We start from the raw sequence: 57671 nt of genomic DNA, 5'->3' as shown, positions 1-57671 counted from the left end.
CATCGCCTTCATGTCGTCGTTCGACAACGTGCCGGTGTCGCTGTTCCTGCGCGATGCCGCCACCGACATGCTGCCGATCCGGATGTGGCAGGACCTCGAAGGCAAGCTCGACGTCACCATCGCTGCACTGTCGAGCGTGCTGATCATCGCCACGATCGCGCTGATGGCGATCATGGAGAGGACGACGGGACTGTCGAAGCGGCTGACGGGTTAGTGGCGCGAGGTCGGGGGCCTCATGGATCGAGACGCGCCGCGAGGCGGCGCTCCTTACCATGAGGGTCAAGCGGCGGAGCGGCCGCTGCACACAGGACCATGAACATGCTGTCAGCGTGTTCATGGAGAGCAACCTCATGGAGAAGCGAGAAACCGATCGACCTTGCCGCGGGCGGGACGGCCGTGACTGCGCCCTCGCCCCTTATGGGAGAGGGCATTTACAATAGCGCAACGATCTCGGTCGGGTGAGGGGTCTGTCTCAACGAGTTGCGCTCGCGGAGAGGACCCCTCACCCGACCGAGCCTGAGGATCAGCCGGCGATGCCCTCTCCCACAAGGGGCGAGGGCACTGCATCGCGCAGCGTTGCGGAGGTTGCATCAAAAGACCAGGGATCGGGAAGCGAGAAGAGAGTCCGGGCCGAAGCTGGAGCTACACGTGAACTATGAGCCGTGTGTTCATGGAGAGGGTGAATATCTCGCCGCGAAATCAGCCCTCATCCTGAGGAGCCCGCCGCAGGCGGGCGTCTCGAAGGACGGCCGCGCGCGACGCACTAGGCCCCACGAAAGATCGAATAGCCCCAGGGCGTGAATTTCAGCGGCAGGTGAAAATGCTCCTCGACCTTGTCGATCGCGAAGCGAAACGGCACAGTGGTGAGGAATTTCGTTTGAGCGTTTGCCCCGAAGAACTCGCCGACATGGAACAGCACCTCATACTCGCCGGCCGTGACGCCCTCGCCCTTGACGACTGGCGCCTGCAGCGTGCCGTCGGCGCCGAGCTGTCCCTCCGCGAGCAGCGTGCGATCCGGCGTCAGGCGCCAAATCGCGACGCGCAGGCCACGCGCGGGGCGCCCGTTCGCCACGTCAACCGCATGAACCGAGATCCCGCCGGCCATCACCCACCTCATCCTGTCTTTGCTGCGATGATAGACGCGAAATCGGTCGTCGCGCCAGCCACGCAATGGACTGAGACATCATGTCCGTGACGGCATCCCAGATCGCAAGCGCTGTCCTGGAACGGCAGGCGTCGGCCAGAGAGACGGCCGAGCAGGCGCTTGCGCGCATTGCCGCGGCGCGCGACCTCAACGCCGTCGTCACGATCGATCCCGAACGTACGTACGCTGAGGCCGATGCCGTCGACGCGCGTGTTGCAGTCGGAGAGCAGCTCCCGCTGGCTGGCGTGCCGATCGTGGTCAAGGACAACATCTGGGTCGAGGGTTGGCGCATCACGCAGGGCTCGCGGCTGTTCACCGATTTCATTGCGCCAGAGGATGCGATCGCCATCGCGCGGGTGCGGCGCGCTGGCGCCGTCATTGTCGGCATCGGCGCGACCTCCGAATTCGCTTGCAAGGGCGTGACGACCTCGCTCCTGTACGGGCCGACCCGCCATCCGCTGGATCAGCAGCTCACGCCCGGCGGCTCGTCCGGCGGGCCGGCGGCAGCGGTCGCGGCAGGCCTCGTGCCGCTCGCGATCGGCACCGATGCCGGCGGCTCGAGCCGGCGTCCGCCGGCCCATGTCGGCGTGGTCGGCTTCAAGCCGTCCTATGGTGCGATCCCCTATGGGCCGGGCTTTGCCGAGCCGTTCTGGCGGATTTCGGTGATTGCGCCGATCGCCGCCGATGTCGCCGATGCCAGGCTTGCGTTCGAGGTCATGGCCGGTGCCGATCCGCGCGATCCCGATGCGTTCGATGTGGCCGCGGCCGATCAGGAGAAGCCGCTTCGCGTGACATTCTCGCCGCGGCTCGGCTTGGATGTCGCCGTCGATCACGAGGTGAGTGCCGGCTTGCAGCAGGCCGTCGCCCGGCTCCGCGCCAGTGGCATGACAATCGAGGACAAGAATCCGATCTGGCCGGCAGGCCTCGCCGAGGACGCGGTGATGCCGCTGCAGCACGCCGGGCTGGCCGCACTCTACGGCGAAGGCTTTCGCAGCGATCCCACGCAGTTCGACCCGGACATCGCCAAACAGATCGAGCGCGGCCTCGGCCTGAGCGGCGCAGACGTGGCGCGCGCGATGGAAGCGAGCACGCAGATCGCGCGCGCGTTTGCGGCGTTCTTCACCGAGGTCGACGTGCTGCTCGCGCCGACCGTGCCCTGCGTCGCCTGGCCGTTCACGCAGCTCGGCCCAGCGGAGATTGGTGGCAAACCCGCCATGCCGCGGGCGCACGCGGTGTTCACGCCTTACGCCAACCACGCCGGCGTGCCGGCGATCTCGATTCCGTGCGGGACCAATTCGCAGGGCCTGCCCTTCGGCCTGCAACTGATCGCCGCACGCGGGCGCGATCGGATGCTGCTGGACGTGGCGGCGCGGGCGGAGAGAGTGTTGCTTGGTTCGTTTGAATGAGCTCACGGCGGTCTTAACCTCGCCCCGCTTGCGGGGAGAGGTCGGATTGCATCGCCAGATGCAATCCGGGTGAGGGGGTACAGGTCCAACAACGAACACCACTCGTGCGGCTGCCCCTCACCCCAGCCCTCTCCCCGTAAGAACGGGGAGAGGGAGCCCACCGGCTGCGAGGCGCGCGCACCGAACCAACTAACAGGCGACGACACCAGCCCGCCTGCTCACCCCTGCTCGAACTTCTTCGCCAATCTCGCCCGCGTGATGTGGCCGATCTGGTCGATCGCGTTGGCGATCTCGGTATCCATATCGTTGCCGATGCGGCGTTCCATCTCGGCGATGACCGAGGGACGGTCGGCGTGCAGCGCCAGAGCGACGATCAGCGGCATGCCGAACTTGTCGCGGTAGCGGCGGTTGATGTCGGCGACGCGCTCGAACTCGGCGCGCGAGAGCGCGGTGAAGCCGAGCCGACCCTGCTCGCCGATCGAGTCGTTCGTCATCTCACCCGCCAGCGCCTCGCGGCCGGCGAGCTCCGGATGGGCGCGGATCAGCTTCAGCTTCTCGTCGCGGCTCATGGCGCGGACGACGTTCATGAGCGTCGTATGCAGCGCATCCGCGGCGTCGTCGAAGGCGGACAGGCCGGCACGATAGGCGCGGTCGGCAATCTCCGGGGAGTGCTCGAAGATGTCGCCATAGCGCTCGACGAACAGCACGCGCGACATCTGCGACGGCCGCCATACGCCAGCCGGCGGATGCGTCCGGATCCAGTGCCGGGCGATGTCCAGCCGGGTCGCGACCCAGACCTTGTCATGACCCGTGATGTAGTCGAGGAAGCGCGCCAGCGCGGCCGCGCGCCCGGGGCGGCCGACCAGCCGGCAGTGCAACCCGACCGACATCATGCGCGGGCTCTCCGCGCCCTCTGCGTAGAGCGTATCAAAGCTGTCCTTCAGATAGGCGAAGAACTGGTCGCCGGAGTTGAAGCCCTGCGGGGTGGCGAAGCGCATGTCGTTGGCATCGAGCGTATAGGGCACGATCAGTTGCGGGCCGTGCGGCCCCGCGATCCAGTACGGCAATTCGTCGGCATAGGAATCGGCGCTGTAGACGAAGCCCTGCTGGTTGAGGACGATGTCGAGCGTGCGCTCCGACGTGCGGCCCTGGTAGAAGCCGAGCGGCCGCTCGCCCGTCAGCTCGGCATGGAGGCGGATCGCCTGCTCGATATCGGCGCGCTCGTCGGCTTCGGGGACATCGCGGTAGTCGATCCATTTCAGGCCGTGGGAGGCAATCTCCCAGCCGGCTTCCTTCATCGCGGCGACAGCATCAGGATTGCGCGCCATCGCGCTCGCGATGGCGAATACCGTGACCGGCAGCTTGCGCGCGGTGAAGATCCGCCACAGCCGCCAGAAGCCGGCGCGCGAGCCGAACTCGTAGATGGACTCCATGTTCATGTGGCGCTGGCCCGGCCACGGCTGGGCGCCCACGATCTCGGACAGGAAGGCTTCGGAGGCAGCGTCACCGTGGAGGATGTTGTTCTCGCCGCCCTCCTCGTAGTTGATCACGAACTGCACCGCGATGCGGGCATCGCCGGGCCAGCGCGGATGCGGCGGCGTGCGGCCGTAGCCGACCATGTCGCGCGGATAGACGTCAGCACTCATCCGGCTCAGCTCCCGCGATAGGTCTGGTAGCTCCAGGGCGTCGCCAGCAGCGGCACATGGTAGTGCGCGCCGGCATCGGCGACGGAGAAGCGGAGCGGGATCAGATCGAGAAACAGCGGGTCGCCCAAGGCGAGGCCATGGGTCTTGAAATAAGCTCCCATATGGAAGGTCAGCATGTAGGTGCCGGTGGCGAAGTCATCGTCCGCCAGCATCGGCTGATCGGTCCGCCCGTCCGCATTGCTCCGCACCTGCTTGACGCGGCGCCAGGAGCCGTCGGGTTCGAGGACATCGAGATCGATCGCGACGCCGGCCGCGGGCTTGCCCCTGACCGTATCCAGAATATGCGTGCTCAGCCGCCCCATGCATCATTCCTCTCTGCTGCCGGCTCGGAACACTATCAGCGCCCGGTTAAAGGTTCGAGGCGATTTGCCGTTCAGTTGCAGCCTATGGGCTGGTCACGTCGCGCTCCCTGCCGAACCGCTCGACCAGGAAGTCGATGAACAGCCGCACCTTGACCGAGAGGTGCCGCGTCGGCGGATAGATCGCATAGAGCGCGAGCGGCGGCGCGGCGTAGTCGGCGAGGATCGCGGTCAGCGCCCCGCTCTCGAGCGCGTCCGCCGCGATGAAGCGCGGGATCAGCGCAACGCCCTGCCCCTTGATGGCGACATCGCGCAGCACCTCGGCATTGTTGACGCACAACGACCATGCCGGCTGGATCCAGTGGTCGCCGTCACTGCCGGTGAGCTTCCACTGATTGCCGGTCAGCAGGAAGCCGTAGGTCAGCGCGGTGTGGCGGCGGAGCTCCTCCGGGCTCTCTGGCGTGCCGTGCCGCGCCAGATAGGCCGGCGCGGCGCAGATGACGCGCTCGACCGGCATGATCCGCCGCGCCACCAGGCTCGACGATTCCAGCTCGGCGATCCGCAACGTCACGTCGAACCCGTCCTGCACCGGATCGAGCAGGTCGTCGCTGAGCACGATCTGCAACTGCAGCTCGGGATAGCGGGCCATGAAATCGGCCACGACCGGCCCGAGCCGCATGGTGCCGAACGACATCGGCGCATTGACGCGCAACAGCCCACGCGGCGCGGCCTGCGACTGGCTGACGGCCTGATCGGCGGCGTCGAGCTCGGCGAGGATCGCGACGGCGCGCTCGAAATAGCGCTGGCCGGTCTCGGTCGGGCTGGCATGGCGCGTGGTGCGGACGATCAGCTGCACGCCGAGGCTCTGCTCGAGCTCGCCGATATATTTCGAGATCGCCGAGCGCGACAGCCGAAGCTGCCGGCCGGCTTCGGCGAAGCTGCCGCTCTCGACCACCTTCACGAAGGCCCGCAGGCTGCTCAGCTTGTCCATAGGGTCTCCGGGCCGTCATTGTCGCCAAATCGTAGACAGAGACGTCACAAGAGCACGGATTGTCTCCAAACCAAAGCAGACCAATATGGCGTCCAGGAATTCAAGCGGCCCTTTTGGGCCTACCGACAGGAGATTCACATGCCCGGACTTCACCACGTCACCGCCATCGCCGGCGACCCGATCCGCAATTTCGGCTTCTACACCCGCGACCTCGGGCTGCGCTTCGTCAAGAAGACGGTCAATTTCGACGATCCCGGCACCTATCACTTCTATTACGGCGACGAGACCGGCCGCCCCGGCACCATCCTGACCTTCTTCCCCTGGGCCGGCGTGCGGCCGGGCCGCCGCGGCGTCGGCGAGACCCACCAGACCGCATTCCGAGTACCGCAGCGCTCGCTCGGCTACTGGACGCAGCGCCTGACCGAGAAGGGCATCGCCTATGAGGCGCTCGAGAAGCGCTTCGGCGAGTCGGTGCTGCCGTTCACCGATCCCGACGGCATGGCGCTCGCGCTGGTCGGCGTCCCCGGCGCGGAGAACGAGCCCGGATACAGCAACGGCGACATCCCGGCCGAGCACGCCATCCGCGGCTTCCACGGCGTCACGCTGCTGCTCGACTCCGCCGAGAAGACCGCAGCCGTGCTGACCGACGTGTTCGGCTTTGCCGAGACGGGCCGCGAAGGCTCGGTGATCCGGTTCAAGGCGCCGGGCGATGCGCAAGGCAGCGTGGTCGACATCTACGAGGCCAAGGGCTTCCTGCGCGGCGCGCAGGGCGCGGGCTCCGTCCACCACATCGCCTTCCGCGCCGCCGACGACGCCGAACAGGGCGTGATGGCGCAGCGGCTGGTCGATCGCCACGGCCTGCATCCGACCGAGCAGAAGGACCGCAACTACTTCCGCTCGATCTACTTCCGCGAGCCGGGCGGCGTGCTGTTCGAGATCGCGACCGACATCCCGGGCTTCGCGGTCGACGAGCCGGTCGCCGAGCTCGGACAAAACCTGAAGCTGCCCGCTTTCCTCGAATCGCATCGCAAGCAGATCGAGGGCGTGCTGCCCAACCTCGAGGAGGCCGCATCATGACCGCCACATTGTCCTTCACCCACCGCTTCCAGCCCGCAAGCGCGGACGGCGCAGCGCCGCTGCTGCTCCTGCACGGCACCGGCGGCGACGAGAACGATCTCTTGCCGCTCGGCGCCACGCTCTCGCCCGGCGCGGCTCTCCTCTCGCCACGCGGGCAGGTGCTCGAGCACGGCATGCCGCGCTTCTTCCGCCGCCTGGCGGAAGGTGTATTCGACGAGGACGACGTCCGCCGCCGCGCGCGGGAGCTCGGCGCCTTCGTCGGCGAGGCGCGTCGGCATTATGGGATCGGAGCACCGGTCGCGGTCGGCTACTCCAACGGCGCCAACATCGCCGCAGCGCTGCTGCTGTTGCAGCCGGAGACGCTGGCGGGCGCGGTGCTGTTCCGAGCCATGGTGCCGCTGAGCCAGCCACCGGCGGTCAAGCTGACGCGTCAGCCGGTGCTGATGCTGTCGGGGCTGGCCGATCCGATCGTGCCCGCCAGCAATTCGGCAAAGCTGTGCACTGAGCTCACCGAGGCCGGCGCGGACGTGACTCACACGACGCTGCCGGCGGGGCACCAGCTGTCGCAGGCGGACATCGCGCTGGCGCGCGACTGGCTCGCCGGACTGCCGCACGCGATTGCCGCCTGAAGATGCTTGCGGCTCCGGCCGCTCCTGACCAAGAATATCGTCTCATCGCGCATCGGACCGCAGTCATGCGGCTCCGATGCCGGGCGGACGAATGGGAAGGATCTCGGGCATGGCCGTCGACAAGCTGTTCATCAATGCGCGGCTCGACCGCGGCGCGCGCCATGCGATCACGGTCGACGGCGGCCGCATCAGCGGCCTTCTCGCCGAGACCGAGCGCCCCGAGGCGCGCGAGGTGGTCGATCTCGGCGGCGCGCTGGTCGTGCCCGGCTTCGTCGAGGGCCACATCCATCTCGACACCAGCTTCTATGGCGATGCGTGGAAGCCGCACAAGCCCTGCACCAATGGCTTCGACGTGCATGAGCGCGTCGCGTTCCAGGCGCAGAACATGGCCGCGGCCGCGCCGATGGACGTGCGCGCCCGCAACCAGCTCGATCTCTGCATCGGCCACGGCACCACGCGGATGCGCAGCCACGTCATGGTCGACGGCTCGGTCGGCCTCACATCGCTGGAAACGATCCTGCGCGTGCGCGAGGAGTATCGCGAGCTGATCGAGATCCAGCTCGTCGCCTTTCCCCAGAGCGGCATCCTCAAGAGCCCGGGCACGCCCGAGCTGCTCGACGAGGCCATCCGGCTCGGCGCCGACCTCGTCGGCGGGCTCGACCCCGCGAGCTTCGACCGCGACGTCGAGAAGCATCTCGACGTCGTGTTCGGCACAGCGCACAAGCACGGCGTGGATGTCGATATTCATCTGCACGATCCGGGCATGCTCGGGCTGTTCGAGCTGGAGCAGATCGCGGCGCGCACGCGCGCCCTCGGCATGCAGGGCCACGTCGCGGTCAGCCACGCCTATGCGCTCGGCGACCTGCCTGCTGACCCGCTGAAGAAGATTGCCGATGTCCTGGCGGCGTCTGGCGTTGCCATTATGACCAATGCGCCGGGTGCGCGGCCCTTCCCGCCGGTGGCGCTGCTGCGCGCGGCCGGCGTCACCGTGTTCAGCGGCAACGACAACATCCGCGACTCCTGGTGGCCCTATGGCGACGGCGATCTGTTGAACCGCGCCATGATGGTCGGCTACCGCTCCGGGTTCTATGTCGATGACGAGTTGCGGATGGCCTTCGACCTCGTCACCGAGGCCGGCGCCAAGGTCTTGAGGCTTGCCGATTACGGCCTGCGCGTCGGCGCGCGGGCCGACTTTGTCACCCTCGATGCCGAGCACGTTCCGCAGGCCGTCGTCGCCGTGCCAAAGGGCCGCTCGGTCTACAAGGACGGCCGCCTCGTGGCGCGCGACGGCCATGTGATCAGGCAACCGATCTAGGCCGGCGTCATTGGGCCGGCTCGACCGGTGCCTGTGAGCGCGGCGGCTCGGCGCGTGACACGGTGGCGGCCTCGATCCAGCGCGTCACCGCCGACAACTGCCCGCCGGACTCGCGATAGGCCTGCAGCTGATAGTCGGCCGAGCTGCCGAACTGCATGATGATCCGGCAGTGCTCGACCTCGGCGAGACATCCCAGCGCCTCCGCATGCGGCGCGACGTCCGCGATCATGCGGTTGAGGATCTCCTGGCCCGTCACCGGACCGTCCTCGGTCACGAACAGACAGTCGGTGCCATAGCGCTGCGCCCGCCACTTGTTCTCGACCGCGATCGCACGCTCGACGTTGCCGACGGCCTCGGCAAGATCGGGATTCAGGTACAGATGGCGCGCCAAGGCGCGATAGAGCGAGGCAATCGCGACGGCGTCGTCGACCGCGGTGCAGACGTCGGGGGCACGCAGCTCCAGCGTCGGATGCCGCAGCGACGGCCGCATCGCCCACCAGACATGGCTCTCGTCCGGCATCACGCCGGACTTCGTCAGCGCCGCCACATAGCGATCATATTGCTGCTTCGAGGTGAACAGCTCGGGCAGGCCACTGCGCGGCAGCTCGTCGTAGGCGGCGAGCCGATAGCCCTTCAGGCCCGTCTCGCGCGAATTCCAGAATGGCGAGGACGCCGAGAGCGCGATGAACACCGGGATGTAGGGGAGCATCGCCCGCATCACCGCGAAGCGCAGGTCCGGGTCCGGCAACTGCACATGCACATGCATGCCGCACAGCATGTTGCGCTGGCCGACGATCCGCAGGTCTTCCATCATCTCCGCGTAGCGCGGCTTGGGACTCGGCAGTGAGCTGCGCCACGTCGCGGTCGGATGCGTGGAGCAGGCCAGGATGGTCAGGCCATACTGACTCGCCACGCTGGCAACCTCGCGCCGCAGGAATTTCAGCTCCTCGCGCGCATCGCCGACATCGACATGGACGTTGGTGGCGACCTCGAGCTGGGCCTGCAGCATCTCGCGCATCGCCTGTCCGCCGGTCGACCAGTTGGCGGCCTCGAACAGGTCGTCCGGCGTCCGGATCGCGACATCGCGCGTCTGCGCGTCGACGAGAAAGTACTCCTCCTCGATGCCGAACGAATATTCCGTGACCTCCTCGCTGCCGGTGGCCGAGCGGATCACCAGACGCCGCTCGTCATCGCTCAGGCCGAGCCGCAGCTTCTCCAGGATGCGTGGATCCAATCCCATGTGATCAATCCTCTCCGACGTCAAATGCCGTGAGTCTGCAGCCATGCCTCCAGCAGGGCCGCCTGCCACAACCGCGAATGCCCCTTCGGGCTCATCTCGGCCTCGGGGTGCTGCAACATGTGGTCGATGAAATCGCGTCGGTAGAGACCGCGTGCGCGCGCCTTGTCGTCGTTGAGCACGTCGCGGACGTAGTCGAGGAACGGGCCGCGCAGATAGCGCAACGAAGGCACCGGAAAATATCCCTTCGGGCGGTCGATCACCTCCGCCGGCACGCAGCGGCGTGCCGCCTCCTTGAGAATATGCTTGCCGCCGTTCTTCACCTTCAGCTCGGCGGGCATGCGCGCGGCCAGCTCGACGACCTCGTGATCCAGGAACGGTACCCGCGCTTCCAGCCCGAACGCCATCGTCATGTTGTCCACCCGCTTCACGGGGTCGTCGACCAGCATGATCTCGGTGTCGATCTGCAGGACCTTGTCGACCGCCGAAGCTCCAGCGTGAGCTGCGAAGAAGCGCTCCACGAATGCCAGGCTCGCGTCGTCGTCGCCAAGCATCTCCGGTGCCAGCAACCGCTGCAGGTCGGAATGCGTCCAGTCGAAATAGGCGTTCTGATATTGCTGAACGGGATCATTGGCCGAGAGGAAGCCCGGATACCAGCTGTAGCCGCCGAACACCTCGTCGGCTCCCTGTCCGCTCTGCACCACCTTGACGCGCTTGGCGACCTCAGATGACAGCAGATAGAACGCGACGGCGTCATGGCTGACCATCGGCTCCGACATGGCAGCAATGGCGCCGGGGAGCGCCTGCAGCGCGCGGTCGCCGCCGATCCTGATCTGCTCGTGATTGGTCCCGAACGTCCGCGCGATGATATCCGAGTAGCGAAACTCGTCGCCGGAATGCGCGCCCACCGCATCGAACCCGATCGAAAAGGTGCGGATGTCCTCGTGTCCGAGCTTCGACAGCAGCGCGACCAGCAGCGACGAATCGAGGCCGCCGGACAGCAGCACGCCCACCGGCACGTCGGCCACGCGCCGGCGGTCGACCGCTGTCGTCATCGCCTCGAGCAGCGCCTCCGACCACTCCTGCTGGCTCATGGCGCGATCGGTCGGACGCTGCTCCCCGACCGAGAAATGCCAGTAGCGCTCGCGATGCTGCGTGCCGTCGGGCTCGATCGTGAGCAGAGTGGCAGGCTCGAGCTTCTTCACACCGCGCAATATCGTGCGCGGCGCCGGAACGGCGGCGTGGAAGCTGAAGAAGTGATGCAAGGCGATCGGATCGAGCGCCGTATCGACCTCGCCGCCCGCCAGCAGCGCCGGCAATGACGACGCAAAGCGAAAGCCGTGAGGACCATCGGTGTAGTAGAGCGGCTTGATGCCGAGACGGTCGCGCGCCAGCAGAACGCGCCCGCTGTCGCGTTCCCACAGCGCAAAGGCGAACATCCCCTTGAAGCGCTGCACGCAGGATTTGCCCCAGGCATGGTAGGCCTTGAGGATGACCTCGGTGTCGCCGTCGGAAAAGAAGCAATAGCCCTTCGCCTTCAGCTCGTCGCGAAGTTCACGGAAATTGTAGATGCAGCCGTTGAATGCCAGGCCGAGACCTAGCGCCGCGTCGATCATCGGCTGCTGGGCCGCAGCCGAGAGATCGAGAATGCTCAGGCGGCGATGGCCGAGCGCAAGCCCGCCCTGCACGTAGAGGCCGGCCGCATCAGGACCACGCGCCTGCATCGCATCGTTGATGCGGCCGAGCGTGGACAATGAGGGCCTTCCGGAAAAGCTGATTTCGCCACAAATGCCGCACATCGCGGGATCTTTCAGTTCCTGCTGTTTTAAGTACCTCCGACAACCCGTTGTGATCGCTTGCGTTCCGCAGCAAAATCAGCAGTCCCTGCGGCGAATAGCGGAACAATTTCGGCGGGCTTTGCCGCGCGCGCGACCAGCACGTGGTCCGGCGGCACCTCGATCCAGTCAGGCTCCTTGTCATACGGCTCGGAGACCGCGATCACCTGATTGCCGTCTTCGCGGAAATACAGCGAATTGGCGCGGTCATTCTCGGCGAAGCGAAACGCATAGAGATCGTGGCCGTTGGACAGCGCCGAGGTGAAGCGCAGATGCTCACGCAGACCATCCTCATTGACGAGCTCACAGAGTGATCGCAGCACCTTGCGCGTCGCGCCGATCGGGTCCGGATCAATGCCGGCACCGACAATGGCGAGGAACACGGCTTCAGAATCGGTCGTGCCCAGCCGCGACGGATACAGCGCGTCCGGGATCAGCGCCTCGACCTTGCGCCGCAGCCTGTTCCAGCTGCCGACGAAGCCGTTGTGCATGAACAGCCAGCGGCCGCAGGCGAAGGGATGGCAGTTCTGGCGAGTGACCGCCGTGCCGGTCGCGGCGCGGACATGAGCGAAGAACAGATGCGAGCGCAGATGCCGGCTGAGATAGCGGAGATTCTCATCCGACCAGGCCGGCCGCGTCTCGCGATAAAGCCCCGGCTCTGGATGATCGCCGTACCAACCGAGACCGAAGCCGTCACCATTGGTGCCCGCGGTCGATTCCAGCGCGCGGATGCTCTGCGTCACCAGGGAATGTTCCGGCTCGGTCACATAATGCTCGAAGGCGGTCGTTTCTCCGCGATAGGCGATCCAACGGCACATCCTTGCCCTCCGGTTCAATGAATGAGCTCGAGGCACGCAAAAACGTGTCACGTTCTTTTCGGATCATGCGGAAACGCCTTCGGAGCAGAGCTGGTTCCGCGCTGCGAGTCGCGCGCTGTGAGTCAGGCCGTAGGACTGGGATCCCTTGCCGCACGTCTCTCACCGTTGAAGCGACATCGTCGCAGTGATTGCTCAAGCCTCGCCGCGCTCGCGTACCAGCCTCAACCACGCCGCAGCCGCAGGCGACAGATAGGCGCCGCGGCGCCAGGCCATCGCCAATGTCCATTCGGTGCCGGGCTCATCAAGCAGGACGAGACTGATCGGCACCTGCGTGCGCTGGGTCGCGATCATGCGCGGCAGGAAGGCGACGCCGAGACCGGCGCCGGCGAGCTCGGCGATGAAATCGATCTGGGTGCTGCGCGCAGCCACGACAGGTTCGAAGCCGTTGCGGCGGCACGCCTCGCGAAGGATTCGGTTGAGCGCGAAGCCGGCCTCGAACAGCACGAACGGCGTCTCGCGCAGCTCTGCAAGGGTGATCGTCTCGCGGCGGGCCAGCGGATGATCGACCGCGACGAGCGCCATCAGCGGCTCGCGGCGCACGATCTGCGCGGCAAACTCATCGGCGATCGGCGGCAGCAGGCCGGCGAAATCGATGTCGCCTGCAGCCAGCAATTCGCTGAGCCGGTCGCTGCCGTGCTCGACCAGCCGGATCTCGATCTCCGGATAGAGCTGGCGGTAGAGCGCGAACAACGGCGCGAACAGCGTGCTCGATCCGATCGGCGGCAGGCCGAGACGCAGCACGCCGCGCTTCAAGCCGCGCAGCTCGGCGAGCTCCGCCTGCAGATCATCGCGCTCCGCCAGCAGACGAATGGCACGGCGATAGACGATCTCGCCGGCGGCGGTCATGCGGCTCTTGTGGCCGAGCCGGTCCAAGAGCGGCAATCCCAGCTCGTCCTCGAGCTGCTTGACGGCCTTGCTCACGGTCGACTGCGTCGCGAACACCACCTTGGCGGCCTGGGAGAAGCCGCCTTGGCGGACGACCTCGACGAAGGTCCTGAGGGTACGAAGTTCCATAATCAGGCCAAATATTCTATATTCGACTTATTATCATTCATTCAATTCGCTTTCTACATGCTGCGATGCGGCATACATTGCAAGCGCAATCACTTTTCGGACGCCACCGCATGATGCATCGCAGCATTTCCATTGGGGTTCATCGCCTGATCCGCCGCAACCGGCTGGCGCAGATCGGTCTGCTCGGCCTGTTCTGGGCCGTCGGCGAGGCGCTGGTCCGGACGACCGGCCTGCCATTGCCCGGCGGCATCATCGGCATGGCGCTGGCGCTCGTCCTGATCCTGGCCGGCGGACTGAAGGTCGCGAGCATCAAGCGCGGCGCGAACTGGATGCTGGCGGAGATGCTGCTGTTCTTCGTGCCGGCGGTGCTGGCGCTGCTCGACCATCGTGAGCTGTTCGGCCTGCTCGGCCTGAAGATCTTTGCCTTGATCGTCGTCAGCACCACCGCCGTGATGTGCGTGACCGCGCTCACAATCGACCTCTGCTACCGTTGGACCGAGCGTCATGACCCTCGCCGCGCTGTGGCGTGAGCCGCTGATCCAGGCGGCGGTCTGGTCGCTCGCGACGATCCTGCTCTATCTGCTCGCCAAGCGCGTGCACCGGCGCTGGCCGCGCTGGTGGCTGATGCCGCTCGCGGTGGCGCCGGCCCTGCTGATGATCGCGGCGCTCGCGCTCAACGTCTCCTACCGCGATTACATCCGCGGCACGCATTGGCTGGTGGCGCTGCTCGGGCCGGCCACCGTCGCCTTCGCCGTGCCGATCTACGAGCAGCGGGCTCTGATCCGCCGCCGCTGGCCGCTGCTGCTGGCCGGCATGGTCGCGGGCAGCCTCACCGCGGTGGCGACCAGCTGGGCGCTGGCCTATGTGCTCGGCATCGACGGCGAGTTGCGCCTCAGCCTGCTGCCGCGCTCGATCAGCACGCCGTTCGCGATGGAAGTCTCCGGCGAGATCGGCGGCATCCCCGATCTCACCGCCGTGTTCGTCGTGCTCACCGGCATCATCGGCGCGGCCGTCGGCGACGTCGTGCTCGCACGGCTGCCGCTGCGCTCGACGCTGGCCAAGGGCGCCCTGTTCGGGGTCGGCGCGCATGGCGCGGGCACCGCACGCGCCCACCAGATCGGCCGCGAGGAAGGCGCGGTCGCCGGCCTCGTGATGGTGCTGGTCGGGCTGATGAACGTGACGCTGGCGCCGCTCATCATTCAGTTCATGCGGTAGAGCGCTCAGCCCCGCCCGAGCGAGACGATCCAGTTGCTGATCTCGGCCTGCCGCACCCGGTCATTCGCGACGTCCTGATCGAGCCCGAGCCGCCACAGAATGTCGCGCCGGGCGCGGTCATGATGCAGGGTCGCGAGATCGGCGGCGTAGCGCTCGAGCTCCGCCGGATCGGCGAAGAACCCCTCCTCGACCAGCGGCCGGCCGATGCGGCGGATCACCCAGGCGATGTCCTGCAGGCTGAATTCGGGATGATACTGCACGCCCCAGAACCGGCCGCGGCCGCTGCGGATCTCCGCGGCCTGCACCTCGCTCATTGCATTGCGCGCGGTGACCGTCGCATCCGGCGGCAGCCTGGTGACGATGTCGCTGTGGATCGCCGGTGCATCGAACACGGCGCCCCGCGCCGCATGCATCGGATGATCGCGGCCCGCCTCCGTCAGCGCGATCTTGCGCGCGAAGCCGACCTCGCGGCCGGCCGGATTGAGCGACACCTCGCCGCCGGCCGCGACGCTGGCGAGCTGAAGTCCCCAGCATGAGCCGAACATCGGCACGCCCCGCGCGAAGACCGTGCGCACCAGCTCGATCTGGCGCAGCGATTCCGGCTCGCGCTGATAGATGTTGAGCGCCGATCCCGTGATGACGATGCCCTGATAGGCCTCGATCGGCTGCGGCAGGCGCGCATCGGCATCGGCGGGCGTGGCGATGTCGATCGCCGCCTCTGGCGCGAGCGCGCGGAGCACGTCGGCGTAGCTCTCCGACGGCGTGGCACCTGCGATCTCGGCCCAACGGCGCCTTCCGTCCAGCGAATTGCCTTCGAGCACGAGCAGTCTCAGCACGTCGTCAATCCTCCGCCCGGCCGATCATGGCTCCAACACGCCGCGCAGGAATCGCGCGCTCCGCTCATGCACCTCCGGCCGGTTCAGGATCGTATGGACGTCGGCATCGATCACCATCACCTCCGCCTTGGCATCGTCCTTGAGCGCGGCGGCGCAGGAGCCGGTGACGGCGCGGTCCTTGTTCCAGGGATTGGCGGCCGTGAATACGGATCGCGCGCGGAAATCGCGTTCAGCACCGGCTCGTTCGGACCGATGCCGAGCCGGGGCGCGCTGACGAAGTAGTTGTCCTCGCACGACCACGAATAGATCAGCCGCGCCGCCACGTCCTTGCCGGCGTAGCGGCCGACCGCCACCGCACCCTCGCTGGTGCCCGCCAGCACGATCCGCAGCCGGTCGACCCAGCTCCAGTCGCGCGACGCCTTCAGCGCGTTCTCGAGCTCGGCCAGCCGCAAGGCGTGGACACGCTCATAGGTCGCGACGTCGACCGGCGAGGTGTAGGTCAGCCGGTCGGGAATCGCGAGGCTGTCGGGCGCCACCGACGCCACGCCGAGCTCGTCGGCGAGCCAGGCCTGGAACTCCTTCACGGCCGGCGCCACGCCGCTTGACCCGTGCATCACGATCGCGAGCGGCGCGATCCCGATCACGTCGGGCGCGTCCTCCGCACGGCCCTCCCAGCGCCGTCCGCCGGCGAGCGTCGCCGGCAACACCAGGTTGGCCCCGCTCCACGTCAGCGCCAGATTGGCGGGCGACGGCTCCAGCACCGTGCCTTTGGTCTCGCCGGGCTTGTCGGCCGCGAGGGCGGCGGTCGCGCAGAAAAAGGCGACGGCGATCGGCACGACACGCGCCACGAACATGATCGATCCGTCCTCCTGCGAGGCGAGCCCAGCGAGCCTGGCGCGCACCGTCCGTTTCAATCACGGCATCGGGCTGCGGACAAGCAAGGGGCGACGGACGGAGCATGCAGGGCACCCATGCGGTGATGCGATCAGCGCGCCCGCAGCCGCCGGCGCTGGGCGCGCGGCGATTCCATCGACCGGACGTGATGGCGCGGCGTGGCCGCAGCGCAGAAGACCGCGTTGGGCGCGCCGGCCGGCACGGCGGCGGCCTCGCGCGCTCCTCCGCAGCCGCTGACGGCGCGAAGCCGTGGCACGACCGGCGACGTGTCCCGCAAGACCTCCTGCCGTACGCTCACATCGTTCCGGATCTCCACGGGAGAGAGAGCCAGCAGCGTCGCCCGCAAGCCGCGAAGGATGGCGGCCATTGCGCGCGACGGCTGCGCCCAGCGAAACGGCCGGGCCGAACGCTTGGCGCGGCCGCGCTTGGCTCGCCCGGCTCCACTGCCGCGACGGCCGCGCTGATTGGATGCTGATCCTTCGTCATCGACCTGCAACATCAGCCGGAACGGCTGTTCCGAGGGGCCGGCCGCGATCAACAACTTGCGCATGCGTCTCACCTTGATCTCGTGACGGCCAAGCGAGCGGCCGCGTTGGTCGGGACCATCGCGCAAGCGCGGTGACCGCAAGCTGTTGCCCGATGTCAGCGACATGTCAGCTCCGCGGCGTCGCTCACAGTCGCTCTCCCAGCCGCGCCATCACCAGATCGAGCACGTCGGCGTCATCGAACGCCGCCGCGGTCAGCGCCGCGCCCGCCGCGATCAGCTCGTCATGAGCGAGATTGGTGCGCATGCCGACGGTGGCGATGCCAGCCGCCGTCGCCGCCGCGATGCCGGCGCGGGAATCCTCGAAGGCGACCGACCATTCCGGCACGGCGTCGATCGCGCGCAGGCCTTCCAGATAGGGCAGCGGGTGCGGCTTGCCGTGCGGGAGTTCGTCGCCGATGATCACGGCGCGAAACCGGTCCATCAGCCCGAGCCCGTGCAGGATCAGCTCGGCATTGGCGCGCGGCGCGTTGGTGACGGCCGCCACCGGAATCGCCGCCGCCGCGGCCCGATCGAGCAACGCCATCAGGCCCGGCAGCGGCTGCACCGCGCCGGCGGCGAGGCTGCGAAACACCTCCTCCTTCTGCGCCATGACCGCCGCGCGCCGCTCGGGCGGCTCATCGGGCAGAAATTGGGCGGAGATCGACAAATTGGATCGGCCGAGCAGTTCGCGTGCCGCCCGTGCGCGGTCGAACACATGGCCATACGGCCCGAACACCGCGTTGAAGGCCTGCAGGTGCAGCGCGTCGGTATCGGCGAGCGTGCCGTCGATGTCGAACAGCAAAGCCCGCCGCTTATTGATAACGCCTCGCATCAGCAAATTGACCTCAACTCATCCGGATGTTGACGCGATCTGATCCAACTCTCGACCAGACCGGCTGTCGTTATTCCTCAAACGGCGTGAAACCGCGACGGGGGAAATTGCGATGATCGGCCAGTTGAGCGCATTGCCTGTTTTGACATCGTCGAGGCTCGGAGCGGCCGCCGCGCTGGTCTCGATCATCTGTGTTGCCGCGCCCGGCGCCGCGCAGGCCGGATCCGCCGACATGGTCAACGGCCAATACTGCAACGATCTCTGCAAGGCCTATATGGCCTGGTCCGACCGCATGCTGGCCGTCACCCAGCCCGCGTCCTATTCGCGGCCGCAGGTGCGGGTCGCGGTGCCGCAGAGCATGACGCCGAAAAAGATGGACAAGGCCGAGAAGCCGGACCGGATGGCGCAGCATGGGCCGAAGCCGCATCGGCCGGCGAACCTGAACTCCTTCGCCCAGCTGCCCGCCGGCAGCCACGCCGCGCAATCCGCGATGGAGCCGCCGCCGGGCGACCTCGCCGCGTCCGACGAGCCCGCGCCGGCGACAGGTCGGCCGTTCGCCGCCGACCCGCTGCCCCACTCCGCCATCGCCGACATGCGGCGCGCGACCGACGCCGCCGGCCTGCGGCTGGTGTCGATGACCGAGCCCGGCAACGGGCCGGTCACGGTCGGCGAGGCCGGCGGCAGCCAGCGCTCGAAGATGCCCTCGATCTGGATCATGCTCGCCGCAGCCGCGCTGCTGGCCTATTTCGGCCATGGCTGGCTCAAGCGCCGCAACGGCGCCTCGCATCACCTCAACTGAGACGGCAGGAACTGCGACGTCAGGTCGGCCGCGCAACGCCGCGGGAACCATTCCGGACAATTTGACCACCGGGCCTCGCCTGCGACCGGGGCTTCGGTTGAACTCGCAGCGCCGCGGCTCTATGCGTGAGCGATGAACATCGCCCTCACCGCCCCACCGCTGAGTTCCTGGCCGCGTCATCGCGCGGACCTCAAGCCTGCGCCGTTCCTGCCGATGAGCCGCAAGGAGATGGACGCGCTCGGCTGGGACGCCTGCGACATCGTGCTGGTGACCGGCGACGCCTATGTCGACCATCCCTCCTTCGGCATGGCGATCATCGGCCGGCTGCTCGAGGCCCAGGGCTTTCGCGTCGGCATCATCTCGCAGCCCGACTGGCATTCGGCCGAGCCGTTCAAGGCACTCGGACGCCCGCGCGTGTTCTTCGGCGTCACCGGCGGCAACATGGACTCCATGGTCAACCGCTACACGGCTGACCGCCGCATCCGCAGCGACGACGCCTATACCCCCAATGGCGAAGGCGGCAGGCGGCCGGACCGCTGCACGCTGGTCTATGCGCAGCGCTGCCGCGAGGCGTTCAAGGACGTGCCGGTCGTGCTCGGCGGCATCGAGGCCTCGCTGCGCCGCATCGCGCATTACGACTACTGGTCCGACAAGGTGCGCCGCTCGGTGCTGGCCGACGCCAAGGCCGACATCCTGATCTACGGCAATGCCGAGCGCGCCGTGATCGAGGTCGCGCACCGCATCGCCGGCGGCGAAGCGCCCAAGGACATCCAGTCGGTCCGCGGCACCGCGCTGTTCCGCAAAGTGCCAGAGGGCTTCGTCGAGCTGCACGCCGACGATCTCGATTCCGCCGACGAAGGCGCCGCGCGCGAGAAGGGCGACGTCATCATCCGCCTGCCGTCCTGCGAGCAGGTCGAGGCCGACAAGGAAGCCTATGCCCGCGCCTCGCGCGTGCTGCACCGGGAGAGCAATCCGGGCAATGCACGTCCCCTGGTGCAGCGCCATGGCGACCGCGACCTCTGGCTCAACCCGCCGCCGATCCCGCTGACCATGGCGGAGATGGATAGCGTCTACGATCTGCCCTACGCCCGCGCGCCGCATCCGTCCTATGGCGACGCCAAGATCCCGGCCTGGGACATGATCAAGTTCTCGGTGACGATCATGCGCGGCTGCTTCGGCGGCTGCACCTTCTGCTCGATCACCGAGCATGAGGGCCGCATCATCCAGAGCCGCTCGGAAGGCTCGATCCTGCAGGAGATCGAGCGCATCCGGGACAAGACGCCGGGCTTCACCGGCGTGATCTCCGACATCGGCGGCCCGACCGCCAACATGTACCGGATGGCTTGCAAGGACCCCAAGGTCGAGGCCGCGTGCCGCCGGCCGTCCTGCGTCTTCCCGGAGATCTGCCCTAACCTCAACACCTCGCATGACGATCTCATCCGGCTCTATCGCAAGGTCCGCGAGGTCAAGGGCGTCAAGCGCGTGATGGTCGCCTCGGGCGTGCGCTACGACCTCGCGGTCGAGAGCCCGGCCTATATCAAGGAGCTCGTGACGCATCACGTCGGCGGCTACCTGAAGATCGCGCCGGAGCATACCGAGCGTGGTCCGCTCGACAAGATGATGAAGCCGGGCATCGGCACCTATCACCGCTTCAAGCAGATGTTCGACGCCGCCGCGGCGCAGGCTGGCAAGAAGTACTATTTGATCCCGTATTTCATCGCCGCCCATCCCGGCACCAGCGATGAGGACATGATGAACCTCGCGCTGTGGCTGAAGAAGAACCGCTACCGCGCGGATCAAGTCCAGACCTTCCTGCCGTCGCCGATGGCCACGGCCACCGCGATGTACCACACCGGCGTCAACCCGCTGCGCGGCGTCCGCCATGGCAGCAGCGACAAGGTCGAGGCGATCAAGGGCCTGAAGCAGCGCCGCCTGCACAAGGCGTTCCTGCGCTATCACGACCCGGACAACTGGCCGGTGCTGCGGGACGCGCTGCGCGCCATGGGCCGCGCCGATCTGATCGGCTCGCGCCCGGATCAGCTGGTGCCCGCACATCAGCCGCCGGGGACGGGAAAGGCTGCCGTCACGCGGCGGCCTGTGCGACCCGAACAGCGGCCGCAGCGCTTCACGACCAAGGGCGTGAAGATCAGGAAGTAGTTGTCGAGCGCGCGCCAAGCTTGATGGCATGGGCACGCACCCGCCTCGTTCTCCGCTGTCGTCCCGGGCTTGACCCGGGACCCATAGCCACAGGAAGACGTGTTGGGCACATCCTGAAGCACCAGCCTGCCTCACACATCCGCCTGTGGTTATGGGTCCCGGGTCAAGCCCGGGACGACACCGAATTTGTTGCCGCCATCTCGCCAACGCATGCGCACCGGAAGCGCCGGCGTCTGTGACGCATCCACCCCCGTTCCCGCCACCACATCCACTCCACAATTTTTCCGAACAGCCCACCGCACTCCCGCGACGCCATCCGCGCCCAGGTGATGCTGCCGACATCGCCCTCGACAGATGAGAGGGCGCGGGGAAGACCGGACCTCGACTGAGGCCCGTGGCCCGCCTGCGGAAAAAAATGCAGGCGGCAGGTACCACGAGTTCAGCCGGACGACCCGGCCTTCCCCGCGCGGTGGTTTGAACGGCTGCTTCGCGATCTCCCTGGGGACCGGGCTTTCTTGCCCCCATCACCGGCGAGACGCGTTTCCGCATCATCGACCGGCTTGACCTCAGCGTCGGGAGGCCAGGACCACGCGACTTGACCGTACGTCCCAGGCTCATTCGCCGGCCCGCTTGCGCGAAAGCCCCGAGCCCGACACGTCCACCGCTCCCCGCTGCTACGCTCCGTGACGATCGGCCGAAACGTCCCTCTTCATCGCAAACGGGATGGCCGAGAGCATCCACTTGATTTGCCCGACGACACAAGGCGCGCAGCATGCGACAAACTGGCTCGACGGGCAGTTTGCGCATGGCGGCGATGCGGGAATTGCCCGTCGAGCTCCCCCCGAGTGAACTCGGGCTGTCGACGATGCGGGCGAGCACCTGCTAAGCAGAGGTACAACCAACAAGCGAATACGCTGTTTTAGCGACTCTAGCTTCCTGCTAAGCTCCCATTGAGAACCCTTTAGATGGACGACGTTTTAGTCACATGAATATTTCGATCCCATATCTCGTCTTAATCGGTCGAAGCGTCGATTGCCTCATCGATCTTCTCGACGACCGAGAAGCCCTTGAAGCATTCACGCGATCGCATAATTTCGCCGCTGACTTCGAACTCTTACTCGCCACGATCGAAGAACGACCCGAGGCTGAAGTTATGGGACTAGCCATACGTGAGTATCAGTTTGCACTTTACGCAATTGCTGCCGCTAAATATCGACACGCCACGATTAGTCTCAGATTGTTCTTTGAGCTCTCACTTTCGAGCATCCATTTCTCGGCTAACGAGTTTCATTTGCGCGAATGGCAAGTCAAAAAACGAGATATAAACTGGAACGCGCTGACCGATCCGTCGGATGGCGTTTTCGCACACAACTTTATCGAAGCGTTCAATCCCGGGATGGAACGACTCGGAAAACAATATGCAACATTAGCAGGAACTGTCTATCGGGAATGTTCCGAATACGTACACGGCAACCGTCACACCTACAACTTGTCGGACACCGATCAGTCCATCCGGTTCGAGCGAGATCAGCTGATCAACTGGGCAGCACGAGCCGACACGATACGCCTCTGCATACTCTTCGCTTTCGCTTGCAGGTATCTTCGGCTAATTGGCAAGCCACAACGCATCAAACTAGAGCATTTGATGCTCGACTCATTCGGAACTATCTCCACTGTACGAGACTTCTACGCAGCGGGCTAACCTATGATCGACTTCTTCTTTCGAACTGAGGACATACGCCCGGAGGCTGTTGTCGACTATTTTGTTGAGACGGCCCAAGATAGAGCAACTGTCGACGCACTAAAGAATCGGAATCCCACAATTTTGATTGGGAGCCGAGGGGTTGGAAAATCCTTCTTGCTTCGGGTTGCACAGCGAGAGTTGGCCGTCAGCTTCGAGCAAGACAGAGTCTTTCCCGTATATCTAAGCTTCGTTAGAAGCTCACTTCTCCAATCGGCCGATCCCGATCAATTTAAACATTGGATGCTCGCGAGAATTTGCTCCGCCATAATTCGTTCTCTTATGAAGGAAGGCTTGCTTAGCTCCGTTTCTCAAAGCGCCCGACTTTTGGCCGGATCTGATACAGTCTCGGACGCCCAGCCGACACGACTTGAAGTTATCGCTGGCTCGTTTGAAGACTCTTGGCAAAACCCGAACTCAGCGATAGAAAATCTCGAAATTGTTCCATCCGTTGATGCATTAAAAGAAGCTCTCGAAGACATTTCGTCGGAACTGTCAATTAGTCGCTTCGTACTTCTGATCGACGAGGCGGCGCATATTTTTCTGCCAGAACAACAGCGGTTGTTTTTCACGCTTTTCCGCGACTTACGCAGCCATTGTATCACTTGCAATGCGGCAGTTTACCCCGGCGTAACAAGCTACGGAGAGACCTTTCAGCCTGCACATGACGCAACTATGATTTCGATTGACCGAGACGTTCTGGCGCCGACCTACGTAGACAACATGAGAGAAATTGTGGAAAAGCAAGCAGACTCCACAGTTCTCAAGAATATCGCACGGAATGGGAAGAATTTTGCGGTTCTCGCCTATGCTGCCGCCGGAAATCCTCGGCTTCTCCTCAAAACTCTCGCATCATCGCCAGCCGTCGACTCTACTCAAATCAATCTCACGATTCGGGAATATTATCGAAGCGACATCTGGTCCGAACATTCTCTACTGGCAGACAAGTATTCGGGTCACCGAACTGTAATTGACTGGGGAAGACAATTTATTGAGTCGATAGTTTTGCCAGAGATAAAGACAAAAAACGATCAATATTTAGCGGCGGACAAAGCGACGAGTGCATACGTATGGATTCACAGAGACGCCCCGGCGCTCGTAAAGGAAGCTCTTCGTATACTGTCCTACACCGGGGTGGTTATTGAGCAAGCCTCAGGGATTAAGGCTAGCCGCGCTGAGGTTGGCACGCGTTACATGATCAATCTAGGCTGCCTATTCTCACTTGAGGCGCGGCCTGCATCCACTTCGTTCGATATTGCGAAGGGGCTAACCCCCAAGCGGATGACGGAGTTTGGAGCAAATCATTCGGCCTTCAAAAGCTTGGCTGACCAGACGATAAACGCGCCAGATGAGTCAAAAGGAGCAGCCCTAAAGGAGCAGCTGACTAAATCGATTGATGTTCTTGACATTTCAAAATGGCAATATGGAAAGCTCGTCGAATTGGGGCTTTTGACAGTAGGCGACGTGCTTAAGGCCTCAGAAAAGAAACTGATGGAAGCTAGTTACGTCGGCAATGTCCGAGCAAGACAAATGAGAAACGCAGCTGTGGCAGCCGTTTTAGAGTATCTATCGGGCTAAGCCGCCTAAATGGCGAGGACCACGCAGACCTTGGCCAGCGCGCCCCTGGACATTCCGAGGGGCATCGGGAACTCCTCACGGAAGACCTCGCCAAGAGGCATCGGCTTCAGCTTCTTCACGATTGCGGCGCCTTCCGATGATCGTCCACGGTGGTCACATCGGCCGGCCCGCGGCCGTCTAGACCAAGAAGACTCGGCAATACTGAGCCAAGCTAACAGCTCGAGTCGCCGCTCGCCCATCGATAGATCCGGCTGCTCAGGGGTCCTGCTCCCAGCGGATTGCTGACCTTGATGCTCACGCGCGATCCGGAGCCGGACTTTTCGATGCGCGCCGAGGCGAAGTAGTTCATCCGGACCCCATAGCTGCCTGCGACCAGGCGAAACTCCGCAAAGCCGCGGTCGCGGTGCAGCTCGCCTTCGGCTTCGATCTGTCCCCCGCCCGGGTTGGCCGGATTGCCAAAGACCCGGACCGGCGGATTACAGCTTTTGCCGGTCTCCATCAGGCGGCGATAGATTTCCTCGTAGCTTTCGGAAAAGCTTCTGCTGTCGGCGACGTCGCGCGAGTCGAGTCCCTCCGGCGACATCGCACATCCACCGGCCATCAGAACAGCGATCGCCGCCGCAGGCAGAGCTGCCTTGATCCCCATCGTCCATCCCCCTGCGCATCGATCGCATCGCCCCGAGCGATCACCGTGCCACCGGATTCACATACGTCGTTTTGCGGGAGACAGACAATAGCCACGCGGCATCATGAGCGCGGGCTCACCGCGGACGGCTTCGACGTTCGCGACCGACTTGGCGATCACCTCCTCACGACGCTCATTCGTGATTGCGTTTGGCCCGCGCCATCCGTCATAATTGTGAAATAGAAATTTTCGCGCAATTGACGGCAGCCAAGCCGATTGGAAGCCGAACGTTCTTTTGGGGGAGAGAGCGCACATGCACGCGCCAGTGGCCGGCTCGAAACCGGCTCCCGTGGTCGGCACGGCCTACAGGCCGGATATCGACGGACTGAGAGCTGTCGCAGTCATGTCCGTCGTCGTGTTCCACGCCTTTCCCCATGTGCTTCGCGGCGGCTTCATCGGAGTCGACATCTTCTTCGTCATATCCGGGTTCCTGATCACCTCGATCATCGTTGCGGATCTGGCGAACGGATCATTTCGTCTTCGGACCTTCTACGCGCGCCGTGTCAAGCGCATCTTCCCTGCCCTCATCGTAGTTCTCTTGGCCGTCCTCCTGCTCGGGTGCATTCTTCTGTACACCGACGAATACAAGGAGCTCGGCAAGCAGGTCGCGGCGAGCGCCGGATTTGCCGCGAACCTGCTGTTCTGGAAGGAGGCCAACTATTTCGACCTGGCCGCGGAAACGAAGCCGCTGCTTCACCTGTGGTCGCTCGGCATCGAAGAGCAATATTACATCCTCTGGCCGCTGCTGCTGTGGCTGTGCTGGCGGACAAGGAAGCGCGCCTTGCCGTACCTCGTGGGGCTGCTGCTCGTCGGGTCATTTCTGCTGAACATCAGAGCCATGGGCACGAGCCCGACCGAGGCGTTCTACTCCCCGCTCACGCGCGCATGGGAGCTGTTTGCAGGCGGTCTGCTGGCGATCGCATCGTCGCCATACACCAGGCCGCTCCTCGGCGCCGTCCCTGACACGGGACATCGATCGGTCGTTTCCGATCGGCTCGCGGCGTCGGGAATAGCTCTGTTGGCGGCGAGCCTGATCCTGATTTCGAGAAATACGCCATTTCCCGGGTGGGCGGCACTGCTGCCTGTCGCAGCGACCTGCATGCTCGTCGGCGCCGGACCGTCTAGCTGGGTCGCCCGCCGGATTCTTTCGCATCCTGTCCTGGTCGGAATCGGGCTGATCAGCTACCCGTTCTATCTCTGGCACTGGCCCCTGCTCGTCCTGACCCGGGCCTGGATGGGCGAGGCGGGCTCCGCGCCGCTGCGCTGCGGCGGCGTCGCGCTGAGCGCCGGTCTGGCCTGGATCACCTATCGATTTCTCGAACGTCCAATCCGGTTCGGGCAATCGCCCTTGCGCTCGGTCCCGCTGCTCGGCGGTGCCCTGGCGACGCTCGCTGGAATCGGCGCCCTGGCCATGACCTACGGCTGGACCTTTCAGCCGGGCGATCTGAACAGCTACGCAGCCTATTTCGATTCGTTCCGCACGGGCGTGTCGCCGGCCCGGGAAGAGCTGGTGGAGATCAACCAGAACCAATGCAACTTCTACAACTTCGAGAGCGCGCTTCCCACGCGCGTCCCGCGGGACGGCATCAGCTCGGACTGCTACACCAGCCACTCCCGCAGAACGGTGCTGCTCTGGGGCGACTCTCATTCGGCCCATCTCTTCTACGGCTTACGGAAGACGCTGCCGGCCGATACGTCCCTGCTGCTGGTCTATGCGTCGGGGTGCCGTCCACACCCGATCGATCTGGCCAAGTTGACGACCGATTACTGCGAGACGTCCAACGCCTTTGCGCTGTCGACGATCAAGAATGTCGTTCCCGATGTCGTGGTCATCTCATTCAACAATTCCTTCGATACGGATTACCTGCGCGAAGTATCCCGGGACATCAAACGGATCGGCGTGAAACGGGTGATCGTGCTCGGACTGGCGCCTCATTGGGAGCCGTTCCTCTTCAAGGTGGTCATGCAGCATTATTGGCAGTTCACGCCGGCACGTATCGCGACGCACCTGGACCAGCATGCGCTCGGCATCGACAAGGCATTTCGAAACGAGCTCCAGGCCGACGAACCGTTCGAGTACCAGAGCCTTCATGACTTCTTCTGCAATCGAGAAGGCTGCCTGATCTATCTCGATCGCAACCGGCGCGAGGGTCTCGTGAGCTTCGACAATGCGCACCTGCGCCCCCTCGCGTCCCTCTATCTCGCCGAGCACCTGCTCACCCCGTTGATCCAACGCGACGTCCGACCGCTGGGCCTGCGTGACGACGCGCAGCCGCAACGCGGCAGGACGGGGGCTCTCGACGACCGGCCGGCCGTGCAGTGAAGATACGGCGCATTGCTGGAGCGGATCACGAAACGCCCCGGGACAGCCCATCGACGTCTGCCTGCCATCACCCGACCAGAGCTCCGGCGTCGTGTCGATGAATATGCATTGAACGCGCCGATCGTCGTTCGGAAAAAGCCGCTTGCGCTGCCCGATCGTCACGTATAGACGGCGCCTGTCGCGAAAAGCGGCCGTTGCCTGCGGCCGAGTACAAGCCGTCCATCTGCCGTTCTGGCATGGACCGGCCCAGCGTCTCCCACACATCAATCGCCTGACCGATCGTCAGGCTCCAGCGAGCGGTCGCGCGTATCTGCGCCATCGGCTCGCGTGGACCGGAGCGCGCCATGACCAGGGCTGTTGCCGTCATCTATCTGACCATCGTGCTCGATGCCGCCGGCATCGGGCTGATCTTTCCGATCCTGCCGTCGCTGCTGCACGACGTGACGCACGCCGACAACGTGGCGTCCCTTCTCGGCGTCATGACGGCGCTCTACGCCGCGATGCAGTTCATCTGCGCGCCGGTGCTGGGCTCGCTGAGCGATCGGCTCGGCCGGCGCCCGCTGCTGCTGGTCTCGCTGACCGGCGCCATCGTCAACTACCTGTTCCTGGCCGCTGCGTCCGATCTCTGGATGCTCCTGCTCGGCCGCGCCATCGCCGGCGTCACCAGCGCAAACGTCTCGGTGGCCACGGCCTACATCACTGACATCTCTGCCGAGGAGGAGCGAGCCCGCCGCTTCGGACTCCTCAATGCGATGTTCGGCATGGGATTCATCATCGGGCCCGTGCTCGGCGGCGCGCTCGGCGACCATTGGCTGCGGCTGCCGTTCGTCGCGGCGGCGGCGTTGAACGGATGCAACGCGCTGCTGGCGTTGCTGATGCTGCCGGAATCGCGACCACCGGACCCTGGCAGGATCGAGATCGCGGTCCTCAACCCGCTGCGGCCACTGCGCTGGGTGCTCGCCGTCAAGAGCCTGCTGCCGGTGGTTCTCCTCTTCTTCCTGTTCAGCGCGACCGGCGAGGCCTATGGCGTCTGCTGGGCGCTGTGGGGTGGCGACACCTTCCACTGGAGCGGTCTTTGGATCGGCCTGTCGCTCGGCGCCTTCGGCGTGTGCCAGATGCTGGCCCAGATGTTCCTTCCCGGCCCGGCGGTAAGATTGCTGACCGAGCGCGGCGCCATTCTGACCGGGGTGACCTGTGTCTGCACGGCTCTCACGGCCATGGCGTTCGCCAGGCAGAGCTGGATGGTGTTTGGCGCCATGCCGCTGTTCGCCCTCGGCGGCATGGGCATGCCGGCCCTGCAGTCGCTCGCCACCCGGCAGGTCGACGAGAATTTACAGGGCCAGTTCCAGGGCGTGCTCGCCGCCACCGTCAGCCTCGCCTCGATCGTTGCGCCGCTCGGCTTCTCGAGCCTGTACTTCGCCGTCAGGGAGCAATGGCCCGGGGCGATCTGGCTGTCGGTCGTCGCCATCTACGCGTTCGCCATTCCCGTCGTTGTCACCCTGCGCCCGGCCAAGCCGGCGTCCGTGCCCTGACGTCTCGGAGCGATCGCCTGCGCCGCCCGTGCCCGGGGACGGCGCTCGCCCGCACGCCTCTCAGTTCGCGGTGATGCTGTGCAGGTGCAGGGCCATCATGGAGTCGTAGTGGGAGTTGCCGGCATAGGGGTCGTGGACTGCGGCCTCGTGCATGGTGCCGGCGGCATGGGTGCTGCCACTCTCATTGGCCGCGGTCGCATCGGCCTGCGCGTTCGCCAGCACCTGCGCAGCGCCTGCGGCGTCACCGAGCTTGGTCAGGCTGGCGGCGGTCTCGGCCGCCACCGCCGAGGCGATGGCGGCGGCCTGCGCCGGCGTCTGCACCGGCGCGGCGACGCCTGCGGCCTGCGGGATCTGGGCCAGCAGCGCCTGCGTGTCGGGCGTCTTGATGTTGTAGCCGAGCGTCTCCAGCACCACGAGATCGATCGGCGACAGCGTCTGCGACGTGGTCGGGTTGTAGAACTCGTTCAAGGGATCGCGCGCGCCCTGGATGCCGGTGTTGAGGAAGTCGGCCGGGTCGGACATCTGGCCGTAATCGGCGATCTTGGTCACGCCGCCGTCGAGCGAGAAATAGGCGGGAGGGCCGGCGGCGATGTTGTTGTTGATCAGATGCTGTCCCGGCTTGGTGAAATCGAACAGGTCGAAGATGTCGAGATTGCCCGGCGACGGTACGCGCCCGAGCGCATGCGACAATTCGTGCAGCGCGACGCCGACCAGGGACTGAGTCGGGATGTCGGTGTTGAAGATGGCGAAGCCGTCCTCCGTCGTCGTGCTGTTTGGATCGATCAGCCCGAGCACCTTGGCCTGCGCGTTGGCGACGAACACCTGGGAATGGCCCTGCACCGCCCTGGTCGTCGGCAGATTGTCGAACACGGTGTCCCCGGCCGCCGCGTGATCCTGCAGATCGGCTCGGAGCTGCGTGTAGTTGGCGAGCACGCCGTTGCTGACATTGGCGCCGGCGCCGCCGCCGGTGCCGGCGAAATCGATCGCGAGGTTCACCGTGGCCTGATCGGTGATCGCCGAGGACAGGATCGCCGCCGCCTGCTCGACGCCGGCGCGGAAGCTTTCGGGCGCAGCCGCAGCGGCGGCATCGAAGGTGAGGTTGAAGGTCAGACCGCCGGTGTGAACCGCGACGGTCTCGGAGCCGTCGGCATGCACCACCGGATCCGACACCGCGCCGGGCGGCAGCACGAACGGCGAGGCGGCCGCGGCCGTGTTGGTGGTCGTGGTCTTCGCCGCCGCGGCCGGGTCCGGCATCATGAGGCCCTCCGAGCTCAGTCCGAGCTGGTCATAGGTCAGCGTGTTCATCAGACGGACTCCTCGATCATGGCCCCCGCGTCCCCAGCTGCGAGGCGTTCGCAAGCCGCGACCATCATCGGCAAGTGAGTGAAAAGTCTGACGCGGCCGGACCCTCTTCGCGGCAGCCGCGCCATGGTTTGGATGCGGCCGGGAAGCCCCGCCATGCTCCTGCCGCGCTGGTCACGCGCGGCGAATGACGGCAATCTGCGGCAGGCGTCCGCCACAGATCGATCCAACATCATCATCGAGAGCCTCCCCATGAAGATGCGCCCGCTCGGCCGGTCCGGCCTCAACGTTCCGCCCCTCTGCTTCGGCTGCAACGTGTTCGGCTGGACGGTGGACGAGGCAGCCTCGTTCCGCCTGCTCGACAAGGTGCTGGAGTCCGGGCTCAACTTCCTCGACACGGCGGACGTCTATTCGCGCTGGGTGCCCGGCCACACCGGCGGCGAGTCCGAGACCATCATCGGCAAATGGATGAAGCTGCGCGGCAATCGCGATCGTGTCATCCTCGCCACCAAGGTCGGCATGGACATGGGCGACGGCAAGGTCGGGCTGAAGCCCGACTACATCGCGCGCGCGGTGGAGGATAGCTTGCGCCGGCTGCAGACCGACGTGATCGACCTCTATCAGTCGCACAAGGACGACGAGGCGACGCCGCAGGAGGAGACGCTGGCGGCCTATGACAGGCTGATCAAGGCCGGCAAGGTGCGGGTCATCGGCGCCTCGAACTTCTCGGCGGAACGGCTGCAGGCCGCGCTCGACATCTCCAAGGCGAACAGCCTGCCGCGCTATGAGAGCCTGCAGCCGGAATACAGCCTCGCCGAGCGCGCATCCTACGAAGGCGCGCTGCAGCGCGTCTGCGAGGACAACGGCGTCGGCGTCATCACCTTCTTCTCGCTGGCCGCCGGCTTCCTCACCGGCAAGTACCGCTCGGAGGCCGATTTCGGCAAGAGCCCGCGCGGCCAGCGCAGCATTCCGAAATACTTGAACGAGCGCGGCATGCGCATCCTCGCCGCGCTGGATTCGGTCGCGAGGGAGACCGGAGCGCAGCAGGCCTCGATCGCGCTGGCGTGGCTGCTGGCGAAGCCCTCGGTGACGGCGCCGATCGCCAGCGCCACCAGGCCCGAGCAGGTCGACACCCTCGTGGCGGCGACGCAGCTCGCGCTGACCGCGGACCAGGTCGCGCGGCTCGACGCGGCGAGCGCGTGAGCGCACACGAACAGCGTCATCATTCAACCAGGCGTGCGGCGTTTCGACACGCACGCAGGACGGTCGTTCTCCACCGGACACGGCCTGTGATCGAGGACAGGGCGCTGCCAACAGCTGTCCTCGCACGCGATCACGCTCCTGCACCGCATTTTCAGCACAGCCGTGCAGCGGGCCGGGCGACTTTGCAGCATTTCGCGGATCGTCACCTCGCGGCCAAACTTCGGCCGGGATCGAACTGCTAAGTCCACCTCTAATTTAGAATGTATCGAGGAAGCGTTCGGTGAATCGTGTCGCGCGCGTAGCTGTTGGCGCATTCGTATTTGCATCGGTTCTGTCATCCCTCGTGGCGCCGACCGGCAGCGCCCGGGCGCAGCAATCACCGCAGCGCGCGCCGGCCGGCGCCCCGGTGGGCACGCTGCCGGACCGCGAGGCGCTGAACTCCGGCACCGTCACCGTGATCACCGCGCCGATCGGCGGGCCGATGTCGGTGATGGGCTCCGACATGGCAGCGGTGCTGGATGATGGCGAGAGCCTGCGCGTGCTGCCGATCCTCGGCAAGGGCTCGGCGCAGAACCTCATCGACATCGTCATGCTGAAGAACATCGACATGGGCTTCGTCGCCACCGACGCGCTGGAATTCGTCAAGACGGAATACAACATTCCAGACATTGCCCAGCGCGTGCGCTACATCGCGAAGCTGTTCCACAACGACGTTCACATCATCGCGCGGCGCGAGATCCGCTCGCTCGCGGATCTCAACGGCAAGCGCGTATTCGCCGAGCGCTCGATCGGCCTCCCGGCGGCGCGCACGATCTTCCGGCGGCTCGGCATCCAGGCCGACATCGATTCGCAGACCGACCCGACCGGCGGGCTGCAGAAGCTGATCGACGGCCAGGGCGATGCCTGGATCGCCTCGGTGTCGAAGGACGCGCCGATCATCAAGGGCATCAAGAACGAGGGCGGCCGGCTGCATCTGCTGCCGGTCCCGTATGACCGCGTGCTGCAGGACATCTATCTGCCGACGACGTTCTCGTCGGAGGAATATCCCAACCTGGTGCCGCCGGGCACGAAGGTCGACGCCGTCGCGGCCTCCACCGTGCTCATGGTCTACAACTGGCCGGAGAACAGCGAACGCTATCGCCGCACCGCGCGGTTCGTCGACGCGCTGTTCGGCAAGATCCAGGTGCTGCAGTCGCCGCCGCGGCATCCGAAATGGCGCGACACCGTGCTGTCGGCGCCGGTGCAGGGCATGATCCGCTTCAAGGCGGCGCAGGAATGGCTCGACGGCGCCCGCGCGATGCAGTCGCCGGGCCAGGATGCCAACCCGGCCGAATTCCGCAAGTTTCTCGACGAGCGCAAGGCGCAGGCGCGGATGTCGCCGGACGAGGCCGCGAGACTCTACAGCGACTTCCTAAAGTGGCAGCGCAGCAGGGAGCCACGCTGAGCACCGAACCGCCGGAAGCGACGTCCCGGCGTCAGGAGGGCGGCAGCAATCCCGCCTGCTCGGCCGTGCGCCGGACGGCCGGCAGGGCCGCATTCGCAGCGCCGCCGTGCTGAGGCGCGGCGCGCGCGAAGCTCAGCTCGACCGTGGTGCCGCCGCCCGGCGTCTCGCGCAGCGCGACGCGGCCCTGATGCGTCGCCATGACCTGCGACACGATCGAGAGCCCGAGCCCCATGCCTTCGCCGCGGGCGTGGCCGCGCTCGAACGGCTGCAGCAGGCGTTCGGGCTGATCGGATTGCAGGCCGGGCCCCGAATCGATCACGCGCAGGCGGGCAGCGGAGTCGACCTCGACCAGGATGGGACCGCCCGCGCCGGCATGCGCGACCGCATTCCTGATCAGGTTCGAGAGCGCGACCGCGATAGCGGGCTCCGAGCCGCGGATCCGGACCGGCGCATCGCAGCCGGCGAAGCCGATCTCGAGCCCGGCCTGCAGCGCCATCGGCACGTGCTCGGCGGTGACGCGCCGCGCCAGCGCGACCAGGTCGATCTCGCCCGGCTCGTCCGGCTCCATCGAGATCCGCGCCAGTTGCAGCAGCATGGTGACGATCGACGACAGCTTCTGGTTCTCGCCGACGAGCTTCGCGCGCAGGCCGGCATCCGGCACCGCCTCCAGCATGGTGCGGGCGTTGGTCAGCGGCGTCCGCAGCTCATGGGCCGCGTTGGACAGGAAGTTGCGCTGCGCCTCGGCGGCGTGGTCGATGCGCGTCAGGGCACGATTGAAGGCGGTGACCAGCGGCAGCAGTTCGGCCGGCGCGTCGCGCTCGGGCAGCCTTCGGCCGTCGGGCACGCCGTCGATCATCTCGGCCGCGCGCGCGACCGCGCGCACCGGACGCGCGATCAGCGTCGGCACGAACAGCAGCGCCGCCAGCACCGTCGCGACCAGGACCAGGATGATCGGGAGCGCGACGATCGTCGCATCGGTCAAGGTGCCCGTCATCAGTTGCGTCGACGTGTAGGCGACGCCGCCGGTCTCGATCCAGACCTCGCCGACCGGCGTATTCCGGACCGCCGTCATCCGTTTCAGGCGCCTCGTCTCGCCGTCGATCGCATAGGCAAGAAAGCTGGTGCCGTCCCGCGAGGACGGCCCCTTGTGCGGCCGCCATTTCGGAATCGGCCCGTAGCTCACCTCGCCGCTCTTGTCGGAGACGACATACCAGAACGTCGGAAAGTCCTGCATGATCGTGTCGAGGCGGGGCGTCTGCTTGACGATCAGCTGGCCGCCGGCATCGCGGGCCACGGCCTCCTTCAGCGCGTCGGCGACGTCGGCCGCACCCCACGTGCCGTCATCGTCGCCGCCGAAGCGGATCAGCAAGGCGGCGGCGCAGATCAGCATGATGGTGGTGACGACCGCAATCAGCGTCGCGGAGAGCAGCGTGATCGAGCGCCGGATGCGGCTCAGCTTCTGCCACCTCATCTGCGTCACTCGCCGCTGAGGAGATAGCCAAGGCCGCGCACCGGCCTGATCGTGGCCTTGCAATTGGCTTCGCGCAGGCGGCGGCGCAGCCGCGACACATGGGCCTCGATCGCGTTCGACTGGATCTCGTCCTCGAAGCCGTAGGCTGCGGTCTCCAACGTCTCGCGCAGCACGACACGCCCGCTGCGGCGAACCAGCGCCTCGAGGATCGCAAGTTCGCGCCTGGGCACCACGATCGGCGCCTCGTCGACGCAGACCGCACGGTTGACGATGTCGAATCCCAGATTGGCGATCGAGACCATCGCGCCGCGGTCGAGAAATAGACGGCGCAGCACCGCCCGCGCCCGTGCCACCAGTTCAATAGGCTCAAATGGCTTGGCGACATAGTCGTCCGCGCCCTCGTCGAGCGCACGTGCGATGTCGGCGGGATCGTCGAGCGCCGTCAGCACCACGGTCGCGGGGCTCGGCTTCTGCTGCCGCAGATCCGGCAATAGCGCCAGCCCGTCGCCGTCCGGAAGACCGCGGTCGATCACCACGAGCTCGAAATTCCGCACCGCGATCGCCGCCCGCGCCTCGTCGAGCGTCGTGACGATGTCCGACGAGCCGAACGCCGTCGCGAGTGCATCCCGCAGCCAGAGCCCGAGCTGGGGATCATCCTCAACGACCAGAACGCGCACGCCATCCTCCCGCATCACCGACAATCGGCTGTTCCTATCATTACGGACGGATTACAATAGGATTACGTGGCGGCGTTCTGGTACCGTTGTTTTTCGTGGCTCAATCGAAGTTGACTGGTTCTGACAAGGCCGATTGCACGCCTGTCGCGACATCTCCGATTGCAAGCTGAACGGTTTCTCGGCCGGCGCGATTGCAGTCGCATGACGGGCCAGGCCGCGGACATCCGATTTTCCATCAGCCGGCAGGCCGGTAACGTCAGCCTTTCGTAATCGTCTTGGCCGAGACTGGCGCGCTCAAACACGCGCCGAGGATTCGCCCGCATGAAGCCTGCCGCATGATCGACCGGACATACCGGGCGATCCGCCATTCCTAATCGGCCGGGGGCGTCGATCGCGCGTCACATCCGTTGCCTCATCATTGATCGACATCGACATGTTCTATGACTTTGCGTTCTCGACCGTCGCCGAACGGTCGGACTGTCATCCGGCGGCCTGGCGTCGTCCATTCCTGCGCTGGCTGGACGGCATCGAGGCCGGCTGGGCCGTGCCGCTGCTGCTGGCGTGCTTCGTGGCCGTGTGGACGGTCTATCTTTCGATCGCCTATGCCGGTGCCGGCCTGCATCCTGACGTGATCGAGACCTGGACGTTCGGGCGGACGTTCGCCTGGGGCTACGACAAGCATCCGCCGCTGATGGGCTGGATCGCCGGCGCCTGGACCGCCGTCTTCCCGCTTTCCGACTGGTCGTTCCACGTGATGGCGATGACCAATGCGGCGCTGGCGCTGTGGTTCGTCGATCTCGTCTCGCGCCGCTTCGTCGGCGGCGACAAGCGGGTGATCGTGCTGCTGCTGCTGATGCTGACGCCGGCCTATCAGTTTCACGCGCAGCGCTTCAACGCCAACTCGGTGCAGCTGGCGACGTGGCCGCTCGCCACCTACTGCTTCCTGCGCGCGTTCGAAACGCGAACGACGTCCTGGGCTGCCGCCGCGGGCCTGACGACCGCACTCGCCGTGCTCGGCAAGTACTACTCGATCTTCCTGGTGATGAGTTTTGCCTTCGCCGCCATAGCGCATCCGCAGCGGCGCGCCTATTTCACGTCGGCTTCACCATGGATCTCCACGGTCGCCGGCCTCGCCGCGCTGTCGATGCATCTCGACTGGCTGGTCGGACATGACGCCGCGCCCATCCAGCACGCGCTGATGCACGCGCGCTCCACCCTGGCAACGTCGTCGCGGGATGCCCTGTTCTTCCTCTTGGGGCTCGCAGCCGCGATGGCCGTGCCAGCCGTCACTTGGCTGATCGTCGCCGGCGCCAGGATCAGGTCCTTCGCCACGGAGATGACCACGCTGAACGACGGCCTCCGGCTGTTGTCGTACATCGCCATCGGCACGGTCGGCCTGCCCGTCGTCAACGCGCTGATCATGGGGACCGACCTGCCATCGCTGTGGGCGCTGCAGGGACTGTTCCTGTTCGTCGTGGTGGTCGTCTGCGGCGCAAGCTATCCGATTGCCCGCTTCCACACCGTCAACATCGCGGTGCTGACGGCCGGGATCGCCGTCCTGGCCGCGATCGTCGCGGCGCCGCTGCACGCCTTCTACCGCAACCGGCACGGCTATGAGGAAGGCCGCACCTTCTACCAGCAGACTGCACAGGAAGCGACGCGGCTATGGCGGGATCTGACAGGAACACCGCTCGCGCATGTCGGCGGCACCGAGAGCCTTGCGCTCGCGACCGCCTTCTACAGCGCTGACCATCCCGCTTACGGTCTGCCCATCTCAGCCCACAAGACCGGTGCGGACTCTGGCAGCGAAGGCTGGATTTCGCTGTGCTTTCGCGACCAGGCGGATTGTATCGGCGCCGCGGAAGCGGCGGCCGCCCGATCCGGCAACTACGTCAGGCGTGAGTTCACGGTGCAGGCGCGGCTGCTCGGCTGGACGGGTTGCACACGAACGGTGGTGGCCTTCCTGGTGACACGGCCGAGCGAACTATAGGGCTGAGACAACGCGGGACGCGGCAACATCGTCGGCGGATCCGAGCATGCAGATAAATAACAAGGCCCCGCATCTGCGGGGCCTTGCATCGTCGGATGCCGGGCGGCCGTCTCAGTCGTTGTCCCAGGAGCCGTCGGAATAGCCGTCCCGGTAGCCGGACAGATAGCCGTCGCCATAATTGCCGTAGTCCGCATCATACTCATAGACGCGGTGACGACGATAGACGACCCGCGGCGGTGGATAGTCCTCGTAGCTGTCCACATAGGTGGGCGCGGAACGGGCGGTTGCCGCAGACCCGATCAGGGCTCCGATCGCCAGACCGCCGGCGACGCCGGCGGCCACCGCCGCTCCGCGATTCCCGCCGGCGTGCACCGGCGTGGCGATCGTAGCAGCGATGGTCGAGGCCACGATCATGAGCGCGCAAATTCGTTTCATTGGGTTCTCCTTGCGATCGGCTCAGCCGTCGTTGCGGGAGACTGGCAGCGGCGACTTACAGCATCATTACGGACGGACAGCGCGCGTGTGAGCGCGAACCTCACGCGAGGTCCATCATGGCAGGCCGTTCGGACGTGTGGGGCTGGGACACAAACCGAACGGCCTGCTCACTGGACTCCGACGACGTTCGAAGCCATGCGGCACCAGCTCATGATGGAAGGCGCCGCAGGTGGGACGGAGCCGACCTGATCAGGTCGGGCTTCAGGGCTGCGACGCCGCTCCGTTGTCTTTCCGATCGAGCACCACATCGAGAGACGGCGAGCATTGGCTCATCATGACACGCTGTCGATGGCGAAACCGATGTGACGTCGGCCGTAAGGACGCTTCGAAGTAAGCGTCACGCGCCTTACCGCAGGATTACAGAACGACGCAGACGCTCCGGGCATCTCATCGGTGCATGACCGGGAAAAATTCCCGCGCGTTTGAACAGCCGGCTTCGAGTTGATAGACGACGACGAGCCAGGCAGCGCGCCATTGCGCTTCACACGCCAACTGTTTCGCCTGCCCGGCGGCAATGTCGTTCCGTCCGAGCCGCAGCGTCGAAGGCATCGACGTCCGCCGCATGTGCGCCCGGGAAATTTCGCAATTCTGCCGACGTGCGCGTCACAAGCCGAGCGTTGCACGCTTTGCCCAGTCCGTGCGACGCGAAAGGAAATCGGCGGGCGGCGCGCTCGAATTGTTGTGCGGCTCCACAACCATCTGCTAGGGAGTGCGGCATCGCGCGATCAGCCGGTTGGGAGAGTGGGTGTCACTGACACGCGAACGAATCGAAGGGCTCGCGCCTGATCAGGCCTCACTCGCCGCGGCGCTGAAGCTGGTGAAGCCGGCGAACTGGCCGGTGCTCGCCGCGAGCAGCGATGCCGAGGTGCTGTGGGGCGAATGCCAGGGCTCGGGCGCGACACCGTATCGCGTGGTCACCGCAGCCGAAGGCAGCGGCTACAAATGCACCTGCCCCAGCCGCAAGTTTCCCTGCAAGCATGTGCTGGCGGTGCTGTGGCTGCGGGTCGACAAGCCGGAGCGGTTCGAGACCACCAGCCCGCCGCAATGGGTCGACGACTGGAGCGCGCGGCGGCGCGGCTCGAGCGGCCGCGCGCCGGGCAAGCCGAAGCCGGAGGGCGATGATGCGGGCGCGCCGCCTTCGCTCGATGCTGCGCTGGCAGAGACCGCGACGATTGCTCCCGCCGATCCAAAGGCTGCCGCGCGCGCCGAGGCGCAACGCCAGCGCATCAGGGCCGAGCGCGAGGCCGCGATCCTCGCCGGGCTCGACGAACTGGAGCGCTGGATCGCGGATCAGCTCAACCAGGGGCTTGCCGATTTCGCTACCCGCGCCGCATCCGCCGCGCGCACGCTGTCGACACGGCTGGTCGATGCCAAGGCCGGCGGCCTCGCTGCGCGGCTCGATCAGCTCTCGTCCGAACTGTTTCGTGTCCGCGAGGATCGCCGCGCCGATCTCGCCATCGAGCAGCTCGGCACGATGACCTTGATCGCCTCGGCCTACCGGCATCAGGACCGCCTGCCGGCGCCGCTGCGCGAGGATGTCCGACGCGCGGTCGGCTGGTCGCTGCGCCGCGAGGAGCTGCTGGCGGACGCCGCGGCGCCGCGCGCAAGCAGCGTGTGGATCGTTGCCGCCAACCTGTCCGAGGTGCAGCCGGACAAGCTGCGCAGGCTCGAGACATGGCTCGTCAACACTGGCGATGACCTCAGCCAGCCGCGCGCCGCGGTGCTGGTCGATTTCGTGCCGGTGTCCGGCGGCGGCGCCGGATTTCCGTTCGCGCCCGGGGAGACCATCGACGGCGAGGTCGTGTTCTATCCGTCCGCCGCGCCGTTGCGCGGGCTGCTGGCGAGCCGCAAGACGGCGGCGACCGCGACCTGGCCGCGGCCGCTGCCGGGGCTCGCACCAGCGCTGCAGGACTACACCGCGCGGCTCGCCGCCCTGCCGTGGCTCGATCGCTGGCCGCTGCTGCTTGCGGGCGTCACGCTCCACACCACCGGCAAGGGCGCGCTCGCCATCACCGACAAGGCCGGAGATGCGATCGCGGTGGAACGCAGCCAGTTCGACCAGCTGACCCCGCTGCTCGGCCTCGACGACCTGTCGCTGCTGTGTCTGTGGGACGGCCGCGTTGCGCAGGTGCTCGCCGCCGAAACGGCGCTCGGCCGCTGGCATTACGAGGGCTGACGATGGCGAGCGCAATCGATCCCCAGAGCCATGCCCGTCTGCGCCAATCCTTCCTGCTTGGCCTCGCGCGGCAGCCCTTGGCAACGCCGCCTGCGCTGGCCGAACTATTGCCGCAGGGGCGCGAGCCGGCGCTGCCCCTGCTGGCGCTGGCCGCACAATGGCAGCGCTTCGCCGGCGCGACGGCGCCTGTCGCCGATCCCGTCCCTGATGCCGCCCTGCGGCTGCACCAGGACGCGCGGCCCATCCTGCCCGAACCGGCGCGGCGCGCGCTCAAGGCCCTGGCGCGCAGCGTCGAGAAGTCGCTGGCGTCGAGCGCCCTGCCGCTCGCGCTGCACCGTGTCCAGGCCGCCGGCTGCCGGCTGCACCCGTTCGATCTGCCGGATCTCGTGCCGCACATCAAAGCCAATGCCGAGGACCACGGCCTCGCCGAGCGTGCCTATCTGGCGCTGATCGCCTCCGACGCCGATGACGATGCGACGAAGGGCCTGTTCTTCGAACGCATCACCATCGAGAACTGGACCACCTTCCCGAAGGCGCAGCGGCGCGCCTTCGTCGCGGAGCAGCGCCGCAACAATCCCGCCGACGGCCGCGCGCTGATCGAATCGGTGTGGAAGAGCGAGCCCGCACCGGTCCGCGCTGCGCTGCTCGATGCGCTGATGGTCGGCCTCGGCTCCGATGATCAGCCGTTTCTGGAGAGCCTGAGCGCCGATCGCGCCGACAGCATCAAGCAGATCGCCGCACAGCTCCTCACGCGCATCGCTGAACGCGCCGAACGCGGCACCCGGCTGAGCGAGGCCGCTCAGTGCTTCCAGCGCGCGGGCTCGTTCCTCGCCAAGATCGGCCTCGGCTCGGCGTCGACAGTGACCTTCAAGCTGCCGGCCGACGGCCTGAAATGGCAGGAGGCCGAGGCGTTGCGCGAGCGGCTGTTCGGCGGGCTGCAGCTCGGCGCGCTCGCTGCCGCGGTCGGCGTATCGCCCGAGGCGCTGATCGCGGCACTGCCGCCATCCGAGCATCGCGTGCTCATGCTGCTGATGGATGCCGCCGCGGCCGAAGGCGACGACGACACCGTGCTGCGCATCATCGGCGCGCGTCTCTGCGGCGGCGACTCACTGCACGGATATGCCCTGATGTCGCTCGCGGCGAAGGCGCGCCAGCCGCTCGCAGCGGAGGTCGCCGAACGCGTGCTGGCGTCACCGGCCTGGCAGAAGGCGATCCAGGACCTCGCCGACGCGACCACGCTGGCGGCGCAGAAGGACGACGGCCGGCTGGTGCTCATGGCTGCGCTGATGCCGCGCGCGACGATGCCCGCCTTCATCGCCACGCTCACCCCGCTGTCCCCCGCCACTGCGCGGGCGGCCAAGGATTTCGCCGACCTCGTTTGCGCGTTGCCGACGTAACGCGCCATCCAACACTCCGGAGCACGTCCATGACGAACGCCGATGCGAGCCCCACCGACGGCCAGTTGCGCCGCTCCGCGGAAACGCTGCATGCCCACGAGCTCGAGGCGCTGGCGCAGGAAGACACGCGGGCGCGGCCGGCGCAGTGGCGGCTGTCGCCACAGGCGGTCGTGACCTATCTGATGGGCGGCCGCACCAGATCGGGCGTCGAGATCACGCCGAAATATATCGGCAACCGCCGGCTGATCGAGACCGCCGTGGCGACGCTCGCGACCGATCGCGCGCTGCTGATCCTGGGCGTGCCCGGCACAGCGAAGTCGTGGGTCTCCGAGCATCTCGCCGCCGCGATCTCCGGCTCGTCCGAGCTGATCGTGCAATGCACCGCCGGCACCGACGAGAACCAGATCCGCTACGGCTGGAACTATGCGCTGCTGCTGGCAAAAGGCCCGTCGCGCGAGGCCATGGTGGCGACCCCGCTGATGCGCGCGATGGAGGCCGGACGGATCGTGCGCTTCGAGGAGCTGACGCGCATGCCGTCGGACGTGCAGGACACGCTGATCACGGTGCTGTCGGAGAAGCTGATGCCGATCGCGGAGATCAACGACGCCGTGCACGCCCGGCGCGGCTTCAACATGATCGCGACGGCAAATGCGCGCGACAAGGGCGTCAATGAATTGTCCTCGGCGCTGAAGCGGCGCTTCAATGTCGTGGTGCTGCCGCTGCCCGCCGACCTGGATGAGGAGGTGAAGATCGTCACCAAGCGGGTCGGCGAGATCGGCGGCGGGCTGGAGCTGCCGACAATCGCGCCGGCCGACCAGGAGATCATGCGCATCGTCACGGTGTTCCGCGAGCTGCGCGACGGCCAGACGCTCGACGGCCGGCTCAAGCTGAAGTCGCCGTCAGGCTCGCTGTCGACGGCGGAGGCGATCGCGGTGACGATCGGCGCCTGGGCGGAGGCCGGCCATTTCGGCTCCGGCGTGATCGACGCACAGAGCATGGCGGCGAACCTCGTCGGCGCCATCGTCAAGGATCCGGTGCAGGACAAGGTCGTGCTGCAGGAATATCTTGAAACCGTGGTGCGCGAGCGCAAGCCCTGGGCCGATCTCTACGGCGCGATCCGCGAAGTGATGTGACGTGGCCGCAGCTTCGTCCGATCGCCTGCACCTCCTCGGCATCCGTCATCACGGACCCGGCTCGGCACGCGCCGTGCTGGCGGCGCTCGACGCCGCCGATCCGGCGGTCGTGCTGATCGAGGGTCCGCCGGATGCCGATGAGCTGATCTCCTTCGCCGCATCGCCGGCGATGGTGCCGCCCATCGCCTTGCTGGTGCATGCGCAGGACGATGCGAGCAACGCCAGCTTCTTCCCGTTCGCGGTGTTCTCGCCGGAATGGCAGGCGATCCGCTGGGCGCTGGCGAAGCAGCGACCGGTCCGCTTCATCGATCTGCCGGCGTCGCATCGGCTGGCCGAACGGGCCAAGGCGGCGAAGCCGGAGAGCGATGAAGGCAAGGCCACGCCGGAGGACGCCAACGCGGCTGCGCAGGAGCAGCCCGAGACCACCGATCCGGAGCTGGCACAGATCCGGCGCGATCCTTTGGCCTATCTCGCCACGCTCGCCGGCTATGACGACAGCGAGTCCTGGTGGAACGCGATCGTCGAGCAGGGCACGCATGGACCGGAGATCTTTGCCGCGCTGGAAGCGGCCATCGCGGCGTTGCGCGAGACAATCGATCCCCTGCCCTATCAGCCGGCGGATGAAGCCCAGCGCGAGCTGCGCCGCGAAGCGCACATGCGCCTGGAAATCGCAGCGGCGCTGAGCGCGCAGGACGGCACGGTCGCCGTTATCTGCGGCGCCTGGCACGTGCCGGCGCTGCGCCGGAAAGTGGCGCTGAAGGACGATCGCGCGCTGTTGAAGGGGCTGCCGCGGGTCAAGGTCACCGCGACCTGGGTGCCGTGGACGGAGACACGCCTCGCCGCTTCGTCCGGCTATGGCGCCGGCGTGATCTCGCCCGGCTGGTACGCGCATCTGTGGCAGGGACTGCAGCACGGCCAAGCCGCAGCACTCGACGCCACCGGCTTCACCACGCGCTGGCAGGCGCGGGTCGCGGAGCTGCTGCGGCGGAACGGCCGGCCGGCATCGACGGCATCCGTCATCGAGGCGTCCCGGCTCGCGATCACGCTGGCCGCGTTGCGCGACGTCGCTTTGCCGGGACTGGCCGAGATGCGCGAGGCGAGCCTTGCCACGCTTTGCGAAGGCGAGACGGCGCCGTTCCGCCTGATCGACCAGCAGCTCATCATCGGGCAACGTGTCGGCGAGATCGACGACAGCGTGCCGCAGATGCCGCTCGCCGCCGATCTCGCGCGCTGGCAGCGCAAGCTGAAGCTGAAGCCCGAGGCGCTCGACACCGACATGGCGCTCGACCTGCGCAGCGAGGCTGGGCTTGCCAAGTCGCAGCTCCTGCATCGCCTCGCGCTGATCCAGGTGCCGTGGGGACGGTTGCAGGGATCGGGACAGAGCCGCGGCACCTTTCGCGAGAACTGGCGGCTGCGCTGGGAGCCGGAATTCTCGGTGCGTCTGGTCGAGGCGCTGGTGCACGGCACGACCGTCGCGCAGGCCGCAGGCAACGCCGCCGTCACCCACGCGCAGGCGGCGACCTCGTTGAACACCGTCGCGGACCTCGTGCGCGGCTGTCTCGAAGCGGGTCTGAGCGAGGCGGCCGAAACGACGATCGTGCTGCTGCAACAGCGCTCGGCTGCGACCAGCGACGTTGCCGACCTCACCGAGGCCGTGCCGCCGCTCGCCGAAATCCTGCGCTACGGCACCGCGCGGGCGCTGCCGACCGAGGCGCTGCGCCTGCTGGTGACCAGCCTCGTCGAGGCGATCTGTGCCGGCCTCGTCTATGCCTGCCGCAACCTGCAAGCCGACGTCGCCGCCGATCTGCGCGGCAGGCTGGCGCGGCTCGACGTCGCGATCGGGCTGATCGAGGATCGCGGCCTGCGCGACGGCTGGAGCCGCACGCTGCTGCATGTCGCCGCCGATGCGGCAGCGCATCCGCTGGTGAAGGGCCTGGCGGGCCGCCTGCTGTACGATCAGGGCATCGTCTCACCGGAGCAGGCCGCGCTGGCACTGTCGCGCGCGCTCTCCCACAGCGTGCCGACCCTGGAGGCCGGCGACTGGCTCGACGGGTTTCTCGGCCAGAGCGGCCAGGTGCTGCTGCACGACCAGATGCTGCGCCGGATCATCGACGGCTGGCTGGCTGCGATCGACGACGAGGCGTTCAACAACCTGCTGCCGGTGATGCGCCGTGCCTTCGCGAGCTTCGACCGCAACGAGCGGCGGCGCCTGCTCGACGAGCTGGCCAGGCAGCGGCCGCTGGCCGTCGCTTCCACTTCAGATGCGAGTCCGCTGCAGCCGCTCGCAGCGCTGTCGGCCAGCGCTGCCGGCTTCGATGCGGCTCTGCCCTTGCTGTTGACCATCCTGGGCGCCGACCGGCCGATCAAGGAGGCTAATCGATGAGCGACGACGCTGCTGCCGAGCGCAACCGCCGCTGGCGCCTCGTGCTCGGCGGCGACGACCAGGCCGGCCTGTCCGATCGCGATCGGCGGCTCGATGCGGCGCTGGCCGGACTCTATGACGCCGGCTCCGGCGGCAAGCGCGGCGGGGGCCGACGTGGCGGCCTCGGCGGCTCGGCGCCGCGCGTGGCGAGCTGGCTCGGCGACATCAGGGAGTTCTTTCCCGCGCCGGTCGTGCAGGTAATCCAGAAGGACGCGTTCGAGCGGCTCGGCCTGAAGGAGATGCTGCTGCAGCCGGAGTTCCTCGCCGCCCTCGAAGCCGACGTGCATCTCGTCGCCGACCTGATGGCGCTGCGCGCGGTGATGCCGGAGAAGACCAAGGCGACGGCGCGCCAGGTCGTCGCCAAGGTGGTGAAGGAGCTGATGGAAAAGCTCGACGCCCGCACCACCGAGACGATCCGGGGCGCGGTCGACCGCCGCCGCCTCACCCGCCGGCCGCGCGCCGGCGACATCGACTGGCCGCGCACGATCGGCAGGAATCTGCGCCACTGGCAGGCCGAGCATCGCACCATCGTGCCGGAGACATTGATCGGGCACGCGCGCGCCGCGCGCCGGACCAATCTGGAGGAGGTGATCCTCTGCGTCGACCAGTCGGGCTCGATGGGCACCTCCGTCGTCTACTCCTCGATCTTCGCCGCGGTGCTGGCCTCGATCCCGGCGATCGCGATGAAGCTCGTGGTGTTCGACACCAACATCATCGACCTCACCGAGGAGCTGGCCGATCCGGTCGAGGTGCTGTTCTCGGTGCAGCTCGGCGGCGGCACCGACATCAACCAGGCGCTGGCCTATTGCGAGCGCCTGGTCCGCGAGCCGGCGCGGACGCACATGGTGCTGATCAGCGATCTCATCGAGGGCGGCATCGCCGAGCAGATGCTGGCCCGCGCCAAGGCGCTGGTCTCGTCGGGCGTGAACCTGATCGTGCTGCTGGCGCTCAACGACGACGGCCGTCCGGCCTATGACGGCAAGCATGCCGCAATCCTGGCCTCGCTCGGCTGCCCGGTGTTCGCCTGCACGCCGCACCAGTTTCCGGAGTTGATGGCGACCGCGCTGAAGCGCCAGGACATCTGGTCGTGGGCCGCAGCGCAGGACATCAAGCTGGTGCGGCCGGAGGACGGCGTCTCGGGCGTGTGAATGAAGCGCTTGGTTCTCATCTGCATCCTGCAACTCGGGCGCTATGCGGTCCTGCCCGTGGTCGGTTTGGCCGGCGGATTGCTGGTCATCTGGCTGATGCTCCTCGACGACTCCACGAGGATTGCGCTCTCGGCCTGCCACACGGCATCATGCCGGCCATGAACGACGCAGCACAGCGCGCCCACCGCGGCATCGGCCATTCGACCAATCTCGTCGGGCGTCCCTCCGCGTGGCTGGCGAGCTGTGCCTTCAACGACAGCGCGGTGCCGCTGCACATCTGGGGCGTCACGGAGATGAACCCCAGCCTGTTCACGATGCTCGATCAGGCCGAACATCTCGCCGAAGCCGGCGAAGCCTTCACCACCTACATGATGGCGATGTTCGGCCTCGATCCCGAGCAACGCGCCGCGACGTCCGGCGGCCAGCGGCGCTTCCGCTCGTCCTTCCTGCGGCTGATCCAGGGCTGGGGCTTCGACAGCAACGGCCCGGAAGGCGCCGTGCTCAAGGGCTGGGTCGAGAGCCGGTTCGGCCTCGGTCCGTCCTACCACAAGGAGATCATCGAACGCGTGGCAAGCCGGGCCTGGACGACCTATGTCCAGGAGAAGATGTCGAGCCGCTTCCACAACAATGCAATCTGGGTGCAACTCGATCTGCTGTTCGAATTCTGCCAATGGGCGATCCGCCGCTTCGCCTTTCCGGACGAGACGCATCTGACGCTGCATCGCGGCGTCAATTCGTTCGACGAGCATTGGATCGTGGAGCAAACGACACGGCGCGAGGCGGTGGTCCGGCTCAACAACCTCGTCTCGTTCTCCTCCGACCGCGACACTGCGGGCTGCTTCGGCGACATGATTCTCACCGCGAGGATTCCCGTCAGCAAGATCGTGTTCTTCAACGGCCTGCTGTCGTCACATGCGCTGAAGGGCGAAGGCGAATACCTCGTGATCGGCGGCGACTACCGCGTGAGCGTCGACTATGTGTGAGCAGGCTCCGCATGACCGCGCCTGATGTCGAGGAACGCGCGCTGGCGGCCATTCCTGCGCGCTGGCGCGACAGGCTCGACCGCGACGTGACGGCGGACATTCACGTGCAGGTGTCCCGGCTGCTGGAGATTGCGCGCGCTTCGGGCCTGATGTCTTGGAGCAAGGGCATCCAGACGTCGCAGAGTGTGCCGGCCGTGGCGGATCCGCTCCGACCGATCGTCGTCTCAGCCACGGCCCTCAACCATTCTGCGCCAGCACCTCGCGCAGCGCGTCCGTCAGCCGCGCAAGCTCCGTCTCCGAGCCGATCGTGATGCGCAGATAGTTCGCGATCCGCGGGGCGGTGAAATGGCGGACGAGCACTGCGCGCTGGCGCAAGGCTGCGGACAGCGCCTGGCCGGAATGGTCCGGATGCCGGGCGAAGACGAAATTGGCGCTGGACGGCAGCACCTCGAAGCCGAGCCGAACCAGCGCAGCGGTGAGGTCGGCGCGGTTCTTCATGATGACCGAGCGCGCCTGCTGGAAGTGCGCCTCGTCCTCAATCGCGGCGATCGCGCCGGCCTGGGCGGGCCGGCCGAGCGGGTAGGAGTTGAAGCTGTCCTTGACCCGCGTCAGGCCCTCGATCAGCGCGGCATCGCCGATCGCGTAGCCGACGCGGAGTCCTGCGAGCGCGCGCGATTTCGACATCGTCTGCACCACCAGCAGGTTGGGGTAGTCACGGATCAAGGGAATCGCGGTCTCGGCGCCGAAATCGACATAGGCCTCGTCGATGACGACGGCCGCGTCGCGACGCGCCGCCGCGAGTCGCGCGATCTCGGCGCTCGGCAGCGCGATGCCCGTCGGTGCGTTCGGATTGGCGATGATCACCGGGCCGGGGCGACCGACATAATCGTCGATACGCACGCGCATCTCGGCATTGAGCGGAACGGTCGTGTAGTCGATGCCGAGCAGGCGACAATACACGGGATAGAAGCTGTAGGTCACGTCGGGGAACAGCAGCGGCGCGGGTTGCTTCAGGAGCGCCGCGAAGGTGTGCGCGAGCACCTCGTCCGAGCCGTTGCCGACGAACACCTGCTCCGGTGAGACCTTGTGATAGGCCGCGAGCGCCTCGCGCAGCTGCGTTGCCTGCGGATCCGGATAGAGCCGCAAGGTGTCGGCAGCGGCCGCCCGTATGGCCTCGATCGCCTTGGGCGAGGGTCCGAACGGGCTCTCATTGGTGTTGAGCTTGACCAGGCCCGGGATCTGCGGCTGCTCGCCGGGCACATAGGGCGACAGCCCATGAACGAGCTCTGACCAGAAGCGACTCACGATTGTTCTCCTGCGCACCCGAGATCCGCCGATCGACGCATCGATCGGAAGCGATGGTCGTGCGAACTGAACGTGGTGTGGATCATCGGCAAATGGCGCGCCCGGAACGATTCGAACGTCCGACCCTCAGATTCGTAGTCTGATGCTCTATCCAGCTGAGCTACGGGCGCATTTTTCGCATTTGGCAGGCTCCGGGCCAGGGGCCGGATCCCGGAAGGCCGGAGCGGCAAACGCCGGCAGGCCTCGCGAAGGGCCCCTGACTAACGGCTCGGAGACCGCTTGGCAAGGCTGGAGCGGGACATTTTGCGACCATTTTTCCGCAGACGCGCCGGCACGGTTTGGCATGGCCGGAGCGGACGGGCTCGTTCCGACACAACGGGAGTTCCGGGCTCGACGCCTGCGGCATCGCCCGCCGGAATGGCAGGTGGGCCGGTCCGGTTCAGGCGCTGGCGCGCTCGGTCCAGAAGGTCTGCAGCTCGACAGGGCGGTCAGGGATCGTGATTCGGAAGGTGGCCCCCAGGGTCCCTTCGACCAGTTGGATGTCGCCATCATGGGCCCGGACCAGTTCGGCCGCGATCGCAAGGCCCAGCCCCGAGCCGCCCGGACGACCGGCACCGCGGAAGGCCTCGAACAGGTGCTCTCGCACCTTCGCCGGGACACCGGGACCCGTGTCCGAGACCTCCAGGATCGCCACCCCGCCCTCGCGGCGGCCGGTGATGCGGATCTGGCGCACGCCCGCATCCGCCGCGAGGCTGTCCAGGGCCTGGGCGGCATTGCGCACCAGGTTGAGCAGCACGCGGAACAGCTGGTCGGGATCGGCATCGATCTTCAGCCCGCGCTCGATCGCAGCGATCCAGGTGATCGAGGCATCCGGCGACAGGCCGGCGGTCTCCCGCACCTCCGCGACGACGGGCTCGACCACCACCATGCGGCGGTCCGGCGCCGGCTCCTGCACCTTGCCGTAGGACAAGGTCGACTGGCAGAACGCGATGGCGCGCTCCAGCGAGCGCATCAGCTTCGGCGCGAAGCGCTGCACCCGCGGATCGGGCACGCTGGCGAGCTGGTCCGACAGCAGCTGCGACGAGGCCAGCAGGTTGCGCAGATCGTGATTGATCTTGGACACGGCGAGGCCGAGCGCGGCGAGCCGGCTCTTCTGATGCAGCATCGAGACGAGGTCGCGCTGCATGTCGGCAAGCTCGCGCTCGGCGACGCCGATCTCGTCGGAACGCTGGCTCGGCACGATGATTCGCGCCACGCTCTCCGGATTTTCGTGGAAGCCGACGAGGCTCGCGGTGAGGCGCCGCATCGGCCGCACGAACAGGAAATGCAGAGCAAGATAGACCAGCGCCGCGGTCAGCACCGCCAGCAGCAGCGACACGCCGAGCAGGTTGCGCGAGAACCGGTACATCGCCTTGCGCAGCGGCTTCTCGTCGGTGACCACCTCGATGAACTGGGCCCGGCCCGGCGCCGGCCCGATCACCCGCATGGTGTGATCGCCGGTCTCCGTCATCATCGTCAGCGAATTCACGATCGACGACCACGCCGTCATGTCGCGCATGTCGAAGTCGTGGTCGATCGAGGCGGGCAGGTCGGCGCTCGCGAGCAGGCGGCGCTGCTGGCCCATCTTGATGGCGACGCCGCGCGCGTTGATGGAGGTGAGGATCTGCCGCGCCAGCGAATCCGGCACCATGCCGGACGGTGCGGCGTCGAGCACCAGCGCAGCGGTATTGGCGGCCGCCAGGCGGTCGTTGAGCCGGTTGGTCCAGAAATTGGCGATCGCCGGCACGTAGATCAGCACCTCCGCGATCATCACCAGCGGAATGGTCAACAGCAGCAGCTTGCCAGACAAGCCGAGCCGGCGCGACCGTTTCGGTCGCAGGCGCTCCAGGATTGGCTGGTTGTCGCTCTCGGTCACGTATCGCCCTTGTAAGAGACACCCCCACCCTTACGGGACCGCAAGATGGGACTGCACCGGAGTCCGGTCAAATTACGGATCGCTCATGTTCCGGTTTCCAAATCGTTCATAATGGAACCCAAAACTGCACGATCTCTGACATCTTCAACCCCGCCGCGCCGAGGCTATTCTTGCCTTCGTCTTGTGCGCAGGGTCTTGCGTTCTCGTCCTGCCTCGTGTCGTTCGCGACGCTGACCCGCGGCTGGTGACGAAGGTCTTTACGGGATCTCGACGTCGTCGATCCCTGCACCGCCTATGACGCCTTGCCGCGATTGACGAAGGCGGGACGCTCCCTTATAAGCCGCGCCAACCGTCCGCGATGACCCGGCTCGCCCGGGAGCGGCTCGATTTCAGGGCCGGCAGCGGTCCATTTCGGGCCCGGAAGCATCACCGGACATCAATCGACATTTCAAGCAGGCAAGTTGTCAACTGGCAAATTGCCCGTCAGCGGAGAACGACCCGTGAAGCGGACTTATCAACCCAGCAAACTGGTGCGCAAGCGCCGTCACGGCTTCCGCGCCCGTCTCGCCACCACCGGCGGCCGCAAGGTCCTTGCCGCGCGTCGCGCCCGGGGCCGCAAGCGTCTCAGCGCCTGAAGCCAGGGCGTCTGTCCCGGAGATTTCCATCATGGATCGGCTACGGCAGCGGGCGGACTTCCTCGCCGTTGCCGATGGCGTGCGGGCGAACAGCCCTGCCTTCGTGGTCCAGCGCCGGGAACGGCCGGACCAGGGCCCGGTCCGGATCGGCTTTACCGTCACCAAGAAGAATGGCACCGCCACGGAGCGTAATCGCATCCGTCGGCGGTTGCGCGAGCTTGTGAAACGGCTCGATCCCTTGTCGATGCGGCCGCACAGTGACTACGTGCTGGTCGGCCGGCGGGATGCCCTGTCACGCGATTTCCAGACCATGCTCGCCGACCTCCAGGCGACGCTCCGCCGCCTCGATCGGCCGCAGGCCAAGCCGCAGCCGCGCAAGCTGAACCAGCAGAACGCTTCCGCTCCGGACGCGCATTCCCGCAAACCGGATTGAACGACGAGACGATAAGAAAACGATGACCGACAATCGCAACACCATCCTCGCCGTCATTCTATCCGGCCTCGTGCTGATCCTGTGGCAGGTCTTCTACAACGGCCCGCAGATGGAGAAGCAGCGCGCGCAGGCGCAGATGCAGGCCGAGCTCGCCAAGAAGCAGGCGCCGGCAACCCAGCCCGACAGCGCCGCGCCGTCAGCCACCCCGCAGCCGGGCGCGACCGCGACCGGCAGCCCGAGCGCGCCGGGCGGCGCCGTGACCAGCACCGGCGTGATGCCGCGCGACACCGCCATCGCCGCCACGCCGCGCGTCAAGATCGACACGCCGCGGCTGACCGGCAGCATCTCGCTCAAGGGCGCGCGGATCGACGATCTGGCCTTCGTGCAGTACCGCGAGACGGTCGATCCGAAATCGCCGGCTATCGTGCTGTTCTCGCCGTCCAACACCGCCGAACCCTATTACGCCGAGTTCGGCTGGGTGAACGCCGCCGGCGCCAAGGTGCAGGTGCCCGACCAGAACACGGTCTGGCAGCAGGACGGCTCGAATGCGCTGACGCCGTCGACCCCGGTGAAGCTGACCACTACCAACGGCGACGGCCTGACTTTCCAGCGCACCATTTCCGTCGACGACCACTATCTCTTCACCATCAAGGATGACGTCACCAATGCCGGCAACGCGCCGGTGACGCTGTATCCCTACGGCCTGATCTCGCGCCACGGCACGCCGCACGTGTCCGGCTACTACATCCTGCACGAAGGCCTGATCGGCTATCTCGGCGAGAAGGGCCTGCAGGAATTCACCTACAAGAAGATGGACGACGAGAAGGCGGCGAAGTTCGACGTCACCAATGGCTGGCTCGGCATCACCGACAAATATTGGGCGGCGGCGCTGCTGCCGATGACGGATGCCCGCCTGCAGGCGAACTATTCGTCGAAGCTGGTCGACAACCAGCATCGCTACCAGACGGACTATGTCGAGACCCCGCAGACGGTGCCGGCCGGCGGCTCGACCAGCGTCTCCACGCGGCTGTTCGCCGGCGCCAAGGAGGCCGGCGTCGTCGGCATCAACTTCCCGATCGGCGGCCTCGGCGGCTACAACCAGAAGCTCGGGCTGAACCATTTCGATCTGCTGATCGACTGGGGCTGGTTCTACTTCCTGACCAAGCCGATGTTCCTGGCGCTCGACTTCTTCTTCCGCTTCTTCGGCAATTTCGGCATCTCGATCCTGCTGGTGACGGTGCTGGTGAAGCTCCTGTTCTTCCCGCTCGCCAACAAGTCCTACGCCTCAATGGCGAAGATGAAGGCGATCCAGCCGCAGCTCCAGGCGCTCAAGGAGCGCTATCCGGACGACCGGATGAAGCAGCAGCAGGAGATGATGGAGATCTACAAGAAGGAGAAGATCAACCCGGTCGCCGGCTGTCTGCCGGTCGTGCTGCAGATCCCGGTGTTCTTCTCGCTCTACAAGGTGCTGTTCGTCACCATCGAGATGCGACACGCGCCGTTCTATGGCTGGATCAAGGACCTCTCGTCGCCGGATCCGACCAATCTGTTCACGCTGTTCGGGCTCCTGCATTTCGATCCGACCCAGCTGCCGCTGTTCGGGCATTACCTCGCGCTCGGCATCTGGCCGATCATCATGGGCATCACGATGTGGTTCCAGATGAAGCTGAACCCCACGCCGCCCGATCCGACCCAGGCGATGATCTTCAACTGGATGCCGCTGATCTTCACCTTCATGCTCGCGGGCTTCCCGGCCGGTCTCGTGATCTACTGGGCATGGAACAACACGCTGTCGGTGCTGCAGCAGGGCTTCATCATGCGCCGCAACGGCGTCAAGGTGGAGCTGTTCGACAACATCCGCGGCACGTTCAGGAAAAAAGCGGCTTGACGACCAAGGCGGTGTGAGCCGCTGAAGCAACGAACCATCTACCGTGATGGCCGGGCTTGTCCCGGCCATCCACGTTTTGATATCCCGCGCAATGGGCGTGGATGCCCGGGCCTTCGCCGCGCCGAAGGGGCTTCGGCCCCGCAGGCGGGTCAAGCCCGGGCATGACGAAGAGCGAAGGCTTGTCATGACCACCAGCGCCGATGCAGACGACCGCCTGATCGAGAAAGGCCGCAAGCTGTTTGCGCAGGCGTGGCGCTTCACGCACGCATCACCGTCGATCGAAAGCCTGCCGCCGATGGGGGCGATCGAAGTCGCCTTCGCCGGCCGCTCCAATGTCGGCAAGTCCAGCCTGATCAACGCGCTGACCGGCCAGAACGCGCTGGCGCGCACCTCGCATACGCCGGGCCGCACCCAGGAGCTGATCTTCTTCGAGGGGCCCGAGCATGCGCCGCTGCGGCTGGTCGACATGCCCGGCTATGGCTATGCCGCCGCGGCGAAGACCAAGGTCGCGTCCTGGACCGAGCTGATTCACAAATTCCTGCTCGGCCGCGCCTCGCTCGCCCGCGTCTATGTGCTGATCGATGCCCGTCATGGGCTGAAGGAAGTCGATCAGGAGATCCTCAAGACGCTGGACCGGTCCGCCGTCAGCTATCAGCTCGTCCTGACCAAGGCCGATCAGATCAAGCCGGCCGAGCTCGCAAGCCGGATCGCCGAGACCGAGGCCGCGCTCGCCAAGCATCCGGCGGCGTTCCCGCAGGTGCTGGCGACGTCGTCACGATCCGGCACCGGCATGCCGGAGCTGCGCGCCGCCATGGTGCGGCTGCTGGAAGAGCGGAGCACATGATGACGCCGTGGCGAATCCTGGTCGCAATGGCCGGGCTGATGGGCGCCGCCGGCGTCGCGCTGGCGGCCAAGGCCGCGCACGATCCCGATGCATCCCGGCTCGCGACCGCCTCGACCATGCTGCTGTTCCATGCCTGCGCCCTGCTCGGCACCATCGCGCTGGCCGAACGCGGCGTCGTCGCGAGGCGCATCGGCCTGGCCACGGCGATCGGCTTCGTGCTCGGCCCAGCCCTGTTCGCGGGCGACCTCCTGATGCGGCAGTTCACCGGCGACCGGCTGTTTCCGTTCGCAGCACCGATCGGCGGTAGCCTGCAGATCGCGAGCTGGCTCGCACTCGCGGTCTGCGCGCTGTGGCCGCGGCGGGCCTGATCCGGCGCTTTGCGCCGCGGGCTCCAATCGGCTAGAACGCGGCGCGACGCCCCTGACAGCCGAGACCTCCCAGACATGACCGACGCGACCACCATCAGCCCGCTCGATCAGGCCCGCATCCTGTCCGAAGCACTCCCGCACATGCAGGAGTATGACGACGAAACCATCGTCATCAAATATGGCGGCCACGCCATGGGTGACGAGGACACCGCGAAGGCGTTTGCGCGCGACATCGTGCTGCTCGAGCAGACCGCGATCAACCCGGTGGTGGTGCATGGCGGCGGGCCGCAGATCGCGACCATGCTCAAGCGCCTCGGCATCGTCTCGGAATTCGCGGCCGGCCTGCGCATCACCGATGCCGCGACCATCGAGATCGTCGAGATGGTGCTGGCCGGCTCGATCAACAAGCAGCTGGTCGGTTACATCAACGAGGCTGGCGGCAAGGCCGTCGGGCTGTGCGGCAAGGACGGCAACATGGTGCGCGCGGTCAAGGCGACCCGCACCATGGTCGATCCCGACAGCCACATCGAGAAGGTGGTCGATCTCGGCTTCGTCGGCGAGCCGGACAAGGTCGATCTCACGCTGCTGAACCAGCTGATCGGCTACGAGCTGATCCCGGTGCTGGCGCCGCTCGCGACCTCGAAGGAGGGCCAGACCTTCAACGTCAATGCCGACACCTTCGCCGGCGCCGTCGCCGGCGCGCTGAAGGCCAAGCGGCTGCTGCTGCTGACCGACGTGCCCGGCGTGCTCGACAAGTCGAAGAAGCTGATCCCGGAAATCTCGATCAAGGACGCGCGCAAGCTGATCGCCGACGGCACCATCTCCGGCGGTATGATCCCCAAGGTCGAGACCTGCATCTACGCGCTCGAGCAGGGCGTGCAGGGCGTCGTCATCCTCGACGGCAAGGTGTCGCACGCGGTGCTGCTCGAGCTGTTCACCAACCAGGGCACGGGCACGCTGATCCACAAGTGATGGGCACGGCCGCCACCACATTAAAGGTCGTCATGCCCGGGCTTGACCCGCCTGCGCGGCCGAAGCCGCTTCGGCGCGGCGAAGGCCCGGGCATCCACGCCTTACTCTCTGGTGCTCGCAAAAAGATGGATGGCCGGGTCAAGCCCGGCCATGACGGCGGAGAGGGAGGTGGACGAGCGAAGTCCATCCTGGCGCGCGCTTTACTTGCCCTAACGGTCCTCCTTCCGCTCCTCGCCTTCACCACCCCTGCCCGCGCCGACCTCAAGCTCTGCAATCGCATGAGCTACGTTGTGGAGGCCGCAATCGGCATCGACGAGAAGGCGGCGACCGCAACGCGCGGCTGGTTCCGGCTCGATCCGGCGACCTGCCGCGTGGTGCTGCAGGGGACGCTGACCGCCGACCGCATTCTCTTGCATGCGCGTGCGCTCAGCCTCTACGGCGCGTCGCCGCTCGCCGAGAACGGCAACGACCAGCTGTGCGTGGCGCCCGACAATTTCGTCATCGCCGCCGCCCGGCAGTGCCGCACCGGGCAGACGCCGGCGGCCTTCACACAGGTCACGCCGAGCAAGACCGATGACGGCACCCTGATCGCCTATCTCGCCGAGAGCGCCGAATATGACGACGAGCAGGCGCGGCTCGCCGGCATCCAGCGGCTGCTCGGCATCGCCGGCTATGACGCCTCACCGATCGACGGCGTCGACGGACCGAAGACGCAGGCCGCGCTCGCGGCGTTCCTGAAAAGCCGCGGCTTGTCTTCTGATGTCGTGTCGCAGCCGAGCTTCTTCGCCACGATGGTCGATGCGGTGCAGACACCATCCCCGGTGGGACTGACCTGGTGCAACGACACGCCGCACAAGGTCATGGCGGCGGTCGGCACCGACGACGGCCGCACCGTGGTGAGCCGCGGCTGGTACCGGATCGATGCCGGCAAGTGCCTGCATCCCGACATCACCGGACAGCCGAAGAAGGTCTACAGCTTCGCCGAGGCGGTCGACGATGAGAACCGCACCATCAAGCTGAAGAACAAGCCGCTGAACTGGGGCGGCCTGGTGCAGCTCTGCACCCGCGAGAACAAGTTCGAGACCTCCGAGCAGGGCGACTGCCCGAGCCGCGGCTTCGCGGCCACCGGCTTCACTTCGGTCGACATCACCCGCGGCGGCAAGACGCTGCGGTTTGCGTTGCCGTGATGGACGCATCGATGAGTCCCGGGATACCGCAACAAATTCCGCCGTCATCCCGGCGAACGCCGGGATCCATAGCCACCGGCCGTGGTTTGGGCCGCCAGCGTCAGCCATCCTGCCTCAAGACAGATCACGCGGTATGGGTCCCGGCGTTCGCCGGGACGACAGCGGAATATGCCGCGCCACTGTGGCCGAATGAACCCACGCATGATGGACCGAGGCACACATGACAAAGTCCCCCCGCGCCTTCGATCACGTCGACACCTGGGTGTTCGATCTCGACAACACGCTGTATCCGCATCACGTCAATCTGTGGCAGCAGGTCGATGCCAGGATCGGCGAATTCGTGTCCAACTGGCTCAAGGTCGATGCGGACGAAGCGCGCCGCATCCAGAAGGACTACTACCGCCGCTACGGCACCACGATGCGCGGCATGATGACCGAGCACGGCGTGCATGCCGACGACTTCCTGGCCTACGTGCACAAGATCGACCATTCGCCGCTGGAGCCGAACTCGGCGATGGGCGCGGCGATCGAGCGACTGCCCGGACGCAAGCTGATCCTGACCAACGGCTCGGTGGACCATGTCGGCGCGGTGCTGAGCCGGCTCGGCATCGCAGACCATTTCCATGGCGTGTTCGACATCATCGCCGCCGAATTGACACCGAAGCCCGCGCGCGAGACCTATGACAAATTCGTCCGGCTGCACGATGTCGATCCGACGCGCTCCGCGATGTTCGAGGACCTCTCCCGCAACCTCGTCGTCCCGCACGACCTCGGCATGACCACGGTGCTCGTCGTACCGGACGGCACCAAGGAGGTGGTGCGCGAGGATTGGGAGCTGTCGGGCCGCGATGATCCGCATGTGGATCATGTGACGGACGATCTGACCGGGTTCTTGCAGCGGCTGCTGGCTGAATAGCTCCGCTGTCGTCCCGGACAAGCGAAGCGTCCGGCGGACATGAGATGCGATGGGCGTCCGACAAACTCAGTGTCGTCCCGGGCTTGACCCGGGACCCATAACCACCGGCGGATGTGTGGGCACGCAAGTGGCTAAGGATGTGCCCAACACGTCTCCCTGTGGTTATGGGTCCCGGATCGGCGCTCGCGATATAAAGTCGTCTCAATAGCGACAGCCGGGCGCTCCGCTTGTCCGGGACGACGCCGGTGGGTGCCTTGACTCCCTTGCCCCAAACCCGGAAAAAGCCGCCCTGCCCCCAGCTTCTACAAGTCTATCCCGGTCGGCCCGGGACCAAGCGAGGATCGACCGATGTCACTGTCCGCCCTGGAATCCACCATCAACAGCGCCTTCGATGCCCGTGATGGCGTCTCGACCACGACCAAGGGCGAGGTCCGCGACGCCGTGGAGAGCGCGCTGGAGCTGCTCGACAAGGGCGAGGCCCGGGTCGCCGAGCGGGGCACGGACGGCAAGTGGAGCGTCAACCAGTGGCTCAAGAAGGCGGTGCTGCTGTCGTTCCGCCTCAACGACATGAGCGTGATCCCCGGCGGCCCCGGCCAGGCGTCGTGGTGGGACAAGGTGCCGTCGAAGTTCGAGGGCTGGGGCGAGAACCGTTTCCGTGACGCCGGCTTCCGCGCCGTGCCGGGCGCAATCGTGCGCCGCTCGGCCTTCATCGCCAAGA

Annotated in this window: 51 protein-coding genes, 1 tRNA gene and 1 pseudogene (2 of these 53 running past the window's edge); 31 read left to right on the top strand and 22 right to left on the bottom strand. The window is 66.4% G+C overall.

Annotated features, from left to right (window positions below; genetic code table 11):
- Positions 1-214, top strand: partial view of an ABC transporter permease gene (locus ACQR1F_RS15915; protein ID WP_434873484.1) — the final stretch only. 602 nt of this gene lie to the left of the window's left edge; only the last 214 of its 816 coding nucleotides appear in the window; its start codon lies off the left edge, out of view; its stop codon occupies positions 212-214.
- A gap of 549 nt (positions 215-763) precedes the next feature.
- Here the strand turns inward: ACQR1F_RS15915 and uraH (ACQR1F_RS15910) are convergent.
- Positions 764-1105, bottom strand: a complete 342-nt coding sequence (gene uraH / locus ACQR1F_RS15910; protein ID WP_315805248.1) for a hydroxyisourate hydrolase — start codon at positions 1103-1105, stop codon at positions 764-766.
- An 80-nt stretch (positions 1106-1185) separates the two neighbouring features.
- Between uraH (ACQR1F_RS15910) and ACQR1F_RS15905 the strand changes: the two genes are divergently transcribed.
- Entirely contained in the window at positions 1186-2550 is a 1365-nt protein-coding gene (locus ACQR1F_RS15905; RefSeq protein ID WP_315805249.1) for an amidase, read from the top strand.
- Positions 2551-2768: 218 nt separating this feature from the next.
- On the opposite strand, the gene puuE is transcribed toward ACQR1F_RS15905, so the two are convergent.
- The 3 genes from puuE to ACQR1F_RS15890 all read right to left on the bottom strand — a co-directional run bounded on the left by puuE (position 2769) and on the right by ACQR1F_RS15890 (position 5546).
- Positions 2769-4196 (bottom strand): allantoinase PuuE, encoded by a 1428-nt coding sequence (gene puuE, locus ACQR1F_RS15900; protein ID WP_434913424.1) that lies wholly within the window; start codon positions 4194-4196, stop codon positions 2769-2771.
- Positions 4197-4201: 5 nt separating this feature from the next.
- A complete protein-coding gene (uraH, locus tag ACQR1F_RS15895) occupies positions 4202-4558 on the bottom strand; it encodes a hydroxyisourate hydrolase (RefSeq protein WP_315805251.1) in 357 nt (118 codons plus the stop codon).
- A gap of 82 nt (positions 4559-4640) precedes the next feature.
- Positions 4641-5546, bottom strand: a complete 906-nt coding sequence (locus ACQR1F_RS15890) for a LysR family transcriptional regulator (RefSeq protein WP_315805252.1) — start codon at positions 5544-5546, stop codon at positions 4641-4643.
- 138 nt (positions 5547-5684) lie between these two features.
- Here ACQR1F_RS15890 and ACQR1F_RS15885 point away from each other — a divergent pair, with 138 nt between their 5' ends.
- The 3 genes from ACQR1F_RS15885 to ACQR1F_RS15875 all read left to right on the top strand — a co-directional run bounded on the left by ACQR1F_RS15885 (position 5685) and on the right by ACQR1F_RS15875 (position 8567).
- Positions 5685-6623: a ring-cleaving dioxygenase gene (locus ACQR1F_RS15885; RefSeq protein WP_434913423.1), complete on the top strand. Its 939-nt coding sequence runs from the start codon at positions 5685-5687 to the stop codon at positions 6621-6623.
- On the top strand, positions 6620-7252 hold the full coding sequence (locus tag ACQR1F_RS15880; RefSeq protein ID WP_434913422.1) for an alpha/beta hydrolase: 633 nt from the start codon (positions 6620-6622) through the stop codon (positions 7250-7252). Before ACQR1F_RS15885 ends, ACQR1F_RS15880 begins: the two co-directional genes overlap by 4 nt.
- Before the next feature lie 109 nt (positions 7253-7361).
- A complete protein-coding gene (locus tag ACQR1F_RS15875; RefSeq protein WP_434913421.1) occupies positions 7362-8567 on the top strand; it encodes an amidohydrolase family protein in 1206 nt (401 codons plus the stop codon).
- Between the two features lie 7 nt (positions 8568-8574).
- Here ACQR1F_RS15875 and ACQR1F_RS15870 read toward each other — a convergent pair whose 3' ends face one another.
- The 4 genes from ACQR1F_RS15870 to ACQR1F_RS15855 all read right to left on the bottom strand — a co-directional run bounded on the left by ACQR1F_RS15870 (position 8575) and on the right by ACQR1F_RS15855 (position 13531).
- Positions 8575-9807 (bottom strand): carboxylate-amine ligase, encoded by a 1233-nt coding sequence (locus tag ACQR1F_RS15870; RefSeq protein WP_434890266.1) that lies wholly within the window; start codon positions 9805-9807, stop codon positions 8575-8577.
- A 20-nt stretch (positions 9808-9827) separates the two neighbouring features.
- Positions 9828-11603 carry an N-acetylglutaminylglutamine amidotransferase gene (locus tag ACQR1F_RS15865; RefSeq protein WP_434881919.1) on the bottom strand — a complete coding sequence of 592 codons (1776 nt, stop codon included), beginning with the start codon at positions 11601-11603 and terminating at the stop codon, positions 9828-9830.
- 26 nt (positions 11604-11629) lie between these two features.
- Positions 11630-12457, bottom strand: coding sequence for a class II glutamine amidotransferase (locus tag ACQR1F_RS15860; RefSeq protein ID WP_315805258.1), 828 nt, complete (start codon positions 12455-12457; stop codon positions 11630-11632).
- A 192-nt stretch (positions 12458-12649) separates the two neighbouring features.
- Positions 12650-13531, bottom strand: a complete 882-nt coding sequence (locus ACQR1F_RS15855) for a LysR family transcriptional regulator (protein ID WP_315805259.1) — start codon at positions 13529-13531, stop codon at positions 12650-12652.
- Positions 13532-13641: 110 nt separating this feature from the next.
- Here ACQR1F_RS15855 and ACQR1F_RS15850 point away from each other — a divergent pair, with 110 nt between their 5' ends.
- Positions 13642-14061, top strand: coding sequence for a CidA/LrgA family protein (locus ACQR1F_RS15850; protein ID WP_315805260.1), 420 nt, complete (start codon positions 13642-13644; stop codon positions 14059-14061).
- Positions 14036-14746, top strand: a complete 711-nt coding sequence (locus ACQR1F_RS15845; protein ID WP_316182808.1) for an LrgB family protein — start codon at positions 14036-14038, stop codon at positions 14744-14746. Before ACQR1F_RS15850 ends, ACQR1F_RS15845 begins: the two co-directional genes overlap by 26 nt.
- Positions 14747-14751: 5 nt before the next feature.
- Here the strand turns inward: ACQR1F_RS15845 and ACQR1F_RS15840 are convergent, their stop codons facing one another.
- The 4 genes and pseudogenes from ACQR1F_RS15840 to ACQR1F_RS15825 form a co-directional block, all read right to left on the bottom strand.
- Positions 14752-15582 (bottom strand): type 1 glutamine amidotransferase, encoded by an 831-nt coding sequence (locus tag ACQR1F_RS15840; protein ID WP_316182807.1) that lies wholly within the window; start codon positions 15580-15582, stop codon positions 14752-14754.
- Between the two features lie 24 nt (positions 15583-15606).
- Positions 15607-16436, bottom strand: a pseudogene (locus tag ACQR1F_RS15835) (hypothetical protein).
- Between the two features lie 131 nt (positions 16437-16567).
- Positions 16568-17026: a hypothetical protein gene (locus ACQR1F_RS15830; RefSeq protein ID WP_316216709.1), complete on the bottom strand. Its 459-nt coding sequence runs from the start codon at positions 17024-17026 to the stop codon at positions 16568-16570.
- Between the two features lie 121 nt (positions 17027-17147).
- A complete protein-coding gene (locus ACQR1F_RS15825) occupies positions 17148-17840 on the bottom strand; it encodes an HAD family hydrolase (RefSeq protein WP_315805264.1) in 693 nt (230 codons plus the stop codon).
- A 106-nt stretch (positions 17841-17946) separates the two neighbouring features.
- Here ACQR1F_RS15825 and ACQR1F_RS15820 point away from each other — a divergent pair, with 106 nt between their 5' ends.
- From ACQR1F_RS15820 to ACQR1F_RS15805, 4 genes are all read left to right on the top strand, one after another.
- Positions 17947-18633 (top strand): hypothetical protein, encoded by a 687-nt coding sequence (locus ACQR1F_RS15820; protein ID WP_434913420.1) that lies wholly within the window; start codon positions 17947-17949, stop codon positions 18631-18633.
- Between the two features lie 132 nt (positions 18634-18765).
- Positions 18766-20790 (top strand): YgiQ family radical SAM protein, encoded by a 2025-nt coding sequence (locus ACQR1F_RS15815; protein WP_434913419.1) that lies wholly within the window; start codon positions 18766-18768, stop codon positions 20788-20790.
- A 985-nt stretch (positions 20791-21775) separates the two neighbouring features.
- Entirely contained in the window at positions 21776-22492 is a 717-nt protein-coding gene (locus tag ACQR1F_RS15810; protein WP_434913418.1) for a hypothetical protein, read from the top strand.
- Positions 22493-22495: 3 nt separating this feature from the next.
- On the top strand, positions 22496-24109 hold the full coding sequence (locus tag ACQR1F_RS15805) for an ORC-CDC6 family AAA ATPase (protein WP_434913417.1): 1614 nt from the start codon (positions 22496-22498) through the stop codon (positions 24107-24109).
- Positions 24110-24320: 211 nt separating this feature from the next.
- Here the strand turns inward: ACQR1F_RS15805 and ACQR1F_RS15800 are convergent, their stop codons facing one another.
- Complete coding sequence (locus ACQR1F_RS15800; protein ID WP_434913416.1) at positions 24321-24755, bottom strand: hypothetical protein; 435 nt, start codon at positions 24753-24755, stop codon at positions 24321-24323.
- Positions 24756-25047: 292 nt separating this feature from the next.
- Here ACQR1F_RS15800 and ACQR1F_RS15795 point away from each other — a divergent pair, with 292 nt between their 5' ends.
- Positions 25048-27117, top strand: coding sequence for an acyltransferase family protein (locus ACQR1F_RS15795; protein WP_434913415.1), 2070 nt, complete (start codon positions 25048-25050; stop codon positions 27115-27117).
- Positions 27118-27184: 67 nt separating this feature from the next.
- On the opposite strand, the gene ACQR1F_RS15790 is transcribed toward ACQR1F_RS15795, so the two are convergent.
- Complete coding sequence (locus ACQR1F_RS15790; RefSeq protein ID WP_434881923.1) at positions 27185-27484, bottom strand: hypothetical protein; 300 nt, start codon at positions 27482-27484, stop codon at positions 27185-27187.
- Between ACQR1F_RS15790 and ACQR1F_RS15785 the strand changes: the two genes are divergently transcribed.
- Positions 27462-28649 carry a TCR/Tet family MFS transporter gene (locus ACQR1F_RS15785; protein ID WP_434913414.1) on the top strand — a complete coding sequence of 396 codons (1188 nt, stop codon included), beginning with the start codon at positions 27462-27464 and terminating at the stop codon, positions 28647-28649. The genes ACQR1F_RS15790 and ACQR1F_RS15785 overlap by 23 nt on opposite strands.
- A 60-nt stretch (positions 28650-28709) precedes the next feature.
- Here the strand turns inward: ACQR1F_RS15785 and ACQR1F_RS15780 are convergent, their stop codons facing one another.
- Positions 28710-29954: an NF038122 family metalloprotease gene (locus ACQR1F_RS15780; RefSeq protein ID WP_434913413.1), complete on the bottom strand. Its 1245-nt coding sequence runs from the start codon at positions 29952-29954 to the stop codon at positions 28710-28712.
- A 249-nt stretch (positions 29955-30203) separates the two neighbouring features.
- On the opposite strand from ACQR1F_RS15780, the gene ACQR1F_RS15775 reads away from it, so the two are divergent.
- Both ACQR1F_RS15775 and ACQR1F_RS15770 read left to right on the top strand, forming a co-directional pair.
- Complete coding sequence (locus tag ACQR1F_RS15775) at positions 30204-31154, top strand: aldo/keto reductase (protein ID WP_434898602.1); 951 nt, start codon at positions 30204-30206, stop codon at positions 31152-31154.
- A 280-nt stretch (positions 31155-31434) separates the two neighbouring features.
- Positions 31435-32598, top strand: a complete 1164-nt coding sequence (locus ACQR1F_RS15770) for a TAXI family TRAP transporter solute-binding subunit (protein WP_315800457.1) — start codon at positions 31435-31437, stop codon at positions 32596-32598.
- Positions 32599-32629: 31 nt separating this feature from the next.
- Here ACQR1F_RS15770 and ACQR1F_RS15765 read toward each other — a convergent pair whose 3' ends face one another.
- Both ACQR1F_RS15765 and ACQR1F_RS15760 read right to left on the bottom strand, forming a co-directional pair.
- A complete protein-coding gene (locus ACQR1F_RS15765) occupies positions 32630-34069 on the bottom strand; it encodes a sensor histidine kinase (RefSeq protein ID WP_434863972.1) in 1440 nt (479 codons plus the stop codon).
- 5 nt (positions 34070-34074) lie between these two features.
- Positions 34075-34746 carry a response regulator transcription factor gene (locus ACQR1F_RS15760; RefSeq protein WP_315800459.1) on the bottom strand — a complete coding sequence of 224 codons (672 nt, stop codon included), beginning with the start codon at positions 34744-34746 and terminating at the stop codon, positions 34075-34077.
- Between the two features lie 433 nt (positions 34747-35179).
- On the opposite strand from ACQR1F_RS15760, the gene ACQR1F_RS15755 reads away from it, so the two are divergent.
- Entirely contained in the window at positions 35180-36736 is a 1557-nt protein-coding gene (locus ACQR1F_RS15755; protein ID WP_434913412.1) for a glycosyltransferase family 39 protein, read from the top strand.
- 111 nt (positions 36737-36847) lie between these two features.
- On the opposite strand, the gene ACQR1F_RS15750 is transcribed toward ACQR1F_RS15755, so the two are convergent.
- Complete coding sequence (locus ACQR1F_RS15750; RefSeq protein WP_434913411.1) at positions 36848-37171, bottom strand: hypothetical protein; 324 nt, start codon at positions 37169-37171, stop codon at positions 36848-36850.
- A gap of 447 nt (positions 37172-37618) precedes the next feature.
- Positions 37619-37780, bottom strand: a complete 162-nt coding sequence (locus ACQR1F_RS15745; RefSeq protein WP_434913410.1) for a hypothetical protein — start codon at positions 37778-37780, stop codon at positions 37619-37621.
- 196 nt (positions 37781-37976) lie between these two features.
- On the opposite strand from ACQR1F_RS15745, the gene ACQR1F_RS15740 reads away from it, so the two are divergent.
- The 6 genes from ACQR1F_RS15740 (at position 37977) to ACQR1F_RS15715 (ending at position 46490) form a co-directional block, all read left to right on the top strand.
- Positions 37977-39407, top strand: coding sequence for an SWIM zinc finger family protein (locus ACQR1F_RS15740; RefSeq protein ID WP_434913409.1), 1431 nt, complete (start codon positions 37977-37979; stop codon positions 39405-39407).
- A gap of 2 nt (positions 39408-39409) precedes the next feature.
- A complete protein-coding gene (locus ACQR1F_RS15735) occupies positions 39410-40804 on the top strand; it encodes a DUF5691 domain-containing protein (protein WP_434913408.1) in 1395 nt (464 codons plus the stop codon).
- A 29-nt stretch (positions 40805-40833) separates the two neighbouring features.
- Positions 40834-41937: an ATP-binding protein gene (locus ACQR1F_RS15730; protein ID WP_434913407.1), complete on the top strand. Its 1104-nt coding sequence runs from the start codon at positions 40834-40836 to the stop codon at positions 41935-41937.
- A 1-nt stretch (position 41938) separates the two neighbouring features.
- A complete protein-coding gene (locus tag ACQR1F_RS15725; protein WP_434913406.1) occupies positions 41939-44320 on the top strand; it encodes a DUF5682 family protein in 2382 nt (793 codons plus the stop codon).
- Positions 44317-45507 carry a VWA domain-containing protein gene (locus ACQR1F_RS15720; RefSeq protein ID WP_434881930.1) on the top strand — a complete coding sequence of 397 codons (1191 nt, stop codon included), beginning with the start codon at positions 44317-44319 and terminating at the stop codon, positions 45505-45507. The genes ACQR1F_RS15725 and ACQR1F_RS15720 overlap by 4 nt, the downstream gene beginning before the upstream one ends.
- Before the next feature lie 158 nt (positions 45508-45665).
- Complete coding sequence (locus tag ACQR1F_RS15715; RefSeq protein WP_434886837.1) at positions 45666-46490, top strand: NAD(+)--dinitrogen-reductase ADP-D-ribosyltransferase; 825 nt, start codon at positions 45666-45668, stop codon at positions 46488-46490.
- A gap of 237 nt (positions 46491-46727) precedes the next feature.
- On the opposite strand, the gene hisC is transcribed toward ACQR1F_RS15715, so the two are convergent.
- The 3 genes from hisC to ACQR1F_RS15700 form a co-directional block, all read right to left on the bottom strand.
- Positions 46728-47795, bottom strand: coding sequence for a histidinol-phosphate transaminase (gene hisC / locus ACQR1F_RS15710; RefSeq protein WP_434913405.1), 1068 nt, complete (start codon positions 47793-47795; stop codon positions 46728-46730).
- 93 nt (positions 47796-47888) lie between these two features.
- Positions 47889-47965, bottom strand: a tRNA-Arg gene (locus tag ACQR1F_RS15705).
- Positions 47966-48234: 269 nt separating this feature from the next.
- Complete coding sequence (locus tag ACQR1F_RS15700) at positions 48235-49710, bottom strand: sensor histidine kinase (RefSeq protein ID WP_315715364.1); 1476 nt, start codon at positions 49708-49710, stop codon at positions 48235-48237.
- 500 nt (positions 49711-50210) lie between these two features.
- Between ACQR1F_RS15700 and rpmH the strand changes: the two genes are divergently transcribed.
- The 9 genes from rpmH to dapD all read left to right on the top strand — a co-directional run.
- A complete protein-coding gene (gene rpmH / locus ACQR1F_RS15695) occupies positions 50211-50345 on the top strand; it encodes a 50S ribosomal protein L34 (RefSeq protein ID WP_006609582.1) in 135 nt (44 codons plus the stop codon).
- Between the two features lie 31 nt (positions 50346-50376).
- On the top strand, positions 50377-50778 hold the full coding sequence (gene rnpA / locus ACQR1F_RS15690; protein ID WP_315800470.1) for a ribonuclease P protein component: 402 nt from the start codon (positions 50377-50379) through the stop codon (positions 50776-50778).
- Between the two features lie 22 nt (positions 50779-50800).
- Entirely contained in the window at positions 50801-52666 is a 1866-nt protein-coding gene (gene yidC, locus ACQR1F_RS15685) for a membrane protein insertase YidC (protein ID WP_315800471.1), read from the top strand.
- A 184-nt stretch (positions 52667-52850) separates the two neighbouring features.
- Positions 52851-53510, top strand: a complete 660-nt coding sequence (gene yihA, locus ACQR1F_RS15680) for a ribosome biogenesis GTP-binding protein YihA/YsxC (protein WP_315800472.1) — start codon at positions 52851-52853, stop codon at positions 53508-53510.
- Positions 53507-53878: a DUF423 domain-containing protein gene (locus ACQR1F_RS15675; protein ID WP_316183285.1), complete on the top strand. Its 372-nt coding sequence runs from the start codon at positions 53507-53509 to the stop codon at positions 53876-53878. Before yihA ends, ACQR1F_RS15675 begins: the two co-directional genes overlap by 4 nt.
- A 75-nt stretch (positions 53879-53953) precedes the next feature.
- Positions 53954-54850 (top strand): acetylglutamate kinase, encoded by an 897-nt coding sequence (argB, locus tag ACQR1F_RS15670; RefSeq protein ID WP_315800474.1) that lies wholly within the window; start codon positions 53954-53956, stop codon positions 54848-54850.
- Between the two features lie 125 nt (positions 54851-54975).
- Positions 54976-56037 (top strand): DUF1036 domain-containing protein, encoded by a 1062-nt coding sequence (locus ACQR1F_RS15665; RefSeq protein ID WP_434913404.1) that lies wholly within the window; start codon positions 54976-54978, stop codon positions 56035-56037.
- Positions 56038-56257: 220 nt separating this feature from the next.
- Complete coding sequence (locus tag ACQR1F_RS15660) at positions 56258-56953, top strand: pyrimidine 5'-nucleotidase (protein ID WP_434838493.1); 696 nt, start codon at positions 56258-56260, stop codon at positions 56951-56953.
- A 348-nt stretch (positions 56954-57301) separates the two neighbouring features.
- Positions 57302-57671, top strand: partial view of a 2,3,4,5-tetrahydropyridine-2,6-dicarboxylate N-succinyltransferase gene (gene dapD / locus ACQR1F_RS15655; RefSeq protein ID WP_315800476.1) — the 5' end (the start) only. It continues 476 nt past the right edge of the window; 370 of the gene's 846 nt are visible here — the first part of the coding sequence; its start codon is at positions 57302-57304; its stop codon lies beyond the right edge, outside the window.

The organism is Bradyrhizobium sp. HKCCYLS3013 (genome assembly GCF_051167615.1).
In the GTDB taxonomy this organism is placed as follows: domain Bacteria; phylum Pseudomonadota; class Alphaproteobacteria; order Rhizobiales; family Xanthobacteraceae; genus Bradyrhizobium.
The sequence above is the reverse complement of the archived record's forward strand: the minus strand, read 5'-3'. Positions and strand labels throughout refer to the sequence as shown.

Coding starts and splice junctions, on each gene's coding strand:
- uraH (WP_315805251.1), bottom strand. CDS start 4,558: ATGGGGCGGCTGAGCACGCATATTCTGGATACGGTCAGGGGCAAGCCC.
- ACQR1F_RS15845 (WP_316182808.1), top strand. CDS start 14,036: ATGACCCTCGCCGCGCTGTGGCGTGAGCCGCTGATCCAGGCGGCGGTC.
- puuE (WP_434913424.1), bottom strand. CDS start 4,196: ATGAGTGCTGACGTCTATCCGCGCGACATGGTCGGCTACGGCCGCACG.
- rnpA (WP_315800470.1), top strand. CDS start 50,377: ATGGATCGGCTACGGCAGCGGGCGGACTTCCTCGCCGTTGCCGATGGC.
- argB (WP_315800474.1), top strand. CDS start 53,954: ATGACCGACGCGACCACCATCAGCCCGCTCGATCAGGCCCGCATCCTG.
- ACQR1F_RS15665 (WP_434913404.1), top strand. CDS start 54,976: ATGGATGGCCGGGTCAAGCCCGGCCATGACGGCGGAGAGGGAGGTGGA.
- ACQR1F_RS15660 (WP_434838493.1), top strand. CDS start 56,258: ATGACAAAGTCCCCCCGCGCCTTCGATCACGTCGACACCTGGGTGTTC.
- ACQR1F_RS15890 (WP_315805252.1), bottom strand. CDS start 5,546: ATGGACAAGCTGAGCAGCCTGCGGGCCTTCGTGAAGGTGGTCGAGAGC.
- ACQR1F_RS15905 (WP_315805249.1), top strand. CDS start 1,186: ATGTCCGTGACGGCATCCCAGATCGCAAGCGCTGTCCTGGAACGGCAG.
- yihA (WP_315800472.1), top strand. CDS start 52,851: ATGACCACCAGCGCCGATGCAGACGACCGCCTGATCGAGAAAGGCCGC.
- ACQR1F_RS15810 (WP_434913418.1), top strand. CDS start 21,776: ATGAATATTTCGATCCCATATCTCGTCTTAATCGGTCGAAGCGTCGAT.
- ACQR1F_RS15730 (WP_434913407.1), top strand. CDS start 40,834: ATGACGAACGCCGATGCGAGCCCCACCGACGGCCAGTTGCGCCGCTCC.
- uraH (WP_315805248.1), bottom strand. CDS start 1,105: ATGGCCGGCGGGATCTCGGTTCATGCGGTTGACGTGGCGAACGGGCGC.
- ACQR1F_RS15735 (WP_434913408.1), top strand. CDS start 39,410: ATGGCGAGCGCAATCGATCCCCAGAGCCATGCCCGTCTGCGCCAATCC.
- ACQR1F_RS15750 (WP_434913411.1), bottom strand. CDS start 37,171: ATGAAACGAATTTGCGCGCTCATGATCGTGGCCTCGACCATCGCTGCT.
- ACQR1F_RS15745 (WP_434913410.1), bottom strand. CDS start 37,780: ATGCCTTCGACGCTGCGGCTCGGACGGAACGACATTGCCGCCGGGCAG.
- ACQR1F_RS15885 (WP_434913423.1), top strand. CDS start 5,685: ATGCCCGGACTTCACCACGTCACCGCCATCGCCGGCGACCCGATCCGC.
- ACQR1F_RS15715 (WP_434886837.1), top strand. CDS start 45,666: ATGAACGACGCAGCACAGCGCGCCCACCGCGGCATCGGCCATTCGACC.
- ACQR1F_RS15755 (WP_434913412.1), top strand. CDS start 35,180: ATGTTCTATGACTTTGCGTTCTCGACCGTCGCCGAACGGTCGGACTGT.
- ACQR1F_RS15805 (WP_434913417.1), top strand. CDS start 22,496: ATGATCGACTTCTTCTTTCGAACTGAGGACATACGCCCGGAGGCTGTT.
- ACQR1F_RS15820 (WP_434913420.1), top strand. CDS start 17,947: ATGATCGGCCAGTTGAGCGCATTGCCTGTTTTGACATCGTCGAGGCTC.
- ACQR1F_RS15790 (WP_434881923.1), bottom strand. CDS start 27,484: ATGACGGCAACAGCCCTGGTCATGGCGCGCTCCGGTCCACGCGAGCCG.
- ACQR1F_RS15720 (WP_434881930.1), top strand. CDS start 44,317: ATGAGCGACGACGCTGCTGCCGAGCGCAACCGCCGCTGGCGCCTCGTG.
- ACQR1F_RS15870 (WP_434890266.1), bottom strand. CDS start 9,807: ATGGGATTGGATCCACGCATCCTGGAGAAGCTGCGGCTCGGCCTGAGC.
- ACQR1F_RS15830 (WP_316216709.1), bottom strand. CDS start 17,026: ATGCGCAAGTTGTTGATCGCGGCCGGCCCCTCGGAACAGCCGTTCCGG.
- ACQR1F_RS15775 (WP_434898602.1), top strand. CDS start 30,204: ATGAAGATGCGCCCGCTCGGCCGGTCCGGCCTCAACGTTCCGCCCCTC.
- ACQR1F_RS15855 (WP_315805259.1), bottom strand. CDS start 13,531: ATGGAACTTCGTACCCTCAGGACCTTCGTCGAGGTCGTCCGCCAAGGC.
- ACQR1F_RS15785 (WP_434913414.1), top strand. CDS start 27,462: ATGACCAGGGCTGTTGCCGTCATCTATCTGACCATCGTGCTCGATGCC.
- ACQR1F_RS15865 (WP_434881919.1), bottom strand. CDS start 11,603: ATGTGCGGCATTTGTGGCGAAATCAGCTTTTCCGGAAGGCCCTCATTG.
- ACQR1F_RS15675 (WP_316183285.1), top strand. CDS start 53,507: ATGATGACGCCGTGGCGAATCCTGGTCGCAATGGCCGGGCTGATGGGC.
- ACQR1F_RS15780 (WP_434913413.1), bottom strand. CDS start 29,954: ATGAACACGCTGACCTATGACCAGCTCGGACTGAGCTCGGAGGGCCTC.
- ACQR1F_RS15875 (WP_434913421.1), top strand. CDS start 7,362: ATGGCCGTCGACAAGCTGTTCATCAATGCGCGGCTCGACCGCGGCGCG.
- ACQR1F_RS15815 (WP_434913419.1), top strand. CDS start 18,766: ATGAACATCGCCCTCACCGCCCCACCGCTGAGTTCCTGGCCGCGTCAT.
- ACQR1F_RS15795 (WP_434913415.1), top strand. CDS start 25,048: ATGCACGCGCCAGTGGCCGGCTCGAAACCGGCTCCCGTGGTCGGCACG.
- ACQR1F_RS15860 (WP_315805258.1), bottom strand. CDS start 12,457: ATGTGCCGTTGGATCGCCTATCGCGGAGAAACGACCGCCTTCGAGCAT.
- yidC (WP_315800471.1), top strand. CDS start 50,801: ATGACCGACAATCGCAACACCATCCTCGCCGTCATTCTATCCGGCCTC.
- ACQR1F_RS15880 (WP_434913422.1), top strand. CDS start 6,620: ATGACCGCCACATTGTCCTTCACCCACCGCTTCCAGCCCGCAAGCGCG.
- ACQR1F_RS15765 (WP_434863972.1), bottom strand. CDS start 34,069: ATGAGGTGGCAGAAGCTGAGCCGCATCCGGCGCTCGATCACGCTGCTC.
- ACQR1F_RS15800 (WP_434913416.1), bottom strand. CDS start 24,755: ATGGGGATCAAGGCAGCTCTGCCTGCGGCGGCGATCGCTGTTCTGATG.
- ACQR1F_RS15850 (WP_315805260.1), top strand. CDS start 13,642: ATGATGCATCGCAGCATTTCCATTGGGGTTCATCGCCTGATCCGCCGC.